We start from the raw sequence: 55,838 nt of genomic DNA, 5'->3' as shown, positions 1-55,838 counted from the left end.
CATGCCCTCGAAGTCCGTGAGCGTGAACCGCCGCACCTGGAAGCCGCGGTGGTGCTCGACCTCCAGCAGCCCCTGCGCCGACAGGTCGACGAGCGCCTCACGCACGGGAGTCGCCGAGACCTCGTACAGCTCGGCGATCTCCTTCACCGTGAACCGGCCGCCCGCGGGCAGGCGGCCGGTCAGCATCTCGTCACGCAGCGCGTCCGCGATCTGCTGCCGCAGGCTGCTGCGCTGGACGGGGACGGCGGGGCCGCTGGGCATCAGGCGCAGTGGGCGTCGGCCACGGAGAGGGCCTCGTCGAGTATCGCCAGTCCTTCCTTGGCCTCCGCCTCGGTGACCGTGCACGGCGGTACGACGTGCAGCCGGTTCATGTTGACGAAGGGCCACAGGCCCCGCTGCTTGCACGCGGCGGCGAGGTCGGCCATGGACCTGTTGTCGGCGCCGGAGGCGTTGTAGGGCACCAGCGGCTCACGGGTCTCGCGGTCCTTGACCAGGTCGAGCGCCCAGAAAGCGCCGAGGCCGCGGACCTCGCCGACGCAGGGGTGGCGCTCGGCGAGCTCGCGCAGGCCGGGGCCGAGGACGGTCTCCCCGATCTCGGCCGCGTTCTCGACGATCCCCTCGTCGCGCATGGCGTTGATGGTCGCGACGGCGGAGGCGCAGGCCAGCGGGTGTCCGGAGTAGGTGAGGCCGCCGGGATAGGGGCGGGTGGCGAAGGTCTCCGCGATCCGCTCCGAGATGATCACGCCGCCGAGCGGGACGTAGCCGGAGTTGACGCCCTTGGCGAACGTCATCAGGTCCGGCACCACGCCCCAGTTGTCGGCTGCGAACCAGCGGCCGGTGCGGCCGAAGCCGGCCATGACCTCGTCGAGGATGAAGACGATGCCGTACTTGTCGCAGATCGCGCGCACGCCCTCGAGGTATCCCGGCGGGGGCACGAGGACGCCGGCGGTGCCGACCACGGTCTCCAGGATGATCGCCGCGACCGACTGCGGGCCCTCGTAGGCGATGGTCTGCTCGAGGTGCGCCAGCGCGCGCTCGCACTCCTCGGCCTCGGTCGTGGCGTGGAAGTTGGAGCGGTACAGGTGCGGGCCCCAGAAGTGGACGACGCCCGCGGAGCCGTTGTCGCTGGGCCAGCGGCGGGGGTCGCCGGTGAGGTTGATCGCGGCGGAGGTGGCGCCGTGGTACGAGCGGTAGGCGGCGAACACCTTGTGGCGGCCGGTGTGCAGCCGGGCCATGCGCACGGCGTTCTCGACGGCCTCGGCGCCGCCGTTGGTGAAGAAGACCTTGTTCAGGTCGCCGGGGGCCAGCTCGGCTATGAGCCGGGCGGCCACGGAGCGCACGTCCACCGCGAAGCCGGGCGCGATGGTGCAGAGCTTGGCGGCCTGCTCCTGGATCGCGGCGACGACCTTGGGGTGCTGGTGCCCGATGTTGGTGTTGACCAGCTGCGAGGAGAAGTCGAGGTAGCGCTTGTCGTCGTAGTCCCAGAAGTACGAGCCCCCGGCCCCGGCGATCGCCAGCGGGTCGATGAGGGACTGCGCGGACCACGAGTGGAAGACGTGCGCGCGGTCGGCGGCCTTCACGGCCAGGCCCATGGCTGCCTGGCCCTTGGGGTCAGTGGTGCTGGTCATGCCTTACCTCTTGGTGATCTCGGCCCACCTCCCCCGGGGACGGTGGGAGAGGCCATCAGCCTAGGGACCGGCCTTCGGGGGTCGGAACCGGCACAGTGTCTCGCGATGCACCGGCCAACGGACATCTTGTCAGCCTCTCCGGCACTATTGACAGCATGCTGTCGACTTGACAGGATGCTGTCCATGGGCACTCCAGAGACGATCGAACAGCAGCAGGAGACCGTCTACGTGGCGGTCTACGACACGCTCGCCGACTGGGAGGTGGGACACGCGATCGCCCACATCAACAACCCCGTCTGGCAGCGCGAGCCCGGCCGCTACCGCGTGGTCACGGTCGGCGCGGGCCCGGAGCCGGTGACCACGGTGGGCGGGGTGCGCATCGTGCCGGACGCGGTGCTCGAGCAGGTACGGCCCGAGGAGGCCGCGATGCTGATCCTTCCGGGCGCGTACACCTGGGAGAGCGGCGACAGGAACGGGGCCTTCGCCCGCTTGGCCCGCGAGTTCGTCGAGGCGGGCGTGCCCGTGGCGGCGATCTGCGGGGCCACGGCGGGCATGGCCCGCGCGGGCCTGCTCGACGACCACGACCACACCAGCGCGGTGGCCGAGTACCTCGCGCCCACCGGCTACCAGGGCAGCGAGCGCTACCGGGACGAGCCGGCCGTCACCGACGGGAACGTGATCACGGCGGGACCGACGAATCCCGTGGAGTTCGCCCGCGAGGTGCTGGCGAAGCTGGAGGTCTACGAGCCGCACGTCCTCGACGCCTGGTACCGGCTCTACGGGGAGTCGGACCCGAGCGCCTTCCCGGTCCTCATGGCCGCCGACCGCTCGGGGCAGGGAGCGTGACCGACCCCGGACAGGTCCCCGGGACGCCGCCCCTCGCGGCCGAGAGCGTGCCGGCCGAGGGCGGGCCCACCGAGAGCGAGTTGCTGAGCGGGACCGCCCTGACCGCGTTCCGGCTCAATGGGCAGTTCCTCGACGTCGCCGAGAAGATGGCCAGGCCCGCCGGGCTCACCGCGGCCTGGTGGCAGGTCCTGGGCGCCGTCCTCCACGAGCCGCTGCCGGTGGCGGGCATCGCCAGGGCCATGGGCATCACCCGGCAGAGCGTCCAGCGCATCGCCGACCTGCTGGTGGACAAGGCACTGGCCGAGTACGTCCCCAACCCCGCCCACCGCCGGGCCAAGCTGCTGCGCCCCACCGAGGAGGGCCTGGCCGCCGTGCAGCGGATCGGCCCGGCCCACGCGGAGCTGGCGAAACGGCTGGCGGACGAGCTGGGCAGGGAGGAGTTCCAGCGCGCGATGGAGGCCCTCACCCGGCTCTCCGACGCGCTGGACGCGCTCAGCGAGAGCTGAGCGCGTCCAGCGCACGTGCCAGAGGTCTTGCCCCAGGGGCCTCAGAGGAACGAGTTGATCTCGATCGTCTCGGTACGCCCCGGTCCGACACCGATCGCCGAGATCGGCGCTCCGGACATCTCCTCCAGCGCCTTCACATACGCCTGGGCGTTCTTCGGCAGCGAGGCGAATGTCTTCGCCTTGGAGATGTCCTCGGACCAGCCCGGCAGCATCTCGTAGACCGGCTTCGCGTGGTGGAAGTCGGTCTGGCTGCAGGGCAGCTCCTCGACCCGCTGCCCGTCGATCTCGTAGGCCACGCAGACCGGGATCTGCTCCCAGCCGGTGAGCACGTCGAGCTTGGTGAGGAAGAAGTCCGTCAGGCCGTTGACCCGGGTCGCGTACCGGGCGATCACCGCGTCGAACCAGCCGCAGCGGCGGTCACGGCCGGTCGTCACACCCCGCTCGCCGCCGATGCGGCGCAGCGCCTCGCCGTCCTCGTCGAACAGCTCGGTCGGGAACGGACCCGAGCCGACGCGCGTGGTGTACGCCTTGAGGATGCCGATGACCCGGCTGATCTTCGTGGGACCGATACCGGAGCCGGTACAGGCGCCGCCCGCCGTGGGGTTGGACGACGTGACGAACGGATACGTACCGTGGTCGACGTCGAGCAGGGTGCCCTGACCGCCCTCGAGCAGGACGACCTTGCCCTCCTCGAGCGCCTTGTTCAGCACCAGCGTGGTGTCGGCGACGTAGTCCTTGATCCGCGCCGCGTAGCCCAGGTACTCCTCGACGACCTCGTCCACACTGATCGCGCGGCGGTTGTAGAGCTTGACGAGCACCTGGTTCTTGTCGTGGAGTGCTGCCTCGACCTTCTGCCGCAGGATCGACTCGTCGAAGAGGTCCTGCACCCGGATGCCGACGCGGTTGATCTTGTCGGCGTAGGTCGGTCCGATGCCGCGGCCGGTGGTCCCGATGCGGCGCTTGCCGAGGAACCTCTCGGTGACCTTGTCGAGAGTCTGGTGGTACGGCGTGATCAGGTGGGCGTTCCCCGAGATCAGGAGCTTGGACGTGTCGACGCCGCGTTCGTTGAGTCCCTGGAGCTCGGAGAGCAGGACCGCGGGGTCGACGACGACGCCATTGCCGATGACAGGGGTGCATCCGGGGCTGAGGATGCCGGACGGGAGAAGGTGGAGGGCGTACTTCTGGTCACCGACGACTACGGTGTGTCCAGCATTGTTACCGCCCTGGTAACGGACGACGTAGTCGACGGAGCCACCGAGGAGGTCGGTGGCCTTTCCCTTGCCTTCGTCACCCCACTGAGCACCGAGCAGCACGAGCGCGGGCACAGGCGTACACCCCTTCCGGGCGGGGCATGTCCAACGGCAGAGAGCCGTCGAACCCGGGCCCCGGATAGACGAAGCCCCTGGCGCAATAGCGCAAGGGGCTCTTGCACCGAGAGATTACCTGAGGAAGGACCGACGTGTCGGCTCAGCCACCGTCCGGTGATCCACTGCTGCTGGTCATCGACCCTGCCGCCCGCGCCGCGGACGGTGAATCGGTCCGTGTCGCGAAGGACGTCCTGTCGGCCTGCGCGCCGGTGAAGATCGCCCTTCCCGAGAGCACGCAGGAGCTGGACCGGGCCCTGGCCCACCGCGGCCGGCGCAGGCCGGTGGTGATCGGCGACGACCGGGCGCTGCACCGCGTGGTGCAGGCACTGCACGAGCGGCGGGAGCTCTCCACGGCCGCCGTCTCGCTCGTCCCCGTGGGCCCCCTCGACTCCGTCCCGATGGCCAGGGCCCTGGGCCTGCCGATGCAAGCCGCTCCGGCCGCCCGTGCGGCGATGTCGGGCGCGGAGCGCAGCCTTGACCTGCTGGTGGACGACCGGGGCGGAGTGGTGCTGGGCGCGGTGGAGATCGGCTCATGCCACCTGGGGGGCGGGGGCAGGACCAACGGCACCCGAGTGAACGGTTCTCCGGGAGCGTCCACGGACGGTTCCTCGGCGGGGGGCGGGTGGTGGGAGTACGTCGGACGCGGGGCGATCTCCCTGGCGCGCAGCCTGAGAGTTCCCCTGACGACGAGTCAGCTCCCAAGGCTGAGAGTGGAGGCGGACGGTGTCGTACTGGCCGACCTCGACCGCCCCGTCCAGCGCGTAGCGGTGTCCAACGCCTGCGACAGCTCACCGGGCGGCACCGACGGCCACCCGGACGACGGCCTCGTGGAGGTCGTCGTCCGCCGCGCCTCCGGCTACGGCCCGGTGCGGGTGTGCGCGAGGGCGGTGACGGTCTCGGGCCGCGACTTCAGCTACGCGGCCGACGCGGAACTCACCGGTCCGGTGAGGAAGCGGACATGGACGGTTCAGCCGGGCGCCTGGCGTCTGACGGTGCCCGGCTGAGTGTCCGTCAGGCGCGGAGAGCGCCGGAGGCGGCAGCGGTGACAAAGGCGGCGAACGCCTCCGGCGAGAAGGCGAGCGCGGGCCCATCGGGGTCCTTGGAGTCGCGGACGGCGACCACGCCTTGAACGGCGGCGACCTCTACGCAGTCGCCGCCGTCGGGACCGCTGTGGCTGGACTTGCGCCACTGGGCCCCGGAGAGGGCGGCGACCTCGATGCACTCGCCGCCGTTGGGGCCGCTGTAGCTCGACTTACGCCACTGAGCTGCGGTCAGATTATGAACTGTCCCCATAGCGCTCCTCCATCACACGGGCGATCAACTGCGTCGAGTCCTCGACCGACAGCGCGGCGGCCTGTAGGCGAGCGTAACGGAGTGAACGGTCCTTGACGTCCTGCGGATTGGCCGTCATATGGCCGCGCTCGTAGTCCTCGGTGTAGGCGATGTCCGGGTGATCGTCGAAGCGTAGGACAGTGAACGAACCCAACAATCCAGCGTGGGCGCCGGCCGTGAACGGAAGTACCTGGACGTTGACCCACTTGCTGTCCCGGAAGCCCAACAGGTGCTTCAACTGCCGCCGCATAACCTCCGACGCGCCGATTTCCTGATGGAGCACCGCCTCGCTGAGAACCACCCACAGCAGGGGCGGATTCTCCCGCTCCAGGATGCGCTGGCGCTCCATTCGAGCCGCCACCCGCTCATCAAGCCGGTCCTCGTCGTCGGCGCCCAGCACGGCGCGGGCATAAGCCTCACCTTGGAGCAGGCCATGCACCAACTGCGCCTGGAACGTGTAGATGTGGGACGCCGTCGCCTCCATGTCGGCGTACGGCTGAAACCAGGTGGGGAGTTGGCTGCGGAGCACCAGTCTCAACAGCCTGACGAATGCGCCGTCAGTGACAAGCGCCGCGTCGACCCGTTCGCTGAACTGCTTGGTCGGGCACTTGCGCGCGGTCTCGATCTGGCCGATCAGCGAGCCCGTGCAGTAGATGATCGAGCCGAGTTCCTTCTGATTGAGCCCCGCCGCTTCCCTTAACCGGCGGAGCTCAAAGCCGTAGTAGTTGAGTGGGGAGGCCCCGGGGTCGAGTTCTCGGGTGTTGGCCACGCACTACCCCCTTGCCACGCGGCATCACCAACACCGCGCAGCGTTGCGCTTACACGTAGCCACTCAGCGTAGTCGCCCGATTTCGCTCTTGCGGAAAGAAGCGAAAATTCCCCCGATTCCGTCCGAGCTCTCCCGAAGCGGTGCGATCAGGGGTGCACCCCGGTCGCGGCGACGAGTTCTCGCACACCCACCACATGCCGGTGCCTTGACGCCAGGTCGGCAACGATCTGGCGGATGGCCGGGCGATCCCGCACTTCGCCGGGCGAGACGCGCAACGCACAGAGCAGTTCGTGCGCGGTCTGCTCGGGCTTGCCCCACTGCCACCACGCGCGGCCGAGATCGGTATGCATGCGCCCGCGGCGCTCCGCAGTCGGGAACTGCGCCGCTCGCAGCCCACGACCCGCCTGCAGAGCTGCGCCGGCATCGCCGAGGGCCCAATGGACGCCGACTTCGTAGAGAGTGACACCTGCGGGGGTGATGGAGAACGGCCTGCTCCGTGGCACCCGGCCCGGAAGGCGGCGTGCGGCGTGTGAGGCCTCCGACATCATGGCCAGGGCCTGGTCGCGGTCTCCAGCCCGCGCCGCAGTGTACGAGCCAGTACACAGCATCTGTGCGTAGGCTTCAGCTTGGGCAGGTGTGGTCAGGCCCGAGGCCTCGACCTTGGCAGCAGCGTCAAGGAGAAGACGCTGGGCAGCGGCAGAGTGGCCCTGGTGACGCAGAACGATGGTCAGTTGCCGAGCAGCAGCAGCGGCTACCAGCGGGGAGCCGGAGAGGTCCGCGTAGACGATGGCGCGGTCGGCAGTCAGCCTCGCGCGGTCATACCGTCCGATCTTAGTGAGCACTTCGGAGGTCAGGGCGTAGCAGTCCGACAGGCGGGCATGTGCCGTCTCGGTGCGGGATTGGGCAGCGGCGTGAGCGTCGGCGAGCAGTCCAGGAAAGGTCTTGAGCAGGTCGGCGTGCTTTCCGGTGTCGAAGAGCGCGCGAGCCCGCAGTAAGCGAGTGTCGAGTGGGATGGTCGAGCCCGTCGATGCAGGCATGTGAGCCAAGGCCTCGTCCACACCGGTGAGGAGTTGGACGGGTGCCGCCAGCCCGGCGGCTGCCATTAGTGTGCGGCGGCGCATTGGGTCCTCCTCGGCGTAATGCGGACCATCCGCCGCAACTCTAGTGGCCGACCCAGGACTCAACCCGAGTGCCGCTCCCAGGATATTTGCCGGTAAGCCCACCTCCTGAGCGGCCCGACGGAGCAGATGGAGGTCGGCTCTGTGCCCGCGTTGCTCCATCCGGGAGATCGTGGAGGCCGAACATCCCAGCCGTCTTCCCAGGTCGGTCTGCCGCCACCCTCGGCCCATACGACCAAGCCGGATGAGTGCTCCGGCATCACCATGCGCGACAAGCGTTCGAGCCTTGGTGGAGTCCCACAGCGGGTCGATGGTGCGCATCGCGCCTCCCACTGGCCAGGGGAGTTCAGACCTACTCACGGTAGGCAGAGAGTGAAGTCACGTCGATCGTGCGTGCAGCTTCTGCAAGTCGCTTGCACGTCACAACAACCGATCTCCACGGGTGTCCTCCGAGTGGTCTCCTCGAAGCGCGGCCCACCGCAGGGCGGCAGTCAAAGCACGAAGGAGGACCTCGTGGCAACATCTCTGAAGACCCGCACCCGTGATCCGCGGGACCATGTGTCTCCGACCGTATGGGAGCGTGAGATCGCGCTCCTGGTAAGGGACAACCCCTTCGACACGGTGATGGCGACCACTGTTCGATCAGGCGGTCGCGTACCTGTTCACTGCGATGGAGAAGTGGGGACAGAACCTGGAGATGTGCTGTGGCCGCCTGGTGGACATGGCGGTGCACGCGTTCATCTTGGACACCCGGAACTACCGCCTGTTATGCGAAAGGCACTTCGGCGGGAAGTTCCTCGAGCACATTCCCGAGATCGAGTTCAAATATGACGGCTCCGTGGAGCGTACGGCTCGCATCATCGCCGACAACGGCTTCGCGGTCGACTGGCCCCTGTGGGAGCGGGACTACGCCAAGTGCGGCCCGTGCAGGCCGGGCGAAAACTGCCACTGACAGGCGGTACGTTGGGCCCGAGAGCACCTTGCCCTCGGGCCTGGCGCCTCTCGGGCGGATGAAATCGTCGCGTTCACCGATCTCGGGGTGAACGGCGCGGCTACGGTGGCCAGTCCGATGGACCACGCTGCGCCGTACTCTCCCGAGGAGCCGTATGTCCCGTTCGTCACGGACCCTGCCCGGTTACTGGGACTCCTACAAGCCGGACAAGGACAGTGACAGCCCGGCTCCGGCCGTCGATTCCTTCGAGTGGACGCAGTACCCGGGGCACGGGGAGGGCGAGGGCATCCTCCAGCAGCCGCGCTCCGCCCTGGATCTGGGGTGCGGGGAGGGCAAGGAGGCGGTTTACCTCGCGCGCAAGGGCGTTGAGGTAATCGCGCTCGACTTCTCCCCAGTGCAGGTCGCCCGGGCTCGCCGCTGGTGGGGTGACACGCCCGGACTGTCGTTCGTGGAGGCGGACGCGTGCCAGTACCTCGCCACCACGCGGTCAACCTACGACGCGATCTACTCGATCTGGGGCGCCGCCTGGTTCACCGACCCCGAGCGGCTGTTCCCGCTCGTCGCCCAACGACTCAACCCGGGCGGTGTGTTCGCCTTCTCCCAGGCCGAGCCGCTGGAGGGCTTCCACGGCTTCGAGGGCCTGTACGGCAATGGTTTCACGGGCAGGAAGCTCACCGTGCGGCGCTGGTCCTACTCCCCCGAGGCATGGGCGGACCTGCTGAAGCGGCATGGCTTCCACGACATCGAAGCCCGCGTCCTCGAAGCCCCGGATCCCGACGACGTCGGCACCCTCATGGTGTGCGCCCGGTGACCTCCACCACCAGTTCGCGCAGGCCGCGGATGACGAAGCCCGGGTTCCATTCCGGGTCCTGGACCAGTCGCAGGCCGGGGGCCCGGTCCAGCAGTGCCCCGAAGGACGCGGCGAGCTCGACGCGGGCCAGGGGGGCGCCCAGGCAGTAGTGGATGCCCGCGCCGAAACTGACGTGGGGGTTGTCCTCGCGGGTGATGTCGAAGCGGTCGGGGTCGGGGAAGCGATTCTTGTCGCGGTTGGCGGAGCCGAAGAGAAGGGCCACCTCCGAGCCGCGCGGGATCTTCGTTCCGCCGATCTCGATGTCGTCCAGGACCCAGCGCTCGAACAGCTGCAACGGGGTGTCGTAGCGCAGCACTTCCTCGATCGCGGTCGGCAGCAGCGACCGGTCCTCGCGCAGACGCGCCAACTGCTCGGGGTGGCGCAGCAGTGTCCACCAGCCGTTGCCCGTGGTGTTGACGGTGGCCTCGTGGCCCGCGTTGAGCAGCAGCACGCAGGTCGAGATCATCTCCTGCTCGGTGAGGCGGTCCTCCTCGTCGTGGGCGGCGATCAGCGCGCTGATCAGATCGTCTCCGGGGGCCTTGCGCCGCTCGGCGATGAGGACGCGCAGATAGTCCGAGAACTCCACGGACGCGCGGACGGCCTTTGCCGCCGCCTCCTCGGAGGGGTTGAGCTCGTACATTCCGCAGATGTCAGCCGACCATGGGCGCAGCAGTTGCCGGTCGGACTCGGGGATACCGAGCATCTCGGCGATGACGGTGACCGGCAGGGGCTCCGCGACGCGGGAGATCAGGTCCCCGCCGCCGTCGGCCACGAACCCGTCCACGAGTTCGGCGGCGAGGCGCCGCACCGTCGGGGCGAGCTGTTCCACCGTCCTCGGCGTGAACGCCTTGGAGACCAGTCGCCGGATCCGGGTGTGGTCGGGTGCCTCGAGGTCGAGCATCCCCTGCCCGTTGAGCGTGTGGAACGGCTCGTGCTCGGGCGGGGGCGGGGTGCGGCCGAACTCCTCGTGGGTGAAGCGGTGCAGATACGTCCGCCCGAGCCGCCGGTCGCGCAGGAGCGCCGAGACGTCCTCGTGGTGCGGCACAAGCCACTGCCGGCTCGGCTCGAACGGGATCGCCCTGCCGCTCTCGCGCAGCCGGGCGTAGGCACCATAGGGGTCGGCGACGAACGCGGGCGACCACGGGTCGAACTCCATACGGGGGAGGCTACTGACACCACGGATGTCGCGACCATCCCTAGAATCCCCGGGCCGCTGTTCTCCGGGGCCCTCTCGCCCCGCTACCGTCCGGCCATGGACGGGACGCGGATCGAGGGCATGTGCAGCGACCGGTTCTCGGGGTTAAGGGAACTGTTCGCCAAGAACCTGGAGAGCGGCGCGGACATCGGCGCCTCGGTGGCGGTCTACCTCGACGGCGAGCCGGTCGTCGACCTGTGGGGCGGTCACCTGGACGTCCAGCGCACCCGACCATGGGAGCGGGACACCATCACCAACGTCTGGTCCACCACCAAGACGATGACCGCGCTCGCGGCGCTGGTGCTCGCCGACCGTGGTGACCTGGACCTGGACGCACCGGTGTACCGCTACTGGCCGGAGTTCGCCGCCGCGGGCAAGGAGTCCGTCAAGGTCCGCCATCTGCTGTCGCACACCGCCGGGCTCCCGAACTGGGAAAAACGCATATCCGTTGCCGACCTGTACGACTGGGACAAGGTCACTTCCCTGCTCGCTCGCCAGGCCCCCGCCTGGGAGCCCGGCACCCGGTCCGGGTATCACGCCCTCACCTTCGGCTACCTGGTCGGCGAGGTCGTACGGCGTGTCACGGGGCGAACCCTCGGCACGTTCTTCGCCGAGGAGCTGGCCCGGCCGCTCGGCGCCGACTTCCACATCGGCCTCCCACCGGAGGACGACCACCGGGTCGCCCCGGTCATCAGCCCCGGCGGCCGATTCGGCGGCTGGCTCGCGCGGCGGCTGGGCAAAACGGTGATGGGGGCGGAGCAGTCCTGGACCCCCGAGTGGCGGCGTGCCGAGATCCCCGCCGCCAACGGGCACGGCAACGCCCGTTCCGTGGCCGCCGTCCAGTCGGTGCTGGCCTGCGCAGGAGAGGCGCGCGGCGTGCGGCTGCTCTCCGAGGCGGGCTGCAACCGGGTCTTCGAGGAGCAGTCCAACGGCAAGGACCTCGTGCTCGGGATGCCGATCCGGTTCGGCATCGGCTACGCCCTCAATCCCCTGGATCTGCCCTACCCGGTCAACCCGCGGGTCTGCTTCTGGGGCGGCTGGGGCGGTTCGTTCGTGAATGTCGACGTGGACGCCCGGATGACGGTGGCCTACGTGATGAACCGAATGTCCGGCGGCACGATGGGAGACGAGCGCGCTCTCGGTCTGATCGTGGCCGCCTACACGGCCCTGGGGGACTGACCGGGCGCCACGCGGGACGCCGCGCCCGGTTGTCGAGCACACGCCCACGGGTACGGGTGCGTACCCGTATCCTGACGCGGTAATTGCCGCCCTTCCCGGCGTCACCATCCTCGCGCTGGGCCTGCCCGCCGCTTCAGCGGTGGCACGGGACACCGCATGGCCGATCGCCCACACCCGGCATGCGGCCGATGCGACGCCGGAGCGCCCTGACGTGGCGGTCGTCGCGACCGCCCACCCGAGCCGCTGGAAGGGCAGCCGGTCCGTGTTCTGACCTGGGCCCCTGACCTCGCACCGGGGCCGGGTCGGCGCCTTGGGCGTGGCCCACCCGGCCGCCGCGGATCGGCTCGTTCCAGGCTGGTTGCCGCTTCAGGGGCGGGCTCTTAGCGTGGACGCCCGAACCGGCACTCGGCCGATCTGGAGGACACGGGATGCGAGAGGCGGCCGCTGACGCGGCACGGCTGGCGGAGGCCAGGATCGCGTACCACGAGCGACTGTGCGCACGGATGCCTCTGCTGTCCCCCCGGGTCGCCGCAGCCTTCCTCGCCGTTCCCCGGCATCCCTTCATGCCGTGGAGGGAGGCCCTCGAGTCCGGTGAACCGCCCCTGGCCGAGGCCGAGATGCTCGACGCCCTCGATGTGCGTCCCGGACTGCGGATCCTCGAGGTCGGCACCGGCTCCGGCTACGGCACCGCGCTGCTGTGCAGGCTGGCGGGGCCGGGCGGCGTCACCGGCACCGACGCCGAAACCGTGGAGCCCGCCCGCGAGCGCCTGGGATGCGTGGGCTACCGCCCGGTGCTCGACGTGGCCGAGCCCGCCGAGGGCTGTCCCCGGCGGGCGCCCTTCGACCGGATCGTCTCCAACCTCGCCGTCCCCCGCGTGCCCGCCGCCTGGCTCGCCCAGAGCGCCCCGGGGGCATTGCTCGTCGTACCTGTCGCCGGGGCGCTCGCGCGGCTCGAGGTGGCCGGGGACGGCACCGCGGCCGGGCGCCTGCTCCATGAGCCCTTACCGCTCCGGCCGCACGTGGCGACCCCTTCGCCGTGCGACTGGCCGGGTATCGAGCGAAGGACGGAACTGCCCGCCCAGGTGCTGGACGACCGGGCGTTCGCCTTCTTCGCCCGGCTCCACCTTCCCGACACCGCGGCCCATGAGGCCGACGGGCACACCGGGCACACCCTCACCGCCACCGACGGCTCCCAGGCCAGCGTCGTCGGCCACACCGTGACCGTGACCGGCCAGCGCGACCTGTGGTCGGCGGTCGAGCGCGCCCACACCCTGTGGATGGCCCTGCGCCGCCCGCGCCGCGAGTGGTTCGAGATCCGGGTGACCGCGCAGCGGCAGTGGATCTCCTACCGCGCCCCGGACGGCGCCGAATGGCAGTGGACGCTCTAGTCCCTCTGCGAAGGTCCTCACGGCTCCCGCGGCTCCTGCGGCTCCCGCAGCTCCCGCAGCAGGATGTCGCAGGCGTCCGACCCCGGTTCCACGACGGCGAAGTGCCCGGTGCCCTCCAGGGCGATCAGCCGGGGCTCGTCCCCCGCCGACCGCGCCGCCGCCACGAAGCGCTCGGACAGCTCGATCGGCACATCCGGATCGTCCCGGCCATGGATCAGTGTCGTCGGCACACCCGTCGGCAACAGCGCCACGGGGTCGGCGAGGGCGATGTCCGACAGATCACCGCCGAACAGATCGAGCACAGCGCCGCCGCCGAGGCCGAGTTCGTCCGCACGGGCCAGATCGGCGACGGGGGCCAGGGCGACCACCTTGGTGATGCCGCTGTCCGGGCGGGACGCCGCCCACAGCGCCAGATGCCCGCCCGCCGAATGCCCCACGACCCGGAACTGCGCCGCCTGCGTCCGCCTGACGGCCTCCAGCGCCCGTTCCACGTCCTCCAGCGTCGTCGAGTGGCCACCGGCACCGCCCACCCTGCGGTACTCCACCGACGCCACCCGGTGCCCCCGCCGCGCCAGATGCGCGGCGAGCGGGGAGATGTGCCGCCGGTCGTACGCCTCGCGCCAGAATCCGCCATGGACGAGGACGACGAACGGCAGCCCGCTCCCCTCGCCGTCCAGACCTCGCGGCCACCACAGGTCAATGACCTGGTCCGGATGCGAGCCGTATCGCAGCGTCCCGTCCGGGGCGCAATCGGCGAGCCCCAGCACCCGGTCCGCCTCCGCCTGCGCCCCCGCTCCCGCTCCCGCTCCCGCTCCCGCCGTGGTCACCCGATCACCTCCGCCAGCACCCGCGCGGCCCTGAGCGCGTCCGAGAAACGCGTGTACAGCGGTGTGAAGCCGAAGCGCAGCACGTCCGGCTCCCGGAAATCACCCACGACACCGCGGGCGATCAGTTCCTCCATCACCCCGGCCGCACCGGCACAGCGCAGCGACACCTGGCTGCCGCGCCGCCCGTGGTCCAGCGGGGTGGCCGACTCCACCACGCCCTCGGGGACCAGCGCGCCCACGCATTCGAGGAAGAAGTCGGTCAGCGCCAGGCTCTTGGCCCGCACCCGCTCGATCGTGACGGCCGGGTCGTCCCACACCTCGAGCGCCGCCTCCAGCGCGAGCAGCGAAAGGATCTCCGGGGTGCCGACCCTGGCCTTCGTGATGCCCTCGCCCGGCCGGTAGGCGGGCTCCATGGCGAACGGTTCGGCGTGGGAATTCCAGCCCGGAAGCGGGGAGTCGAACCGCTCCTGAAGATCGGAGCGGATGTAGAGATAGGCGGGCGCGCCCGGCCCGCCGTTGAGGTACTTGTATGTGCAGCCGACCGCGAAGTCCACGCGGTGGCGGTCCAGCTCCACGGGCAGCGCGCCCGCGCTGTGGCACAGGTCCCAGACCGCATGGGCGCCCCAGTGGTGCGCGGCCCGGGTCGTCACCGCCAGGTCGTTGAGCCGTCCGGTGCGGTAGTCGACATGGTTGACCAGCACGGCGGCCGTGCGGTGGTCGATCTCGGCCGGCATGTCGGCGGCCGCAACCGGGTGGAGCGCGCAGCCGGTCATCCGGGCCGCCGACTCGGCCAGATAGCCGTCGGTGGGGAACGTCGCCGCGTCCACCAGCACCTCGATCCGCCGAGGATCCTCGGCCTGGGCCATGCGGACGGCCCCGACGAGGGCCTTGAAGACATTGACGCTCGTCGAGTCACCCACGACGACCTGCCCGGGGGACGCGCCGACCAGGGCGCCGACGCGGTCCCCGATCCTCTCGGGCGCGCTCCACCAGCCGCTCTCCTCCCACGAGCGGATGCGCAGCCGCCCCCATTCGCGTTCGATCACATCCGCGATCCGGGTGGGGACGTGGTGCGGCAGCGCTCCGAGGGAGTTCCCGTCGAGGTAGACGACGTCGTCGTCCAGCGCGAAGCGGGCGCGGACCGCGGCGAGCTCGTCCTCGCCGTCCAGCTTCTCGGCCCGCATCACCAGCTCCGCCGAGTCGGGAGAGCCGGACGCGGTGCCGCCCGGGGCCGTCACGTCAGACATGGCTGCGCGCCGTCCACAGCTCGGGGAAGACATTGTTCTGGGCTCGGCGCTCCAGCCAGGCGACTCCCGCCGACCCGCCCGTGCCCTGTTTGGACCCCATCGCCCTTCGGGTCGCCATGAGGTGGTCGTTGCGCCAGCGCCACACCATCTCCGCCACGTCCGTCAGCGCCTCCCCGAGCCTGACCAGTTCGGTGTCCTGCGGGCCGGAGTAGATCTCCTGCCAGATCCGTTCGATCCGTTCGTCCGGCGCGTAGCGCTTGCCGAGGTCCCGGTCCAGCACCTCGTCGGGGACGTCGTAGCCGCGGCGGCGCAGGAGCTGGAGCACCTCGTCGTACAGGCTCGGCTCGTACAGCGCCTTCTCCAGCTCCTCGTACTGCGCGGGAACCCCGCGGTGCGGAATGATCATGGAAGGGTTCTTGTCGCCGAGCAGGAACTCCAGGCGCCGGTACATCGCGGACTGGAAGCCCGAGCCCTCGCCCAGGGCGGAGCGGTAGGCGTTGAACTGGCCGGGGGTGAGGTTCGCGATCGGCTTCCAGGAGGCGTTGAGCGCCTCCAGCTCCGGCACGCTGCGCCGCAGGGCGGCCATCGCGGTGGGCAGGTCGTCCTGGCGCACGGCCCGGGCGGCGGTGCTCCACTCGTGGACGAGGACGGTGAACCACAGCTCCATGACCTGGGTGGTCACCAGGAAGACCATCTCGCCCGGCTCGTCGGACAAGGGGTGCTGCAGGCTGGTGAGGACCGACGCCCGTACGTAGTCCTCGTAGGGGGTCGTCCCCTCGAACTCCAGATTCGGGGTCTCCGGCTCCGGGTTCGATGGCTGCTCGGTGTTCGACATCGCCATCTCCTCGACTCGACCGCCCGGGATCACCGGGCTCGGCTTGAGGATCATCGGCAGGACACGGGGCCGGCCGCAAGGGCCGACCGGCCCCGGAACCTCCGTCTCGTGGGTCGGGTGCGCTCAGGTCCGCACGGGTCCGCCGAGGCCGCTGAGGCCGCTGAGGCCACTCGGGCCCCGCTCGGGTCCCGAGTGAGGCCGCTCGGGTCCCGTTCAGGTCCACCGAGGCCGCTGGGGCCGCTCGGGTCCCGCTCGGGTCCGCTGAGGCCGCTGGGGCCGCTCGGGTCCCGCTCGGGTCCGCTGAGGCCGCTGAGGCCGCTCGGGTCCCGCTCGGGTCCCGCTCGGGTCCCGCTCCGGTCCGCTGAAGCCGCTCGGGTCCCGCTCCGGTCCGCTGAGGCCGCTCGGGTCCCGCTCGGGCCCCGCTCCGGTCCGCTGAAGCCGCTGAGGCCGCTCGGGTCCCCTTCAGGTCCGCTGAAGCCGCTGAGGCCGCTCGGGTCCCCTTCAGGTCCGCTGAAGCCGCTGAGGCCGCTCGGGTCCTGCTGGGGTCCGCTGAGGCCGCTCGGGGCCGTCAGGTGAGCGTGTCCGCCGCGGTCTGCGAGCTGTCGCGCAGGAAGGTCGAGCAGCGCTCGGCCTCGTCCTTCTCACCGATGGAGTCGGCGGCCCTGGCGAGGGCGTGCAGGGCCCGAAGGAAGCCGCGGTTCGGCTCGTGCTCGAACGGGATCGGGCCGTGGCCCTTCCAGCCGTTGCGGCGCAGAGCGTCGAGGCCGCGGTGGTAGCCGGTCCTGGCGTACGCGTAGGACTCGACGACACGGCCGTTCTCGTAGGCGTCGTCGGCGAGCTGCGCCCAGGCCAGGGAGGAGGTGGGGTACTTCGCGGCCACATCGGCGGGGGCGGTGCCGGAGGCCAGGAGTTCGCGCGGCTCGGGGTCGTCGGGCAGATGGGTGGGGGGCGGACCGCCGAGCAGGTTCTCGTGAAGAGTCATGGCTACAGTCTGCCGCGCCGCGGGGGCTGCGCACGCACGAAGGCCCGGCGCCTTCGCTGGGAAGGCACCGGGCCCGGGCTTGCCGGCTTGCTGAAGAGCTTGCTGAAGAGCTTGCTGAGAAGCTTGTTGAGGGGCTTGCTGAGAAGCGAGCGCTACTTGAGCTTCGTACCGGTCGAGCGGAGGTCCTCGCACGCCCGGGTGACACGGGCGGCCATCCCGGCCTCGGCGGACTTGCCCCACGAACGCGGGTCGTAGTGCTTCTTGCTGCCGACCTCGCCGTCGATCTTGAGCACACCGTCGTAGTTCTTGAACATGTGGTCCGCGACGGGGCGGGTGAAGGCGTACTGCGTGTCGGTGTCGAGGTTCATCTTCACGACGCCGTTCTCCAGCGCGGTGGCGATCTCCTCCTTGGTGGAGCCCGAACCGCCGTGGAAGACGAAGTAGAACGGGTCCTGCTTGCCGTACTTGGCGCCCACCGCGTCCTGGAGGTCACGCAGGAGCTCCGGGCGCAGGACGACGTTGCCCGGCTTGTACACACCGTGCACATTGCCGAACGAGGCGGCCAGCAGGTAGCGGCCCTTCTCACCCAGGCCGACGGCCTCGGCGGTGCGCAGTGCGTCCTCGACGGTGGTGTACAGCTCGTCGTTGATCTCGTGGCTGACGCCGTCCTCCTCGCCACCCGTGGGGGTGATCTCCATCTCGAGGATGATCTTGGCCTTGGCGGTCTCGGCGAGGAGCTCCTTGGCGATCTCGAGGTTGTCCGCGAGGGTCTCCGCCGAGCCGTCCCACATGTGGGACTGGAAGAGCGGGTTCAGGCCCTTGGCCACGCGCTCCTGCGAGATCTTGACCAGCGGGCGGACGTAGCCGTCCAGCTTGTCCTTGGGGCAGTGGTCGGTGTGCAGCGCCACGTTGACCGAGTACTTGTCGGCCACGACGTGCGCGAACTCCGCCAGCGCGACGGCACCGGTCACCATGTCCTTGCTGTACTGGCCGCCCAGGAACTCCGCGCCACCAGTGGAGACCTGCACGATGCCGTCGCTCTCCGCCTCCGCGAAGCCGCGCAGGGCGGCGTGCAGCGTCTGTGAAGAGGTCACGTTGATCGCCGGGTAGGCGAACCTGCCGGCCTTCGCCCGGTCCAGCATCTCGGCGTAGACCTCGGGAGTTGCGATGGGCATGCTGTCCGCTCCTTGTGGTGTGCGGGGTATGCGGGATGCGGCTGTGGCGCCGCGGCACCGGCCGAACCTCACTGTCCGCGGACCGAGCGCACTGTCCACATCTTCCCAGATTCACCGCCGGTGTTTAACCGGGGGCCGAGCTGCGGAAAGGAGGCCGTCCTCGTGTTTCACGTGAAACACGGGGACGGCCGCCGGATGCCGTGACAGGCGCGGAAGTTGAGGTCGGAGAGGGGGTTGGGGGCGGTGCCCGAGGCGGGCCCGAGGCGTGTCGGGGGCCGTGTCCCGGCAGGCCCGGCGGCCGTGTCCGGGCCGCGCCAGAGGGCCGTCGGGGCGTCGGGGCGGCCGTCGGGACGCTGGGGCCGTCGGGGCGGCCGTCGGGACGCTGGGGCGGCGCTGGGGCGACGGGGCGCCTCAGCCGAGGTCGAGGTCCTCGAGGGAGTAGGCCTGGTAGTAGGGCAGCCCGGCCTTCTCGATCGCCGGAGCGGCGCCGCGCTCGACGATCACGGCAACGCCGACGACCTCGGCGCCCGCGGCGCGCAGCGCCTCGACGGCGGTGAGCACGGAGCCGCCGGTCGTGGAGGTGTCCTCGACCGCCAGGACCCGGCGGCCGGTGACGTCGGGGCCCTCGATCCGGCGCTGGAGGCCATGGGCCTTGTCCGCCTTCCGGACCACGAACGCGTCCAGCGGGCGGCCCCGGCGGGCGGCGGCGTGCAGCATCGCCGTGGCGACCGGGTCGGCGCCGAGGGTCAGGCCGCCGACAGCCTCGTAGTCCAAGTCCGCGGTGAGGTCCAGCATGACGTCGCCGACGAGCGGGGCGGCCTCGCCGTCCAGGGTGATCCGGCGCAGGTCCACGTAATAGTCGGCCTCGATGCCGGAGGAAAGGGTGACCTTGCCGTGCACGACGGCCTTGTCCTTGATCTGCGCCAGCAGGGCGTCACGGTCATTGCTCATGGAACCTGGAGCCTACGCCAGCTCCACGTGGTCGAGGCTTCCAGCGGGTCGATGAGGGTGACCAGGCGCGGAGCGGTGTTCAGGCCGTTCGGAGGACCGGTCTGGGGCTCCACGCACAGGGCATCGGCCTGCTGGTCGTAGATGACCACCCACTCGACGGGGCTGGTGATCCGTAGCTCCATCTCACCCGGCCAAGTGAGGGTGGCGTCCACCCCGTCGGGCATGCCGAAACAGTCGTCCCAGGGGCCGGGGCGCGGGTCGACGCGGCGGCCGGTCGGTAGCCGGTCCTCGCCGCGTTCCTCCTGCCAGGCGGGGTCAAAGGCCAGCACCGCCTCCTCGCCGTCCTCGCTCAGCCGCCGCAGAAACCACGGGTGCCAGCCCGCCTGCGCGGGGAACGACTCGGAGGTCGTCTCCACGGCGAGGGTGACAGTGAGCGAGTCCGGGGCCAGCTCGAAGACCTGGGTGACCAGTCCCTCGTACGGCCAGGGGTCGCCGAGGTCGTAGGTGTAGGTGACCGAGGTGTCGGTGTCCGCGGCGTTCGCCCGCTGCCAGGCGGTGTGGGCGCCGGTGCCGTGGATGGCGTGCGGGGGTGAGTTCACGGGGAGCTGCTGGACGATGCCGCCGTTGCGGAACCGGCCTTGGGCGGTGCGCCCGGCCCACGGCACCATGGGGAAGCTGCCGTAGCCGTGCGGGCGCTCGGAGCTGGTGCGCAGCAGCTCGGTGCCGTCCACGCGCAGCGAGCCGATCCGGCAGCCGTCCTCCGGCAGCACGGTCAGCTCGGCCCCGCCGACGGCGAGGGTCACGGGCTCGGTCAGCACGGGCGGCCCTTCCTCGATCGAGTCCTCGATCGGGTCCTCGATCGGGTCCTCGATCGGATCCTCACTTGCGGCGCCGAAGGACTCGGCTGACGACGACGGCGGAGGCAACGAGGGCGGCCGCGGCGGGAGCCGCCCAGCGCAGGGCGGCCCCCGCGCCGACGGTCTCGGGGGCGGGCACCGGCGCGTAGCGGCCGCGTGGCGGGGCGTGATCCACCTCTTCGGCGGACCGCCCGATCATGGTCCGCCGCCCACTGGCGGCGGGCCGGTCGGCGTCGGCGTCGATGTCGTCGGCATCTGCGCCTGCGGCGTCGGCATCTGCGCCTGCGGCGTCGGCATCGGCGATGTCGGCGTCGGTGGCCTTGGCACCGGCGGTGCCGTTGGCCTTCTTGTCAGCAGCCTTGGCATCCGAGGCGGCCGCGTCAGCGGGCTTGGCGTCGGCGGGCTCGGCATCCGAAGCCTCAGCGTCACCGCCCTTCGCATCCGAGGCGTTAGCCCCGGCGGGCTTGGCGTCCGAACCCTTCGCATCTCCGGCCTTGGCGCCCGTGGCTTTCGGCTCCGAAGTCTTGGCGTCACCGAGCTTCGCATCCGCAGCCTTCGCATCACGGGCGTTCGCATCACCGGTCTTCGCGTCGCCCGGCTTCGTGTCCGAGGCGTTAGCCCCGGCGGGCTTGGCATCCGAAGCCTTCGCATCACCGGTCTTCGCGTCCGAAGCCTCCGCGTCTCCGGCCTTGGCGCCCGTGGCTTTCGGCTCCGAAGTCTTGGCGTCACCGAGCTTCGCATCCGCAGCCTTCGCATCACGGGCGTTCGCATCACCGGTCTTCGCGTCGCCCGGCTTCGCATCCGAGGCGTTAGCCCCGGCGGGCTTGGCATCCGAACCCTTCGCATCACCGGTCTTCGCATCCGAAGCCTCAGCGTCACCGGTCTTCGCGTCGCCGGTCACTCGCGCGATGCCGCCCCGTCCCAATTCCTCCGCCAGTTCCTCCGCGAAGCGGTCCAGGAGGCGGCGGGCCGACGACTCGGTCGCCGTCGGCGTGGCCTCCGCCAAGCGGCCGTCCGCCTGGACCGAGCCCGTCACCAGCAGATTCGTTCCACCATCCGGCGCCGACTCCAGCGTCACGACCAGCGTCGCCTTCGCCCCGCCGTCGCCCCTGGTCTCGCTGCCCTCGGCCTCCACCCGCAGGTCGTCGCCCTGGTCCGTCACCCGCAGCGCACCGCGATAGGTGATGGTGGTGTTGCCGATGCGCAGCTTGAGGCGGCCTGATACCTCGTCACCGCTGTCACCGCCGCCCTCGCCCGCCTCGACCTGGAGCCCGGGAACGCAGCGGCGCAGCCGGGCGGGATCGACGAGCGCTCTGCGCACCTCGACAACCGGAAACGGGACGTTCACCTGATGCTCCATGGTCTCGGAGCCTACCCACCGGGCCGTTGTCTATGGCAGCGATGCGCTCAAGTACCGGGGGTGCATCAAGGTGGACGGCGGTTCGCGGTGCCGCTGCCGGTCCGCCCGCAGAGCCCCGGCCCTGCGCAGGGAGGCCGCCGTCAGCGAGCGCAGCTTGGGCGCCCGCGCGTCCAAACGCAGCCGCGGCTCCCGCCTCGACGCCAGGACGAACCCCCAGTTCCCCCTCACCCGGTACTCCACCGCCCGCAACCCCGCCGCCCGCACGGAGGCGTCCACCGCCCAGAACGCCTCCGGCCGGCTCTCCGGGTCCCCCGCGTGCACGGCCAGCCGTCCGTCCGGGGCCAGCGCCATCGCCGCCAGGCCGTAGAACTCCCTCGAGTACAGCTTCGCGCTCCTGGAGATGCCCGGGTCGGGCAGATCGCACAGCACCACGTCGTACCGCCCCACCCCCGCTCGCGTCCGCAGCCACTGGAAGGCGTCGCCGACCACCACGCGCACCCGCGGATCCCGCTGCGAGCCATGGTTGAGCGCCACCAGATGCGGGTCGGTGCGGGCCAGCCGTACGAGGCCGGGGTCGTAGTCCACGAGCGTCACCGCCCGGACCGAGCGGTAGCGCAGCACCTCCCTCAGCGCGAGCCCGTCACCGCCCCCGAGCACGAGCACCCGCCTGTGTCGTCCGGCCATCGCCGGGTGCGCCAGCGCCTCGTGGTAGCGGTACTCGTTCGCACCGCTCACCCGCAGGCGCCCGTCGAGGAAGATCCGCAGCGACTTGGGGCCGTTGCCGGTGAGGACCACCTCCTGCACCGCCGTGCGCTCGGTGTGGCGCACCGCCGAGCCGTAGATGGCGCGCTGCGCCGCCACCTCGAACGGCCCGGTGAGCACGGCCGCCAGCAGGAGGAGGGCGAGCACGCACGCGTTCGCCGTGCAGAGCGCCATCCGGCAGCGGGCGCTCAGATCGCCGCGGAAGAGCCACAGCACGACCGCGCCCCCGGCGACCGCGTTGACCGCCCCGGTCAGGAGGGCGGCGTCGAGCTGGCCGAGCAGCGGAAGGAGGAGGAAGGGGAAGGCCAGTCCGCCGACGAGCGCGCCCACGTAGTCCGCGGCGAAGAGGTCGGCGACCGCCCCGCCGGGGTCCTGCCGTCGGATCCGCTGAATGAGCATCATCAACAGGGGGATCTCCGCGCCGATCAGGACGCCGATGCCGAGCGAGAAGCCGACCAGCACCGAGCGGGACTCCCCCAGCCAGGCGAAGCTCGCGTACAGCGCCAGCGCCGACAGCCCGCCGACGAGCGCGAGCAGGACCTCGACGGCGCCGAAGCCCGCGGCGGCCCGCCCGCACCAACGTTTCGCCAGCAGCGACCCGACGCCCATGGCGAAGACCATGACGGACAGCACCACGGACGCCTGGGTGACCGAGTCGCCGACGAGATAGCTGGCGAGGGCGACGAGTTCGAGCTCGTAGACGAGCCCGCACGCGGCGCACACGAAGACGGCGGCGAGCACCAGTCCACGCCCGAGCCCCATGGGGACGGGCAGGGCGGGGGCATCGCCCTGCCGCACTTGGCGCTGCCGCCCCTCGCGCACGCTCATGCGTGCACGCTACGTCACACTTCGACTACGCATGAATCACCCACATGAGCGCAGTTGACGGGTTTCGGCGGCCAACTGCACCCGCGACCTTGTGACCACCAGTCGCCCTTCCTGCGGATAGGCGTGCCACGTACGCCAGTTGACGGCCCCTTCGCCGACCTGGACGAGCATCGCCGTAAACGCGTTCGGGTCGCCGGGGAAGGTGCCTGCGAGACCGTTCGGGTGTTCCGCCACCAGGTCGAGGAGTTCCTGTGCCCGGCTGCCGAACGCCGACGACGGCAGCGACTCGACGCGGGCGGCGAACTCGTACTCCCAGCCGCCGAGGCGTTCGGCCACGCCGACGGGCAGCGGAGTCGTGCGCCCGGGCAGGCAGGCCACGGTCTCCGAGCAGACCCCTTCGTCCGTTTCAAGGATCACCTGGTGGGAGGCGCCGAGCAGCCTCATCTGGACCTCGCCGCCCTCCATGCCGAGATCGGCGACGGCGAGCGCGGGAAGTGGCGCCTTGCCGAGGCACCAGGCCAGGTCCCCGGCCCGGGTGTCCGTGTACGAGGTTTGCAATGTCGTGAGCATGGGTCGGCTCCGCAAGCACGAAGTGAGGTGCAGCACAAAGTGGATGGTGGGCCGGCCCGCCCCTCAGGGGTTGGGGGGACCTGCGAGAGCGTTCAGTAATCGCGTGCCCGCGAGGGGCCCAGTGGACACGGAATCATGAGGCAAGCCAACGGCATAGGGTTTTTACCCAAGTTCGCCTGGTTTCCATACCTACTGACTACAACCCCCGCACACATGCGCCCGGTGGAGGCATTCCACCGGGCGCGTGTTCCATTTTGTGTGCCGTTCGGTCATATGCCGAAGGGCAGTTGGGACCACATGTGCGAGTGGCACCGCGTGTGCGAGTGACACATGTGCGAGTGCGTCAGCCACCGCCACCGCAGGAGGAACCGCCTCCGCACGAGGAACCGCCTCCGCAGGAGGACCCACCGCCACAGGAGGAGTGCCCCCCACCGCACGAGTGGTGGCCACCGCCGTGGTGGCTTCCGGAGCTGCCGCCCCCGTCCGCCCACCAGCTGCTGCCCGAACCGCCGGCCGAGCCGTACCCGGAGCGCCGACGCCGCTTCGCGGCCCCGTTCCCGTTGCTCGAACGGACGGCGACGAACAGCATCACCAAGAAGACCAGGGCCACGGCCCCGATGAGAAAGCCCATCCCCCCACCTGCTTTCTATCCGTGCATTCCCCCGAAGCGGGACCGTGCTACCGATGCGTGCGACGGTGATGCCCCGCGCCCAACCGCGCCAAAGCACAGTTGAGCAACTCCAGAGGTTGGGCGCAGGATGGCGCTCGAACCAACACGTTCGACCCAACACGTTCGACCCAAGACGATCGACCCAAGGCGTTCAACCCGACATATTCGCCCTGACACGTTCGCCCAGCCCGACCCGGCAGGACACCCGACGATGAACCGAGGGAGACACGGTATGGACCGGCCGCTGCTCAACCGCCGACTTGCCGGATTCGGCACCACGATCTTCGCGGAGATGTCCGCGCTGGCGGTGAGGACCGGTTCGATCAACCTCGGCCAGGGCTTCCCCGACACCGACGGCCCCGAGGCGGTGCGCGAGGCCGCCGTCCGCGCCCTGCGCGAGGGCCGCGGCAACCAGTACCCGCCCGGCCCCGGCGTCCCCGAGCTGCGCACAGCCGTCGCCGAGCACCACAAGCGCTGGTACGGGCTCGGCGTCGATCCCGACACCGAGGTCCTGGTGACGGCCGGCGCCACGGAGGCCATCGCCGCCGCCCTGCTCGCGCTGGTCGAGGCGGGCGACGAGGTGATCGCCCTCGAGCCCTACTACGACTCGTACGCGGCCTGCATCGCCATGGCGGGCGGCACCAGGGTCCCGGTCACGCTGCGGCCCGACGGCGATGTCTTCGGCCTGGACCTGGACGAGCTGAGGGCAGCCGTCACCGACCGCACCCGCCTCATCCTGCTCAACACCCCCCACAACCCCACCGGCACCGTGCTGACCCCGGCTGAACTGACCGCGATCGCGGAGCTGGCCGTGGAGCGCGACCTCCTCGTCGTGACCGACGAGGTGTACGAGCACCTGGTGTTCGAGGGCGGCCACCTCCCCATCGCCTCCCTGCCGGGCATGGGCGAGCGCACCCTGACGATCGGGTCGGCGGGCAAGACCTTCTCCTTCACCGGCTGGAAGGTCGGCTGGGTGACCGGCACCCCGGACATGGTCACCGCGGTCCGCTCGGCCAAGCAGTTCCTGACCTACGTGAGCAGCGGCCCCTTCCAGTACGCGGTGGCCGAGGCCCTGGCCCTGCCGGACGAGTACTACACGTCCCTGCGCGACGACCTCCGCGCCAAACGCGACCTCCTGGCCTCCGGACTGACGGCGGCGGGTTTCGAGGTCTTCCGCCCGCAGGGCACGTACTTCATCACCACGGACATCCGCCCCCTGGGCCACAAGGACGGCCTCGAATTCTGCCGCTCCCTCCCGGAGCGCTGCGGCGTGGTGGCCGTCCCGAACGTCGTCTTCTACGACCACGCGGAAGCCGGCTCCCCGTTCGTCCGCTTCGCCTTCTGCAAGAAGACGGACGTCCTCGACGAAGCGGTCTCCCGTCTGAAGCGGCTCTAGACCGCTCCGCCTCATCCCGACGTCGTCGGGCTGGGCCGTTCGGGGTCGGCCGAGTGGGTGGAAGGTTTGACGGGGGCTCCGGGGGATGGGGATTGCGGGCAATAGGTACACAGTCGTCCTGCGGACTCCTCGAGGAGCGGAACTGTGTACACGGCCGACCCGACGACCGATCGGCCCGCCTCGGCCGACGGTGCGGCAGTCGCGTTGCCCCTCCGCTCCGCGTTGCGCAGGGCCGCTCCCGCCATCGCCGCCTATGCCGCCGTCCGGCTGCTGTGCACGGCGTGCGTGGCCCTGTGGTCGTGGCACATCGGGCTGCGTCCCCGGGCCCGCCTCGGCCGAAGCTGGGACGGGCAGTGGTACTCGCGCATCGCCGACTACGGCTATGGAACGGTCATCCCCTCCCCGTTCCGGCACGGTGTGATCTACGACGACCAGGCGTTCTTCCCTCTCTACCCGGGGCTGATCCGGTCCGTCGGCACCCTCCTGCCCGTCGGCACGCTCAACGCGGCCCTGCTGGTGTCGTGGAGTGCGGCGGCGGTTGCCGCCTGGGGCATCTACATGGTCGGCGAGCGGCTGCACGGGCCGCGCGTGGGGACGCTGCTCGCCGTGCTGTGGGGGATCCTGCCGCACGCCGTCGTCGAGTCCATGGCGTACACCGAGTCGCTCCTGACCGCGTTCGCCGCCTGGTCGCTGTACGCGGCACTGACCGGGCGCTGGCTGTGGGCCGGGGCGCTGGCCATCGCGGCCGGCCTGACCAGGCCGAACGGGGTCGCGGTCGCCGCGGCCGTGGGGTCGGCGGCACTGGTGGCGCTGCACCGGAGCCGGGGCGCCTGCGGGTGGCGGCCGTGGGCCGGGGCCGCGCTGGCGCCCTGCGGCTGGCTGGGGTATGTGCTCTTGGTGGGGTGGCGCAACGGGCGCCTCGACGGCTACTTCCGGGTGCAGAGCAGATGGGGCTCGGAGTTCGACTTCGGGGTGAACACCGCCCACTTCGTACGGTTCCTGGTCACCAGCCGGTCCTGGCTGGTGAGCTATATGTCGCTGGCGCTCGTCCTGGTGGCGGTGCTCCTGCTCGTGCACTCCCTCGCCGACCGGCAGCCCGTGGCGCTCGTCGTCTACAGCGCGGTCCTGCTGGTGATCACCGTGGGCGGCACCAACTACTTCCAGTGCAAACCGCGTTTCCTGCTGCCCGCGTTCGCGCTCCTGGTCCCGGTGGCGGTCTCCCTGGCCCGTGCCAGACCGCGCACGCTCGCCGTCGTTCTGGGCGGCCTCACCCTGCTGTCGGCCTTCTACGGCACATACCTGCTGACCGTCTCGCGCTGGGCCCTGTAGGAACCCAGGTCACAGACCCAGGTCACAGACCCAGGGCCAAGAACATCGGGAACGCCGAGAACATCAGGAACACATGGAGCAAAAACCCAGAGCGGCAACGGCGCACGGCCCGGGTCAGGACTCCCCCGGGGCCGTGCGTCAAAGGCGTTCGCGGGTCAGGCGTCGCCGCCCGGCACCTCGCCGTCGCCCTCGGGGCCGCCGTCGGCGCCGTCCTCGGGCTTCTTCTCGTCCTCCAGGCCCAGACGCTCGGTCAGCCAGGTGTCGAAGCCGATGGCCGCCTGCACCCAGCTGGCGGTGCTGGAGACGAAGTGCTCCAGGTTCACACCGCCGGTCAGGATCATCTGCGACTCACCGATCAGGCGCACCACACCGTCATCGTGCGTGTGCGTGTACACCTTCGGCCACAGGGTGTCCCGGTTCCACTCGTCGATGACCTCGAGGATGCTCACCTTGGTGTCCAGGGTGTAGGCACGGTCGTAGAAGGTGCGTACCGCGAACAGTTCGTTGTTGTCACCCCGGAACATGAAGTAGACGCGGAAGCCCTCCCACGGGGCTGCCAGGTCGCCGTCGTCATCGACGACGTACTTGAGTTCCATCTGGTCGAGCAGCTGCTTGACCAGGTCCTGATCGGGCTGGACAACCGGCGAGCCGCCGGAGCCCTGCTGCGGGTTCGGCTGGCCGCCGAAGTTCGGAATCGAGGACGGGTCAATGCTCACCGCGGAGTTCCCTTCGTATTGATCCCGGCCATCCTCCCCCATGACGACCCCCAGGATGCAAGCCATCCCGGACGTGGCTTCGTTATTGCCTCATTCCCATTGTGGACTCCTCGCCGACGATCGGCTCCGGCATGCTCCGGCGGGTGCCGCCTCCCCGTCCCTCATCAGGCCGTCTCCGCCTTCGTGAGGTCCGGGGCGGCCCCGCCGGTACGGATGGCCAGTCCCTCGGAGGAGCGCTCGACCACCACGCTGTCACCGTCGCGCACCCGGCCGGACAGGATCTCCTTGGCCAGTTCGTCGCCGATCGCGCTCTGCACCAGGCGGCGCAGCGGGCGGGCGCCGTACGCCGGGTCGTTGCCCTCGTCGGCAAGCCACTCCAGGGCGCCGGGGGTGATGTCGAGGGTCAGGCGCCGCTCCCTCAGCCGCTCGGCGAGGCGGGCGATCTGAAGCTGTGCGATGTGCGCCAGCTGGTCCTTGCCGAGGGCCGAGAAGACCACGATGTCATCGAGCCGGTTGAGGAACTCCGGCTTGAACGACGTGCGGACGGCCTCCAGCACCTCCTCGCGCTTCTCCTCGTCGCTCAGCGTCAGATCCACCAGGTACTGGGAGCCGAGGTTCGAGGTGAGGATGAGGATCGTGTTGCGGAAGTCGACCGTGCGTCCCTGGCCGTCCGTCAACCGTCCGTCGTCCAGCACCTGGAGAAGGATGTCGAACACCTCGGGGTGGGCCTTCTCCACCTCGTCCAGCAGCACCACGCTGTACGGCCTGCGCCGCACGGACTCGGTGAGCTGGCCGCCCTCCTCGTACCCGACGTAGCCGGGGGGAGCGCCGACGAGCCGAGCCACGCTGTGCTTCTCGCCGTACTCGCTCATGTCGATGCGGACCATCGCCCGCTCGTCGTCGAAGAGGAAGTCGGCGAGGGCCTTGGCCAGTTCGGTCTTGCCGACGCCGGTCGGGCCGAGGAAGAGGAACGAGCCGGTGGGCCGGTCGGGGTCGGCGACACCGGCGCGGGAGCGGCGCACGGCGTCGGAGACCGCGCGCACCGCCTCCGTCTGCCCGATCAGGCGCTTGCCGATCTCCTCCTCCATGCGCAGCAGCTTGGCGCTCTCGCCCTCCAGCAGCCGCCCCGCGGGAATGCCGGTCCAGGAGGCGACCACGTCGGCGATGTCGTCGGGGCCGACCTCCTCCTTCACCATCGTCGAGCGCTTCTCCTCGACCTTGGAGGCCTCTTCGAGCTCGCGCTCGGCGGCCGGGATCTCGGCGTAGCGCAGACGGGAGGCCTCCTCCAGATTCCCGGAGTCCTCCGCCAGCTCCAGCTGAACCCTCAGCTCGTCCAGGCGCTCCTTGACCGCGCCGACCCGGTTGAGCCCGGCCTTCTCCTGCTCCCAGCGGGCGGTCAGGCCGCGCAGCTCCTCCTCCTTGTCGGCGAGGTCCTTGCGCAGCCGCTCCAGCCGCTCCAGGGAGGCGGCGTCCGACTCATTGGTGAGCGCCATCTCCTCCATCCGCAGCCGGTCGACGGAGCGCTGCAGCTCGTCGATCTCGACCGGGGAGGAGTCGATCTCCATCCGCAGCCGGGAGGCGGCCTCGTCGATCAGGTCGATGGCCTTGTCGGGCAGGAAACGGGAGGTGATGTAGCGGTTGGACAGGGTGGACGCGGCGACCAGCGCGGCGTCCGCGATCTGCACCTTGTGGTGCGCCTCGTAGCGCCCCTTGAGCCCGCGCAGGATGGCGACGGTGTCCTCGACGCTGGGCTCGGCCACGAGCACCTGCTGGAAGCGCCGCTCGAGGGCGGGGTCCTTCTCGATGTGCTCGCGGTACTCGTCGAGGGTGGTCGCGCCGACCATCCGCAGCTCACCGCGGGCGAGCATGGGTTTGAGCATATTGCCCGCGTCCATGGCGGAGTCGCCGCCGGCGCCCGCGCCGACCACGGTGTGGAGCTCGTCGATGAAGGTGATGATGCGGCCGTCGCTGGCCTTGATCTCGTTGAGGACCGCCTTCAGCCGCTCCTCGAACTCGCCCCGGTACTTCGCTCCCGCGACCATCGCGCCGAGATCGAGGGCGACCAGGCGCTTGTTGCGCAGCGACTCGGGGACGTCGCCCTTGACGATCCGCTGGGCGAGCCCTTCGACGACGGCGGTCTTGCCGACGCCGGGCTCGCCGATGAGGACGGGGTTGTTCTTGGTGCGGCGCGAGAGCACCTGCACGACGCGGCGGATCTCGTGGTCGCGGCCGATGACCGGGTCGAGCTTGCCCTTGCGGGCCGCGGCGGTGAAGTCGGTGCCGTACTTCTCGAGCGCCTTGTAGGTCGTCTCGGGGTCGGCGCTGCTGATCCTGCTGCCACCCCTGCGCTCCTCGAACGCGGCCCCGAGCTTCTTGGCCGTGGCACCGTGCTCCTCGAGCAGATCGGCGGTCCGGCCGCCCTTGGCGGCGAGCGCGATCAGCAGGTGCTCGGTGGACAGGTACTGGTCGCCCAGGTCCTTGGCCCGCTTCCCGGCCTCGGCGATCACCGCGAGCAGCTCGCGGGAGGCCTGCGGGGGGCCGACGGTCGAGCCCTGGGCGCTCGGCAGCCCGGCCAGGACACGCTCGGCGCCGGAGCGCACGTCGGCGGGGTCGGCGCCCGCGTCGGCGAGCAGGTCGAGCACGTTCTCGTTGTCACCCTGTTCGAGCAGGGCGAGCAGGACGTGCACGGGGGCGAGGTCCGGGTGCCCCGCGGAGACCGCGCGCGACGTCGCGATGTTCAGAGCCTCCCGGCTCTTGTTGGTCAGCTCTGCGTCCACGGGTTACTGAACCTCCTGTTCCACCAAGCCATGCCACGTCTTTTCCCGGTCTTTTCCGGGTCCTTTCCCGGTCTTTTCCCGGTCCTCTCCGGGCCACTGCCTTCACCGGGCACTCAGCCACCGCCGAGCAACTCGACGCACTCTGTCAGCAAACTTGAGTCTATAACACTCAACCCTGTTTCGTCAGCGAGAGCAGGTCATGGGCGGGCCGACGGGCCGCTGCCCCGCCCGCCAGACCGCGCGCAGCGGACGGCTCAGGCTCAGGCCCAGCCAGCCCAGCCACGCCACGCCACGCGAACGGCGACGAGCCGGCGGCTCGCCAGTTGGGCGCGGAGCCCACCGACGCCCTGCTGACGGAGTACCCCGCCCACTACCGGACCGCCGCCCACCGCTCGGACTGACACCGCCGCCCAGCCCTCGGGCGGACGGTCGTCAGTCCGAGGGGGGATCCTGGAGACATGTACGAGGAACGCCCGTCGCGTCTCGCGCGGGCGGTGGTGTGGTCGCGGACGCCGACGCCCTCCGTCCAGCAGGCCCGTGTGCTGCCCGACGGGTGCATGGACCTCATCTGGAGCGACGGCCTGCTCGTGGCGGGCCCCGACACCCACGCCCACGTCGTCGTGGAGGGCCCGGGAACCGCCTACACCGGGGTCCGGTTCGGACCCGGCACCGGGCCGCTCGTCCTCGGCGTTCCCGCCCATGAGCTGCGCGACCAGCGGGTTCCGCTCTCGGCGCTCCGGCCGGACCGCGAGGTCAGGGAACTGACCGAGCAGGTCGCGGCGGCCTCGGACCGCGGCCGTGCCCTGGAAGCCGTGGCCGCCCGGGCCTCGGCCGCGCACCGCACACCTGTGCCTCTGCCGCCCCTCGTCGTCGACGCGCTGGAGCGCGGCGAGCCCGTCGCCGGGGTCGCCCGTGCCGTCGGCCTGAGCGAACGGCAGCTCCATCGGCGGTGCCTGGACGCGTTCGGCTACGGCCCGAAGACCCTTCTGAGGGTCCTGCGGATGCAGCGCGCGCTGGAGTCCGCCCGCGCCGGAACGCCCTTGGCGACCGTGGCCGCGCAGACCGGCTACGCGGACCAGGCGCACCTGGCCCGTGACGTCAAGGACCTCGCGGGACTGCCGATCACTGCCCTGCTGATCCGCTGAGCTGCGCGAAGAGGTCCACGGCATTGCCGTCCGGGTCCTGGACGACCGCGTAGCGCATCCCCCAGAACGCGTCCCAGGGCTCCTTGTGCCCCTGGTACCCGGCCCGCACCAGCTCGGCGTAGACCGTGTCCACATCCGCGGGACTGTCGCAGGCGAACGCCAGGGCGACCCGGTGGTCTCCCTTCGGTGCCGTCCACTCGGGATCGAAGGAGCGGATGGTGTCCACGGTGTCCCAGACCAGCTTCAGCCCGCCCGGCAGCGGGGCCTCGACATGCGGCTGGGTGTCGGCGTCCTCGGGGATGTCCAGCCCGAGGCGGCGGTAGAACGCGAGAGCGGCGGCCATGTCCTCCACGACCAGCCCGACGACGGAGAAACGAGGAGTCATACCGGCACCGTAGGCGGGGGGCGTCCGGCCGTCTTGAAGGAATCGGACACCGCCTGTGTACGGTGCCCGCATGGCCATTGATCTGCGGGCTCCCGGCGACGCCTTCCTCTCCTTCTGGCGCGAGCGGCACCTGTGCACCCTCACCACGCTGCGCCCGGACGGCACCCCGCACGTCGTCCCCGTGGGCGCCACGTTCGACCCGGCGACCGGCATCGCCCGGGTCATCACCAGCCGCACCTCCGCCAAGGCCCGCAATGTCGCCGCGGCGGGCAAGGCCGTGGTCGCCGTGTGCCAGGTGGACCGGGCCCGCTGGTCCACGCTGGAGGGCACGGCCGTCGTCCGCACGGATCCCGAGTCGGTCGCCGACGCGGAGCGCCGCTACGCCGAGCGCTACCGCGAGCCGCGCCCCAACCCGGAGCGCGTGGTCATCGAGATCACCGTGGAACGGGCCCTGGGCCGCCCCTGAGGAACTGACGGCCGGTCGGCCGTCGGACCGGCCAAGCCGACCGCCCGATACGGCTCGACCGCCCGATACGGCTCGACGGTTCGATACGGCTCGACCGCCCGACGGCCCGTCAGTCAGCCGAGCAGCCCGCCGAGGGCCCCGCCGACACCGTCGAGCACACCGCCGACGGTGTCGGTGACCGGGTCGTGGTGCTGCGAATCGCCCTGCTGGGGATGCGAGGGGGCGGCGGTCGGCTGGGCCGGACCGGTCGAACCGGGCGTCGGCTGGTCCGACGGCTTGGAGGGGCCGTTGCCGTGCCCGTTGCCGTGCGTCTTCCCGGCCGGTGCGGTGGGGGTGAAGGTGCCCGCCGGGCTGGAGGACGCCTCGTGCGGCACCTGGGCGGGGCGGCTGTCCGAACGAGATGCCCGGTCCTCGGGGCTGCCGACGCCACGCACGGCCTTCGGCGGGGCGGAGGAGGTGGGGCCCATCCCCGCGCGGCCGGACTCGTCGGCCTGGTCGGACGACGCGGAGGTGTCGTTCGCCGGGAGGTACCGGGAGTGGGACTGCGCCTGCGCGTGGACCTCACCGCTGCCCGCCGCGTGGTAGGCGAGAGCGAAGGCACCCACGGCTCCGGCCGCCCCCACCGTGGCCGCGGCCCTGAACGCGGTGGAACGCGCCCGGCTCACCCGGTCGGGTCTGCCATGCCTGCCCATGCGACGTGCCTCCGAATAGTCCCAGCCCGAGTGCCCCGGTGTCTGTGGCGCCTCAGTAAAGCGGGAACTCCCGCCTCCGCAGGATGCCGAGACCTGGTCGTTACATCTTCCCGACAAGATCTCCTCACTCGGCCGCCAGGCCGAAGGGGACCCCGGGGATACCGCGAAGGACACCGAGAAGGACGCTGCGAAGGACACCGCGAACGCCCGCGCAGAGCACCGAGCCCCGGAGCGCATCGCGCTCCGGGGCTCAACCGCTGGACCCGCACGGGGAGTGGACCCGTCAGTCGGAAGACCGTTTCTTCGGGCGCCACACCACCAGCGCGCTCGACTGCTGCACCTCCTGGTACGGGACCAGGTCGCGCCGGTACGAGGCGTGGACGGCCGCCTCGCGCTGGGCCAGGGTCGCGGCCGCGTCCTCGAGGGCCGCCTGCATCTCCACAAGGCGCGACTGGAGCGCGTCGACCGTGTTCTCCAGTTCGATGATGCGCTTGATCCCGGCGAGGTTGATGCCCTCGTCCTGCGACAGCCGCTGCACCTCGCGCAACTGCTCGATGTCACGGGCGGAGTAGCGCCGTCCCCGGCCCGGGGTGCGGTCGGGGGAGACCAGACCCAGGCGGTCGTACTGGCGCAGCGTCTGCGGATGGAGGCCGGAGAGCTGGGCCGCGACCGAGATCACATAGACCGGGCTCTCCTCGGTCAGCTGGTAGGGGTTGGCGCTTCGCGGGCGTGCGCCACGTCCCGGCAGTCCGGGGTTACCGGGTCCTGGAGTACCGGGCAGTCCCCCGCCGGGCAGCCGTCCTTCCATGCTCATGCTCCCTTCGCGGCCTTGAACAGCTCGGCCCGCGGATCCTCGTCCGCCGTCGCCTCGCGATACGACTCCAGCGCGTCCAGTGCCTTGCCGTCGACTTCCTTGGGCACGGCGACCTCGATGGTCACCAGCAGGTCTCCGCGGGTGCCGTCCTTGCGGACGGCTCCCTTGCCCCGGGCGCGCATCGTACGGCCGTTCGGTGTGCCCGGGGGCAGCTTAAGCGTGACCGGGGGGCCGCCGAGGGTCGGGACCCGGACCTCGCCGCCGAGCGCCGCTTCGGGGAATGTCACCGGTACGGTCACCGTGAGGTTGTCGCCCTTGCGGCCGAAGACGGCGTGGGTCGAGACATGCACGACCACGTAGAGGTCGCCCGCGGGTCCCCCGGTCTCACCGGGGGCGCCCTTGCCGCGCAGGCGGATCCGCTGGCCGTCGTTGACGCCGGCGGGGATGCGCACCTGCATGGTGCGCGAGCTCGTCGCCCGGCCGCTGCCGCGGCAGACGTCGCAGGGGTCCTGCGCGATCAGGCCGCGGCCCTTGCAGTCGCGGCAGGGGTCGGACAGCGCGAAGCTGCCCCCCTGGGAACGGGAGACCTGGCCGGTGCCCACGCAGGTCGGGCAGACCCTCGGGGTGCCGTTCTTGTCGCCCGTCCCGGCGCACGCCTTGCAGGGGGCCTTGCTGCTCATCCGCAGGGGCACAGTCGCGCCCTCCACGGCCTCCATGAAGCTGAGCGTGACATCGGACTCGATGTCGGCGCCCCGGCGGGGCGCCTGCGTACGGGGGCCCGCCGTACCGCCGCGGTTGAACAGACCGCCGAAGACATCCCCGAGTCCGCCGCCGAAGCCGCCCCCGGCACCGCCCTGCGGGCCGCCGGGCGCCCCGCCGAACAGGTCGCCGAGGTCGAAGGAGAACCCGCCGGGCCCGGCGGCACCGCCCGCGCGGTAGCCGCCGTTCCCGAACAGGGTGCGAGCCTCGTCGTACTCCTTGCGCCGCTTGGGGTCGCTGAGTACGTCGTTGGCCTCGGAGACCTCCTTGAAGCGCTCCTCGGCCGCGACGTCCCCCTTGTTGGCGTCCGGGTGGAACTCGCGGGCGAGCTTGCGGTACGCCTTCTTGATCTCGGCCTCGGTGGCATCCTTCGGGACGCCGAGGATCTTGTAGTAGTCCTTCTCGACGAAGTCTCTCGTGCTCATCGGCGTCCCTCCTTCCGCCAGTTCAGGCCGTCAGCCCTGCTCCGGGCCACCGTTCTCCTCTTCGGAACCCTCCGCCTCGTCCGAGGAGGAGTGCTGCACACCGGGCTGCGGCTCGGCGACCGCGACCCGCGCCGGACGGATCGTCCGGTCACCGATGCGGTACCCAGGCTGCAGGATCTGCACGCACGTCGTCTCCGTGACGTCGGGCGAGTAGCTGTGCATCAGCGCCTCGTGCACCAGCGGGTCGAAGGCCTCGCCCTCCTTGCCGAACTGCTGCAGTCCCATCTTCGCCGCCACCGTCTCCAGTGACTCGGCGACGGACTTGAAGCCCCCGACGAGCTCTCCGTGCTCCCGGGCCCGGCCGATGTCGTCGATGACCGGGAGGAGTTCGGTGAGCGCGTTGGCGATGGCGGCTTCCTTCACCGCGATCCGGTCCCGCTCCACCCGCTTGCGGTAGTTCGCGTACTCGGCCTGAAGGCGCTGCAGATCGCCCGTGCGCTCCGCCAGTTGGCGGCGGGCGTCCGCGAGCTGCGCTTCCGCGGCTTCGCGAGCCTGCGCCCCGCCGGCCCCCGGTTCCGCCTGATCGGCGGAACCGGGAACCCGCGCTGCCTCGTCGGCGGTCGCGTCGGAGGGGACGTCAGGCTCCTGGCCGAAGCCCTGGCCCTGAGTCTCCTCCGTCACGCGGCACCACCTTCACGCTTCTCGTCGTCCACGATCTCGGCGTCGACGACGTCCTCCTCGGGCTTGGCCTCCGTGCCGGTGGCACCGCCACCCGGGGCCTCGGCGCCGGCCGCGGCCTCCTGGGCGTTGGCGTACATCGCCTGGCCCAGCTTCTGGCTGGTGGCCGCCACCTTCTCGGTCGCCTCGCGGATCGCCGCGGCGTCCTCGCCCTTCAGCTTCTCCTTGAGGTCCTCGACAGCGGCCTCGACCTCGGTCTTGATCTCACCGGGCACCTTGTCCGCGTTGTCCTTGAGGAACTTCTCGGTGGTGTACACGAGCTGCTCGGCCTGGTTGCGGGTCTCCGCGGCCTCGCGGCGCTTGTGGTCCTCCTCCGCGTACTGCTCGGCCTCGCGCATCATGCGCTCGATGTCGTCCTTCGGCAGCGCCGAGCCGCCGGTGACGGTCATCCGCTGCTCCTTGCCGGTGCCGAGGTCCTTGGCGCCGACGTGCATGATGCCGTTGGCGTCGATGTCGAAGGTGACCTCGATCTGCGGGACGCCGCGGGGGGCCGGGGGAAGGCCGGTCAGCTCGAACATGCCGAGCTTCTTGTTGTACGCCGCGATCTCGCGCTCGCCCTGGTAGACCTGGATCTGCACCGACGGCTGGTTGTCCTCGGCCGTCGTGAAGATCTCGGAGCGCTTGGTCGGGATCGTGGTGTTGCGCTCGATGAGCTTGGTCATGATGCCGCCCTTGGTCTCGATGCCGAGGGACAGCGGGGTGACGTCGAGGAGCAGGACGTCCTTGACCTCACCCTTGAGGACACCGGCCTGAAGGGCGGCGCCGATGGCGACGACCTCGTCCGGGTTGACGCCCTTGTTGGCGTCCTTGCCGCCGGTCAGCTCCTTGACGAGCTCGGCGACGGCCGGCATACGGGTCGAGCCGCCGACCAGGACCACGTGGTCGATCTCGGACAGCGAGATGCCCGCGTCCTTGATCACGTTGTGGAACGGGGTCTTGCAGCGCTCGAGCAGGTCCGCGGTCAGCTGCTGGAACTGGGCGCGGCTGAGCTTCTCGTCCAGGTGCAGCGGGCCCTCGGCGGACGCCGTGATGTAGGGCAGGTTGATCGTGGTCTCGGTGGACGAGGACAGCTCGATCTTGGCCTTCTCCGCGGCCTCGCGGAGGCGCTGGAGGGCCATCTTGTCCTTGGACAGGTCCACGCCGTGGCCGTTGTGGAACTGCTTGACCAGGTAGTCCACGACGCGCTGGTCCCAGTCGTCACCACCGAGGTGGTTGTCGCCGTTGGTGGCCTTGACCTCCACGACGCCGTCACCGATCTCCAGCAGGGACACGTCGAACGTGCCGCCGCCGAGGTCGAAGACGAGGATGGTCTGGTCGTCCTTGTCCAGGCCGTAGGCGAGCGCCGCCGCGGTCGGCTCGTTCACGATCCGCAGGACGTTCAGACCGGCGATCTCACCGGCCTCCTTGGTGGCCTGGCGCTCGGAGTCGTTGAAGTACGCCGGAACGGTGATCACCGCGTCGGTGACCTTCTCGCCCAGATACGACTCGGCATCCCGCTTGAGCTTCTGCAGGATGAACGCGGAGATCTGCTGCGGCGTGAAGTCCTTGCCGTCGATCCCGACCTTCCAGTCGGTGCCCATGTGACGCTTGACCGAGCGGATGGTCCGGTCGACGTTGGTGACCGCCTGGCGCTTGGCGACCTCGCCGACGAGGACCTCGCCGTTCTTGGCGAAGGCGACGACGGACGGCGTGGTCCTGGCACCCTCGGCGTTGGTGATGACGGCGGGCTCACCGCCTTCGAGAACACTGACGACGGAGTTCGTCGTACCCAGGTCGATGCCGACCGCACGAGCCATTGCTGATCCTCCAGATGCCTTGAGTGGAACAGACTCAAGGGTGCATGACCGCCGGTTCGCTGTCAACAGACCTGAGTCCAGCCGACTCAAGTCTTCTCTCAGCGAACGTGTCAGCTCTTTGTCATGTGCGCTCCAGCCGCTCCGTCACCCGCCCTCCGTCACCCGCCCTCCGTCACCCGCCCTCCAGCAGCCGCTCGACGCCGTCCGCGAAGCGCGCGCTCATCCACTCCACCGAGTACTGGGAGGCGTCCTGGCGGCACCACCGCCGCATCCGCTCCAGCCGCTCGGGGCTGGAGAGCAGGTCCACGACGGCGTCCGCGAACTCCCGCCCGGCGCCGCGCACCACCAGCGCGCTGCGCCCGTGTCTGAGGTAACCGAACTCGGGACCGTGCGAGCCCGGCACCGTGACCACCGGAGTCCCCAGTGCCAGTGCGTCCACGGCCGCCAGCCCCACCGCCCCCGGCATCAGCAGGACATCGGAGGCCGCCCCCACCAGCGCCTTCGCCTCGCACGAGAGCGGGCCCAGATAGGTGACCGCGCCGCCCGCCGCCGACTCCACGAGCGGCCGCCCGCTGCCGTCGCCCGCCACCAGCAGCCGGAAGCCCGGCAGGCGGCGCGCCGTGAGGTCGGCGGCGGCCAGCAGGAACGGGATGCGCTTGCGGGCCTCCAGCCCGCCGACGTACCAGGCGGTGCGGCCGGGCCGCAGGCCGTGGCAGGCGCGGAAGGCCGCCACCTGCTCGGCCGTGACCCGCCGACGCGCGGCCAGGAGCGCGGCGGTGTCGGTCGAGTTGCGCACGACGGTGACGCGATGGGCGGGGAAGCCGGAGGCGGCGACGTTCCGAGCGCCCTCGTCGGTGTAGGCAAAGAACCAGTCGGCGCGGCGGGTGAGCAAGCCCCGTACGGTCCGCGCGCCGGAGCCGCCGAGCCCGCCGCGGTCCCCCCACCCCCACAGCGCGACCGGGGGACCGCGGAAGGGGCGGGTGAGCGCCAGCCGGGGATAGGGGTCGAGATGCCCCGGGCCGTGGTGGAAGACCAGCGCGTCGCAGGCCCGGCCCAGCTCTCCGAGTCGGCGCCACTGCACCTCACGGGCCCCCAGCCTCAGCGAGCGCTGCGGCAGCGCGACCGCGCCCGGCAGCTCACGGCCGTGATGCGGCAGGGCGACCGCGTCCGGCAGTCCAGGGCCGGGAGAGGCGGGAGAGCCGGGAGAAGCGGGAGAGGCGGGAGGCGTCCCGTGCGCGACCGTGAGCGCGATCCCCCGGGTGTCGAGCTCGGTCGCCAGCCGCTCGAAGAACGGCACCCGGTAGTGCGGCAGGTGCGGCTCGACGACGGTGACGCGGCGACGGGCCATACCACCTCCTTCGGACACGCTCCGGACACGTGCTGCCCGTGCACACCCGAAAAGATCTGTCCAAAGTAGTCTGATATTTACCGATTCACTGACCAGTGACGCTCGAACGGATCTCGCGCACGGATCTCCGGTCGGAGCTCGGACGGACCTCACGGTCGGACCTCATGGGCCGACCTCATGGGCCGACCTCGTGGGCGGCCTCGTGGGCGGCCCTCGCGGACGGGCACCCCCGCGCCCCGCACAAGGCCCACACCCCGCCCCTGACCTGCGAGACTGCGGGTGGCGACGCAGATCACCGCCCGATCGGCTTCTGAGTGCGCCGTTTCCTGGGTAATCTCAGCAGCACACCCAGGAAGTTACCCATAGGTAGCCATTGGAACCGTCACCGGAAACCGCAGGCCGAGGAGCCGTCCATGCAACTCGCAGCCATCGTCGTCTCGCTGGTACTCACCGCGGTCGGCGTTGCGCTCATCTCTCGTACGGTCGGGTACATCTACCGCTTCATCCGGCTGGGGCAGCCGGACAGCACCCGCACCAACGAGCCGGCGCAGCGCACCGTGACGCTGGCGAAGGAGTTCCTGGGCCACACACGGATGAACCGATGGGGCATCGTCGGCGTGGCCCACTGGTTCGTCGCGGTCGGCTTCCTCACGCTCGGCCTGACGATCGTCAACGCCTACGGGCAGCTGTTCAAGGCCGACTGGGTGCTGCCCGTGGTCGGCCACTGGCTGCCGTACGAGGTGTACACCGAGTTCATCGCGCTGGCCACCACGCTGGGCATCGTCACGCTGATCGCTATCCGCCTGCTGAACCTGCCCTCGCGCGCCGGCCGCAAGTCGCGCTTCACGGGCTCGAAGATGTGGCAGGCGTACTTCGTCGAGTACGTCATCCTCACCATCGGCGTGTGCATCCTGGCGCTGCGGGCCCTCGAGGGCGTCTTCGACGGTGTCCACACCTACGAGGCCGCCTACTTCGCCTCGTACCCGCTGATCAAGCTGTTCGACGGGCTGAGCGAGACCGGCCTGCAGGACATGGTCTACCTCTTCGCGATGATCAAGCTCGGCGTCACGATGGTCTGGGCGATCACGCTCGGCCTCAACGCCAACATGGGCGTCGCGTGGCACCGCTTCCTGGCCTTCTTCAACATCTGGTTCAAGCGCGAGGCCGACGGCGCCGTCTCCCTCGGCGCGCTCCAGCCGATGACCAGCGCAGGCAAGCCGATCGACTTCGAGGACCCGGGCGAGGACGACCAGTTCGGCGTCTCCCAGGTCGAGCACTTCTCGTGGAAGGGCCTGCTTGACTTCTCCACCTGCACCGAGTGCGGCCGCTGCCAGTCGCAGTGCCCTGCCTGGAACACCGGCAAGCCGCTGTCCCCCAAGCTGCTGATCATGAGCCTGCGCGACCACGCCTACGCCAAGGCGCCGTATCTGCTGGCGGGCGGCGGCAAGGACGCGGAAGGCGAGGAGAAGGCCGGCGAGGAGCAGCTCAAGGACGTTCCCGCCGCGGCGCTCGCCGAGGCCGAGCGCCCGCTGATCGGCACCGCCGAGGACGCTCCCCATGGTCTGGGCGGCGTCATCGACCCGGACGTCCTGTGGTCGTGCACCACCTGCGGCGCCTGCGTCGAGCAGTGCCCGGTGGACATCGAGCACATCGACCACATCGTCGACATGCGCCGCTACCAGGTGATGATCGAGTCGTCGTTCCCCTCCGAGGCGGGCACGATGCTCAAGAACCTGGAGAACAAGGGCAACCCGTGGGGCATGAACGCCAAGGCACGCCTGGAGTGGACCAAGGAGGTCGACTTCGAGGTCCCGATCGTCGGCAAGACCGTCGAGGACGCCACCGAGATCGACTACCTGTACTGGGTCGGCTGCGCGGGCGCCCTGGAGGACCGGGCGAAGAAGACCACCAAGGCGTTCGCCGAGCTCCTGCACACGGCGGGCGTGAAGTTCGCGATCCTCGGCGGCGAGGAGGCGTGCACCGGTGACTCGGCCCGCCGCCTCGGCAACGAGTTCCTCTTCCAGATGCTCGGCCAGCAGAACGTCGAGATGCTCAACATGGTCTTCGGCGAGGACGCCGAGGAGGGGATCACGGTCCCCAAGGAGAAGAAGAAGATCGTCGCGACCTGCCCCCACTGCTTCAACACGATCGCCAATGAGTACCCGCAGCTCGGCGGGCACTTCGAGGTCATCCACCACACGCAGCTGCTCCAGCACCTGATCGACGAGGGCAAGCTGGTGCCTGTCACGCCCGTCGAGGGCCTGATCACCTACCACGACCCGTGCTACCTCGGCCGCCACAACAAGGTCTACACACCGCCGCGCGAGATCATCGCCAAGGTGCCGGGCCTGCGCAACGAGGAGATGCACCGCCACTCCGAGCGCGGCTTCTGCTGCGGCGCCGGCGGCGCGCGGATGTGGATGGAGGAGCGCATCGGCAAGCGCATCAACAACGAGCGTGTGGACGAGGCGCTCTCGCTCAACCCCGACATCGTCTCCACCGCCTGCCCGTTCTGCCTCGTCATGCTGTCGGACTCGGTCAACGGCAAGAAGGCCGCCGCCGACGGTGAAGGGGCCGTCCAGGTGAAGGAGAACCTCCAGGTGGTCGACGTGGCGCAGCTCCTGCTGCAGTCCGTGAAGACCCCCGTCGCGGTGACCGAGGAGGACGAGCCCGCCGAGGCGGCCAGCTCCTCCTGAACGGGGCCTGCTCGCGCCGTACAACCCCATGGCCCGTTCCCCTGTCTGAACCGAAGACAGCAGGGGAACGGGCCCTCTGCTGTGACCCCCGCGAACGCCCGGCCCTTCACTTCAAGGAGCCTGTCGTGGGCAAGCACCGCACGGCCGCCGTGGCGGCCTCACTCCTTCTGCTCGGCGGCGCCGCGATCACGGCCGCCGGATCACCCGCCGCCGCGGGTCCGCTGCCTCCGCCCGCCACGCACGACGACTTCAACGGCGACGGCTACCCGGACCTCGTCGTCTCCGCCCCGGACGCCACGATCGGCGGGCACACCAAGGCCGGCTACATCGCCGTCCTGTACGGCGGGGCCAGTGGCATCAGCACGTCGAAACGCACGGTGATCAGCCAGAACACCGCCGGGGTACCGGGCAGCGCCGAGACCGGCGACCGGTTCGGCCGGGCCACCGCGTCCGGCGACTTCGACGGCGACGGCTTCCCCGACCTCGCCGTGGGCATGCCCGGCGAGGACATCGGCACGGTCACCGACGCGGGCGCCATCACGGTCCTGTGGGGCTCGGCCCGGGGTCTGACCGGCGACAGCCTGTGGCTCGAGGACGACATCCCCGCGGCCGGAAACGCTTACGGCCGCGCCGTGGCCACGGGCGACTTCGACGAGGCGGGCAGGGCGGAGCTGGCGACGCTGACCGGCCAGGACTTCGTGTACTACCGGTTCGAGGCGTCCGGCCCCTCGGCGGCGCCCAGGGCCGTTCGCGCGCACAGCCGGCGGGTCGGCGCGCACAGCCCCGGCGGCGGCAAGGCGGCCGATGCCACGGTGAACGCCGTCGGCCTGACCGCCGGGGACTACAACCGCGACCACCACGACGACCTGATCGTGCTCGGCACCGCGAGCGACGGCACCGACACCGTGGGATGGGCGCAGTCCTGGTTCGGCACCGCCACCGGAGAACTCACCCTCGGCCGTGACTTCGCGGGCGGCACGGTCGGCGCCAGCGGCGACATCGACGGCGACGGGTACGACGACCTGGTCACCGCCTACCCCGCGCAGAAGGGCAGCAGCGGCCAGATCAAGGTGTGGCGCGGCAGCGCCGACGGCCCGGTCGGGCAGACCGGCCCGGACGACCCCAGGGTGTGGACGCAGGAATCGCCCGGCGTACCCGGCACCGCGGAGGCCGGCGACCGGTGGGGCTCCGATCTGTCGATCGGTGACGTCAACGGCGACCAGTTCCCCGATGTCGCGATCGGCGCCGACGGCGAGGACATCGGCTCCGTCGCCGACGCGGGAGCGGTGTGGCTGCTGCGCGGCTCGGCCCAGGGACTGACGGCCACCGGCGCCCAGTCGTTCGACCAGAACAGCGCCGACGTCCCCGGCACCGCCGAGAAGTCCGACCGCTTCGGCGGCCAGGTCCGGCTCATCGACGCCAACCGCGACGGGAAGGCGGGCCTGATCGCCGCCGCCCCCGGCGAGAACACCGACGACGGCGTCGCCTGGCTGTTCAACGGCACCGCGAGCGGCCTGACCGCCAAGGGCTCGTGGACCTTCGGCGGCGGCTCGCTGAACGCCCCGTCGGCGGACGCCCGCTTCGGCGCCACCCTCGCCGAGTAGGGCGGGCCCCGGCGGAGCAGCGCAACCCTTCGTCCTCCCCGGCCGTCTCGTCCTCCCCGGCCGTCATGGAGGTGCACCGCCGCCATGGGGTGCACCTCGGTCGCGAAGGCACGTCGGAGCCTGGGAGGATGCCGTTCCATGCGCACTCGTAGAAGTCACCTGCTCACCATCGGCGCGGTCGCCGCCGCCGCTCTGACGGCCCTCGTCACCGTGCCCTGGACGCACGCCGACGCCGTCTCGGCCCCGGTGAGCGACGACTTCAACGGCGACGGCCTCCAGGACCTCGTCGTCGCGACCCCCGACGCCACCGTCGGCGGGCACACGGGAGCCGGTGCCGTCGTGGTCGCCTACGGCACCGTCAAGGGCGCCGAGCCCGGCCGCCGCACCGTCCTCACGCAGGACACCCCCGGTGTCCCGGACAGCGCGGAGACCGGCGACCACTTCGGCGAGAGCGTCACCAGCGCGGACCTCGACAACGACGGGTACGCCGACCTCGTCATCGGCTCCTACGGAGAGAACCTGTCCACGGGCTCGGACCAGGGATCGGTCACGGTCGTCCGGGGCGGCTCCGAGGGCCTGAGCGGCGGCTCGTCGCTGGTGGAGCCGGGGGCGGTGTCCGGGGCCATGTTCGGCCGGGGTCTGGCCACCGGCGACTTCGACAACGACTCCAGGGCCGACATCGCGGTCCTGACCAACTCCCGCCTGTGGGTCTACTCCAAGGGCTTCACCCGCAACGGCCCCGTCGGCAAGCCCGTCTCCGTGCCGGGACCGGGCCCGCACGGCCTCCCGCCGTTCGAGGCCGCGACCATCAACGACGCGGCCTCCGGCGACCTCGACGACAACGGCCACGACGACCTCGTGGTCTTCGGCATGTCCAGGACCACCCGCCTGCCGTTCACCGGTGTGCTCCTCGGCGGCGCCCACGGGCTCACCTGGAGCAAGGACCTCAAGAGCGGGGACACCGGCGACATCGGGGACGTCGACCACGACGGCTACGACGATCTCGTGACGGGGCTCGCCTCGCCCCAGGCCGGGACCGATCCCAGCGCGGGCTCCGGCTACGTGAGGCTCTGGTACGGCAGCCGGCGCGGTCCCGGCGGCGAGCGCGAGTCGGTGACGTTCACTCAGAGCACCGCCGGAGTACCGGGGACGAATGAGAAGGGCGACCGGTTCGGCCGCTCGGTGAGCGTCGGCGATGCGACGGGGTGGGACGCCTACGGCGACTCGTACGCCGACGTGGTGGTCGGCGCCCCCGGCGAGGACGTGGGCAAGCTGACCGACGCCGGCTCCGTGGTGCTGCTGAAGGGCGGGCCCACAGGGCTGACGGGCAGCGGGGCGCAGGTCATCGACCAGGACACGGCGGGCGTGCCGGGGACGGCGGAGAACGGTGACCGCTTCGGCTGGGCGGTGCGGCTGTACGACACGACGCGGGAGGGCCAGGCGGAACTGGCGGCCACCGCGCCGTACGAGAACGCGCTCGACGGGGCGTTCTGGGTGCTGCACGGGTCGGCGACGGGGCTGACGACGACGGGGGCGAGGGCGTTCGACCCGGACACCTTCGGCCTGGAGAGCAAGGGCAAGCGGTTCGGGTCGGCGCTGAACCACTGAGCCGCGGTTGACGGGGAGCCCTTTGGCGGCGCGGCCGAGTGAGCCCGTTCCCGGGGGCGGTTCCCCGGGCCCGTTCACGGGGCCGTTCGCGGGGTCGTTCCCCGGGCCCGTTCGCGGGGGTCGTTCACGGGGGTCGTTCACGGGGCTGAGCGGGGGCGTTGGCGGATCTCCGCCACGGAGCCAACCCGGCCCGCCTGGCAGCCGTCGCCATCAACAGGACTTCCATAAGCCGATATACGCCGATCCACCGATCGCAGCATCAGGAGACCTCCATGCGCACACGCGCTTCGCGCGTCGCGGCCTGCGCCACCACCGCCGTTCTCGTCACCTCCGCCCTCGTCGCCGTGGCCGGCCCGGCCGGCGCCGCCACGCCGTCCAAGCTCCAGGGCGACTTCAACGGTGACGGCTACCGCGATGTCGCCGCCACCGCTCCCGCCGCCCATGTCGGCGGCAAGCGCATGGCGGGCGCGGTCGCGGTCGCCTACGGCTCCAAGAACGGCCTCACCTCGAAGAAGAAGATCATCACCCAGAACAGCCCGGGTGTGCCCGGTACCGCCGAGACGGGCGACGCGTTCGGCACCACCGTCCACACCGGTGACTTCAACGCGGACGGCTACGCGGACCTCGCCGTCGGCACGCCCGGCGAGGACGTGGGCAAGGACAAGGACGGCGGCACGGTCACCATCATCTGGGGCTCCGCCTCCGGACTGAGCGGCGGCACCACCGTGGCCGACCCCGCGCCCGGCAAGCACGACGCGTTCGGCCAGTCCGTCGCCGCGGGCGACTACAACGGCGACGGCAAGACCGACCTCGCCATCGGCGCCACGGCCGCGACCGTATGGATCTACAAGGGCGGATTCACCAAGAGCGGCGGCAACGGCGGCACGTTCTCCATCACCGCGCCGATCTGGGGCGACAACGCGGGCGCGTTCGTCCTCACCTCGGGCAACGTCAACGGCGACGCCGCCGCCGACCTCGTCGTCAACGGCATCAGCAACGACGACGACAACAACTCCAACCGCCTCTACCTGGGCTCCCCCTCCGGCCTCAAGGGCGCCGACCCCCTCCCCCGCGGCCTGATCACGGCCATCGCCGACTTCGACGGCGACCACTACGGGGACCTCGTCGTCGGCAACCAGTGGGACAACTCCGACAACGGCACCCCCGACTCCGTCCAGGGCGGCAAGGTCACCATCCGCTACGGCGGTGCGAACGGGCTCGACCCGAACCGCCCCGCCCAGGTCATCGACCAGAACACCCCTGGTGTGCCGGACAAGTCCGAGACCGACGACATGTTCGGCTGGCGGCTGTCCGCCGCCGACACCGACAAGGACGGTCGCGCGGACCTGGCGATCGGAGTGCCCCACGAGGACCCGACGGACGAGCTCTGGTACGGCGGTGCGGTCACCGTCCTCAAGGGCTCCCCGACCGGGCTGACCGCGAAGGGCTCGAAGGCCTTCAACGTCGACACCCCGGGCATACCCGGCAAGGCCGCCTCCTACGACCAGTTCGGCTTCTCCGTCCTCCTCTCCGACATCGACAACGACGGCTACGCGGACCTGACGGTCGGTGCGCCCATGTCGCAGAAGGAGAAGGGCGCGCTGTGGAACCTCAAGGGTTCCAAGGACGGCATCACCACGAAGGGCTCCGTGCGGCTCACCGCCGACACGCTCGGCGTGCCCGACGGCCGCCACGAGGCGGGTCTCGGCACCGCCCTGACCGGCTGACGGCACTCTTTTGAGGCGTCACTTCTGTGACGTCACTTCTGAGACGTCACTTCTGAGGCGTCACTTCTGAGGCGTCACTTCTGAGGCGTCACTTCTGAGGCGTCACTTCTGAGGCGTCACTTCTGAGGCGTCACTTCTGAGGCGTCACTTCTGAGGCGTCACTTCTGAGGCGTCACTTCTGAGGCGTCACTTCTGAGGCGTCACTTCTGAGGCGTCACTTCTGAGGCGTCACTTCTGAGGCGTCACTTCTGAGGCGTCACTTCTGAGGCGTCACTTCTGAGGCGTCACTTCTGAGGCGTCACTTCTGAGGCGTCACTTCTGAGGCGTCACTTCTGAGGCGTCACTTCTGAGGCGTCACTTCTGAGGCGTCACTTCTGAGGCGTCACTTCTGAGGCGTCACTTCTGAGGCGTCACTTCTGAGGCGTCACTTCTGAGGCGTCACTTCCGAAATGTCACTTCTGAGAAGTCACCGCTCGCACGCGGCCTCCCCGGCCCCGTCCTCGCTGCCCGCGCGGGCCGGGGCGGTCGCGCCCGCGAGTAGCACCATCACCGCCGCGAGCCCGGCGGGAATCACCAACGCCCAGCCCAGCCCGGCCACTTCGGCCACCAACCCGATGAGCGGGGGCCCGGCGAGGAAGCCGAGATAGCCGATCCCCGTCACCCGAGAGATGGCCGTCGCGGAGGGCACATCGGGCAGGTTCCCGGCAGCGCTGAAGGTGATCGGGGCGACCGGGGCGATGCCCAGTCCGAAGAGGGTGAACCCAGCTATGGCCACCGGCTGGTTCCTGGCCAGCAGCCCCAGTCCGAGGCCCAGCCCCGCCACCAGCGCGCCCACCCTCAGCACCGTCACCGGCCCGAACCGCGCCACCAGGCGGTCCCCGCTCAGCCGCCCCACCGCCATCGCGATCGCGCATCCGGCGTATCCGAGCCCGGCCTGGCCCGCCGAGACCGACAGGTCCTCCCTCAGATAGACCGCGCTCCAGTCGGCCACAGCGCCCTCACCGACGAACGAGCACAGACCCACCACCCCGAGCAGCATGACGGCCGCGTACCCGCGAAAGAGCCGCCCGCCCCCACCGCTCGGCTGGTCCTGGGACAGCTCGCCGTCGTCCCGCAGGAGCCTGCGCGAGCCGAACCACACCACCGTCCCGAGCACGGCCGAGGCGACCGCGAAGTGCGCCACCGGCCGTACAGCGAAGTGCGCGGCGCCCGACCCCGCCAACGCGCCGACGAGCGCCCCAACGCTGTAGGAACCGTGCAGGCTCGACATGATCGGACGCTTGTAGCCGCGCTCGACCACGACGCCCTGCGCGTTCATGGCCACGTCCATCAGCCCCAGCGAGGCGCCCATCACCAGCAGCGCCGCCATCAGCGAGCCCAGGTTCCAGGCGACGCCGATCGGCACCAGCGAGGCACACGTCGCCAGCGAGGCGCCCCGCGTCACCGCCCGGCTGCCCCAGCGGGCCGTCGTCCACGAGGCCGCCCGCACCGCCAGGACCACCCCGACGGGCGCCCCCAGCAGGGCCAGCCCGAGCGAGCCGTCGCCGAGGCCGAGCTCCCGTTTGATCAAGGGGATGCGCGGCACCCAGTTGGCGTAGACGGCGCCATGGACGAAGAAGACGAGAGTGATGTCCCACCTGGCGCTGCGCAGCTGCTCGGGCCCCATCCGGCGATGGTAGGGCCACCCCCTCGGGGTTCCCCTAGGGCTTGTCACAGCTTCGCAGCAATGCCCCGGAATAGTCCCTGTGGTGGAGGCCGGAGCGTGATGAAGCGGGTACGTTCGATGACGTGGCTGGATTCAGGATGGGACGAGGAAGGGACAATCGTCCCGCGCAAGCGCAACCCGGCTCCGGGCCGGTCCTTCCGCCGTACCCGGGCAACGATCCGCATGCCCGCCCCTGGGGGCCGCCGGGCCCCTCGGGTCAGCCCGGTGCGCCGGGTCCCTCCAGTGGCTCGCCGGACGAGCCGGAGTACTTCGGCTCCCAGTACGGCAACGGGCCGTCGGGCCACGGCCCCGGAGGCGCGCCGGGCCAGGGGTACGGCCCGGGAGGATACGGTCCGGGAGGCCACGGCTCAGGTGGATACGGTCCCGGAAGCCACGGTCCGGGCGGTCACGGTCCGGGCGGATACAACGACGGCGCCGGCCACACCCGCGCCTTCACCATCGGTGAGGGCCCGGACGGCCAGTCCGACCCCTACTACAGCGGGTACGGCGACCAGGACGGCTACAACCCCGGCGGTTACGACGACGGGTACGTGGCCACCTACCGGGCCGGCCAGACCAACGGCCCGCCGTCGGGCCCTCGGCTGCATTGGAAGCAACTGCTGAGCGGCCTCATGCTGCGCCCGCAGTCCACGTTCTGGCAGATGCGCGACTACCAGGTGTGGGGCCCCGCCCTCGTCGTCACGTTCATCTACGGAATCCTGGCCGTCTTCGGCTTCGAGCAGGCGCGCCACGACATCCTGAAGGCCTCGACGTCCACGAGTGTGCCTTGGGTGCTGATGAGCGCCGTGGCCGTGATCATCAGCATGGTGATGCTGGGCGCCGTCACGAATGCCCTCGCCCGCCAGCTCGGCGGCGACGGCGCATGGGCGCCGACCATCGGGCTGTCGATGCTGATCACCTCGATGACCGACGCGCCCCGCCTGCTGTTCGCGATCTTCCTCCCGTCCGGCAACACCCTCGTGCAGGTCCTCGGCTGGGCCACCTGGCTGATGGGCGGAGCCCTGCTGACGTCCATGGTCGGCAAGTCGCACGACCTGCCGTGGCCGCGGGCGCTGGGCGCGTGCTCCATCCAGCTGATCGCGCTGCTGGTCCTGCTCAAACTCCCGACGATCGGCAGCTGACCGTCCGGAGACAGCCGCCGGTGCATAGCCGCTGGCAGACGGCCGCCGGAAGATGGCCTCGGCAGTCGGCCGCCGGTGGTCGGGCGCCGGCGCCCGGACCGGCCGCCACACGCGGAAAACACCCAACGAAAGAACGAAAGAACGACTAATGCCCCTCCCCCTCCCCACCACCAAGGTCACCTTCCCCAGCGGCTCCGTGGAGGGACGCTCCACCGTCCTCGCGGTGCACCCGCTTCCCGACGGCCGCTACGGCGTGGTGACGGAGGAGACCCCGTTCCACCCGCTGGACCACACCTGGCCCGACCAGCCGGCCGACACCGGCACCCTGGCCGATCTCAAGGTCGTCGATGTCCTCACCGCCGCCACGAATGCCACGGAGGGCGGCGAGCTGTTCATCGGCGAGGACATCCCCGTCCGCCGCGGTGACGAGGAGTGGACCTGGCTGGCCCTGCACATCGTCGACGAGGACCCGTCGGCGCTCGTCGGCACCGAGGCCGCCCTGCACGTCGACGCCGACCGCCGGGCCGCGTTGTCCACCGCGCACACCGGCTGCCACCTGCTGGCCCTGGCGCTCAACGAGGCCCTCGCCGGGCGGTGGCGCAAGGACGCCCGCACCGATGCCCTGGGAAGCCCGGACTTCGACTCCCTCGCCATGGCCTCCTCCCGTATCGCGGAGGGCGCCAGCACGGACGTCTACCGCCTCGGCAAGTCGCTGCGCAAGAAGGGCTTCACCACCGAGGGCCTGGCCGACGACCTTCCCGCGATCACCGAGGCCGTCAACGCCCGTCTGTCCGGCTGGCTCGCGGCCGAGGCGCCGGTGTCCATCGAGGTCCCCGGTCCGGAGCTGACCGCCCACCGCAAGTGGACCTGCGCCCTACCCGAGACCACCGCGTCCCTCTCCTGCGGCGGCACCCACCCGCACAGCCTCGCCGAACTCTCGTCGCTCACGACGGTGCTGTCGCTGAACGAGGACGGAACGGAGCTGACGGCGGTGACCACCGCCGAACGCGCATGACCCAGCGCCCGCCGACGGGCCGGCACGTTGGCACGTTGGCGCGCGCCGGAGGGCCGGCGCACTCGGCGGTGGCTGGTCGGAGCAAGGAGTTCCTTCAGTTCAGCGACTTCTCGATCGCCTCGAAGATGTCCGAGTCGGCTTCCTTCTGCCAGTCAGGCAGGTCCGGCCAGTCAGCCACGTAGCCAGGTTTTGGGTCCTCGAAGTGCTTGAACATCTGTGCCGTCCAGCACGTTGCGACGAATCGGCCCTTCTGCTCACGCGTCAATCGCGAGGCGTGACCGTCGCTCACGATGAGGAACTGGTGCACCTGCTCGTACACGGCGCCCGCGGCTTGCCGCTCCCAATCCGGGGTGTCCTCCCAAGGGGTCACGTAGCCCGGCTTCGGCTCGCCCGGAAAGTGCTCGCGTACGCCCGCGATCCATGCCTCGCGGAACAGTCGCGCGCCCTCCGTCTGCGACATGCCAACCCCTCTCGTCACGTCGTGCTCAAAGCGGCGATCTCGGCCCCGAGCTCAGCCACACGGGCGTCACGCGCCACGGGGCCAAGTTCGCGGCGCAGCCCCTGGAGTCTACGAGCGACGTAGCCGGAAGAGGACTCGTGAGCAAGCTGCACAGCCTCACGACCGAACCTGAGAACTTGCTCGGGATCACGCCGCTTCGCTCCAATTGCGGCAAGGTCGGCAAGCGTGACGCCGCGACGCCGGAACGACTGTCCTTGGGCGAGGGCGCCCTGATCCAACGCACTGGTGAGCGCAGTCTCGGCAAGGTCGAGGCGGCCGAGTTGGACGTACCGCGCGCCGCGTTCCTCGGCCAGTCGGGAACCGTCGAAGCGGAGCCATCCGCCGTTGTGCGCGAAGCCATCGAGGTGCAACACCTCTTCGGCGCGATCAAGGGAACGCTCGCACGCGCTCAGGTCACCGAGACCGGCGTACGCCTCGGCCAGCACCGAGGCGACCCAATAGCGGGTCGACAGCGTGCTGTCCCCTCGCTTCGCGACTCCCTCAGCGGCCGAGAGCGTGCGTACAGCCTCGGCGAACTGGCGCTCACACAGGTCGACGTACGCATGCCGGACCAAGGCACAGGCCCACAGGTCGAACGATCCCGCGTCCCTACTCGCGGACGCGGCGAGAGTGTAAGACGCAGCCGCGTCCGTGTAGCGGTTCCCATCAAATGCCAGTTCACCGGCAAGCTGGAAGAGATCGCCCGCGGCGCGGCACAATGCGCGGGCTTCTGAGTCGGATCGGCCGCTCAGCGTCTTGTTCAACGACATGAGCTGTTCCCACACGATCGGATAAACAGACCTCTTGGAACGGGCAAGTTGGTACACCTGCCATAAGTGACCGTTCATACGCAGGAAGTCGGCGGAGCGCCCCCGCTCTGTTCCCTCGACGATAGCCCCGGCTTCATCGGCAGGCAGGGCGGCAAGAGCCCCGGTTACGGCAATAACACGCAGAAACCCGCGTCGGATCATGTCGTCGATGTCCCCTGAGCCATGGTGGTTGCTGGACGGCAACCCTGCTGACTCCTGGGGTGAAGTTGGTGACCGAGCCACCAGGGCGTCGAGTTCAACAAGGTCGACTTGCAGTGCCTCGGCCAACTTCGGCCGTAATGGCGGCTGTGGCTCGGACCGTCCACTCTCCCAACGCCCAACCGTTGTACGGTCCACGCCGAGCGCATGAGCGAGCCCTTCCTGACTGTAGCCCAGGACTTTCCGCCGTTCGGCAAGGCCCATGACGGTCCCCTTCCACGCCCCAACCTGCCCGCACCCAGGCGGTGCGCCCGTGCATCGAACGTGCGTCAAGACTGCCGCATGGATGCCGTGGAGTGTTCCAACTCATCGCGGTTCCCTTGATGTTGCCGCCAAGGAAACCGGCCGTCATCGACGAGGGGCACGGGCAATGGAGACGGACAACATCAGCGCGACCCATTGGGAACGACCACCGATCGGCAGCACTGCGAGACACACCGGCCGCCTGTCTCTACTCCCCGCGGGCCGGCCCTGTGCAAACCGCGACACGCTGCTGATGCAGACCACGTACGAACGCGTCCCCGCCATGGTCCGCACGGCGCGCACCGACGTCGTGCACGCCCTGCGCCGCGCAGGTCTCACCGAGCGCACCGAGGACGCACGGCTGCTGACCAGTGAGCTTGTGACCAACGCCGTTGAACATTCCCGCGGCGCAAGCGTCACGGTCACCGTACGGACCTTGCCCGGCGAGGTGTTCATCGCCGTTGGTGACGACGACTCCACGACGATCCCCCTGCGCCGCCGTCCATCCGCGAGAGACGAAAGCGGGCGTGGCCTGCTGCTGCTCAGTCTCCTTGCCGACGACTGGGGCGTCGGGGTGCCAGCACGCACAACCAAATCCGTCTGGTGCCTGTTGCGCGTGGGCCCATCGGCGCCCCACTGCCCGACCGAGGAGTCGACGTGACGCATGAACGTGCCCTTGGAGCCGAACGGTCTCGGCGAAGCTGCATGGCTCCACCTCCCGAGCCAGCAGCTGCCCGAGCTCGGCGAGGTCCTACGCAGCCAGTAGGGCGCATGCGTGCCCAATCCTCCGCCCTTCGGCGCCCCTCCCCCGAGGCCCGGACGGGCGGAGTTATTGTCCGGCGCGCGCGCCACCGGAAACAGCCCGATCAGGCGTCCAGGACCTGCCCCTCACGACGCACGACAGTCGGTTCAACGCTCCAGGGGAAGTTGATCCACTTGTCGGTGTGCTTCCACACGTATTCGCACTTCACGAGCGACTGCGGCTTCTCGTATATCACTGCGCACCGCACCTCGGCGACATTGCCCGCGCAGAAGTCGTGCACGAGCTTGAGCGTCTTGCCGGTGTCGGCCACGTCGTCCGCCACGAGGATCTTCTTCTCCGAAAAGTCGACCACGTTGGGCACGGGCGGCAGCATGACCGGCATGTCGAGGGTCTTGCCGACGCCCTCATAGAAAACGACGTTCATGACGTGCAGGTTCTTGACCCCGAGGGCGTACCCGAGGCCGCCGGCGACGAAGAGTCCGCCCCGGGCGATGGAGAGGATTATGTCGGGCTCGTAGCCGTCGTCGGCGATGGTCTGCGCGAGCTCGCGCACGGCCTCACCGAAGAGCGGGTAGCTGAGCTTCTCGCGTTCGTCGCCCATCCGTGCGACCCCTCAGACCTGGGTCCGGTGAAAGTTCATGAACGAACGCGAAGGCGTCGGCCCCCGCTGCCCCTGGTACCGCGAGCCGTAGCGCTTGGAACCGTAGGGGAATTCGGCGGCCGAGCTCAGCCGGAACATGCACAGCTGGCCGATTTTCATCCCGGGCCACAGCTTGATCGGAAGCGTGGCGACGTTCGAGAGTTCCAAGGTCACATGCCCGGAGAAGCCGGGGTCGATGAACCCTGCCGTGGAGTGCGTCAGCAGCCCCAGACGCCCCAGCGAGCTCTTGCCCTCCAGCCGCGAGGCTACGTCCTCGGGCAGCGACACGACCTCGTAGGTGGACGCGAGCACGAACTCCCCGGGGTGCAGGATGAACGGCTCGTCGCCCTCCGGCTCCACCAGCCTGGTCAGATCAGGCTGCTCGACCGCGGGATCGATGTGAGGGTACTTGTGGTTCTCGAACACCCTGAAATAGCGGTCGAGCCTGACGTCGATACTCGACGGCTGCACCATCTGCGGGTCGTACGGATCGATCCTCACCCGACCTGCGTCGATCTCGGTGCGGATGTCCTTGTCTGAGAGAAGCACGGGACCGAGCGTACGCGGCCACACGCGCCGGGCCCAATCGGGCCGGGGCGCGTGCGACCTGCCTCGTGCTGCCTCTCGGCCCCGTCAGACGATCGCGTCGGCGTCGAGCCTGCGGGCACGCTCGATCTGCTCCCCGGTGAGCCCCGCGAGATCCGCGCGCACGGCGCTGCGCAACCGCGCGCACCGAGGGCACCGCAGCAACCGCCCGGGACCGAGCCGGTCGGGCCCGAGATTCTGCATCGGGAAGGCACTGGTGCTGAACAGATGCCCTTCGGCACAACGGACGACGGTGCGCTCCATCGGTCACTCCCCTGAACGTTCCCCACACTCAAACAGCGAACGCCACATTAGGGGATCTACCGGACAAACCGCACACGCCACGACCGCACACCCACGGTACGCCCAACCCTCCAACACCCGTACCCCCACACAGCAAAACAAGCCCCCGAGGCACGTGGGCACCGGGAGCTTGCGATGAGGTAGAGTATGCGACGTTGGTTGCCCCTTAGGCGAACTACGCGGGTGTAGTTTAATGGTAGAACATGAGCTTCCCAAGCTCAGAGCGCGGGTTCGATTCCCGTCACCCGCTCCACACAAAGCCCCAGGTCAGAAGCCTGGGGCTTACTTGTTGCCTAGACCTCTTCGGGGTCGTCGTGCCAGATCCGTGCCAGAACGCGCGGAAAACCAGCCTCCGAAGTCACTCTTTGACCGCCAGTACCCCTGAGAGACCGTTAGTGCCCATATAGTGAGACGCATTTTAAGTGATCTACGCCACAGAAAAGCGCCGATCTTGACCTATTCCGGGGTGAAATGCGTGGGTGAACAGGTTCGGTTGAGGCATTTTGATGCTTCGCTGACCGGGTTCGACGAAGGCCGTGATGGCCGTGCCAGATCCGTGCCAGAAAGGCTCACAGGGTCCGAATGACGCCGTTACGGGCTCCCCGACCGGCGCCCTGATGCCAAGCCTCGGCGGCGGGAACGAACGTCATCGGCGCCCAGGAAAAACGGCCCGCATCCCTGAGTGTCCAACCACATGTCGGCCCGGGCCGAGAGATCCCGGCCCGGGCCGACACGCAGGCCCCAGCGATCAGGCCTCGCGCCTGTTTTCCACCTCCGGGGCCGCCGGGGGTTCGGGTTCCGTGCCCTGGGCGGTCTTGCTGCGGCGGCCACGGACCTCGGCGTCGATGTCCTCGGCGATCCGGTGTTGGTGCTCCAGCGTGGTGTGCTGGTAGATCAGCTGAGCCTTCTGCGAGGACTGGCCGGCCCGGACCATGAGGTCCTTCATCTTCGCCCCAGTGTCGGCCGCCAGAGTGTTTCCGGTATGCCGTAGGTCGTAGAAACGGAAGGCGGATCAGTCTGCACCGGCGGGAGGCCAGCAGTTCACCGACCTCCCTTGCGGTCTGGAGGTAATATTCGGTGCTTCCTTCGTCGGGCGCGGAGAACACGCACACCGAAATCGGGGGTATACAGCAGCGGACCGCCTCATCGTCAGCTTTGAAACGCACACAGCACCGCGGTCGCGTCATCGTGGTGCTTGCCCCGGAACCGGCCGCGTTCGGTCGCGAGTTCCGCCTCGCGGACGGTCCTGATGAGGGCGGCCGGCCCAGACTGATCGAGTTCGTGCATGAGCTTCTCGTAG

Annotated in this window: 51 protein-coding genes, 1 tRNA gene and 2 pseudogenes (2 of these 54 running past the window's edge); 19 read left to right on the top strand and 35 right to left on the bottom strand. The window is 70.2% G+C overall.

The window, feature by feature from the left end; all coding sequences use genetic code 11:
• Positions 1-261, bottom strand: the 5' end (the start) of a protein-coding gene (locus IEY86_RS08940) for a GntR family transcriptional regulator (protein WP_189131003.1). Its footprint begins 456 nt before the window's first position; 261 of the gene's 717 nt are visible here — the first part of the coding sequence; its start codon is at positions 259-261; the stop codon falls past the left edge of the window.
• Positions 261-1,628 carry an aspartate aminotransferase family protein gene (locus tag IEY86_RS08935; protein ID WP_189131002.1) on the bottom strand — a complete coding sequence of 456 codons (1,368 nt, stop codon included), beginning with the start codon at positions 1,626-1,628 and terminating at the stop codon, positions 261-263. The genes IEY86_RS08940 and IEY86_RS08935 overlap by 1 nt, the downstream gene beginning before the upstream one ends.
• 183 nt (positions 1,629-1,811) lie before the next feature.
• Between IEY86_RS08935 and IEY86_RS08930 the strand changes: the two genes are divergently transcribed.
• Positions 1,812-2,474: a type 1 glutamine amidotransferase family protein gene (locus IEY86_RS08930; RefSeq protein ID WP_189131001.1), complete on the top strand. Its 663-nt coding sequence runs from the start codon at positions 1,812-1,814 to the stop codon at positions 2,472-2,474.
• A 47-nt stretch (positions 2,475-2,521) separates the two neighbouring features.
• Positions 2,522-2,980 carry a MarR family winged helix-turn-helix transcriptional regulator gene (locus IEY86_RS08925; protein WP_229698274.1) on the top strand — a complete coding sequence of 153 codons (459 nt, stop codon included), beginning with the start codon at positions 2,522-2,524 and terminating at the stop codon, positions 2,978-2,980.
• 41 nt (positions 2,981-3,021) lie between these two features.
• On the opposite strand, the gene IEY86_RS08920 is transcribed toward IEY86_RS08925, so the two are convergent.
• A complete protein-coding gene (locus IEY86_RS08920) occupies positions 3,022-4,305 on the bottom strand; it encodes an adenylosuccinate synthase (RefSeq protein WP_189131000.1) in 1,284 nt (427 codons plus the stop codon).
• A 134-nt stretch (positions 4,306-4,439) separates the two neighbouring features.
• Between IEY86_RS08920 and IEY86_RS08915 the strand changes: the two genes are divergently transcribed.
• On the top strand, positions 4,440-5,351 hold the full coding sequence (locus IEY86_RS08915; protein ID WP_229698252.1) for a diacylglycerol kinase family protein: 912 nt from the start codon (positions 4,440-4,442) through the stop codon (positions 5,349-5,351).
• Between the two features lie 7 nt (positions 5,352-5,358).
• Here the strand turns inward: IEY86_RS08915 and IEY86_RS08910 are convergent, their stop codons facing one another.
• The 4 genes and pseudogenes from IEY86_RS08910 to IEY86_RS37805 all read right to left on the bottom strand — a co-directional run.
• Positions 5,359-5,640 (bottom strand): DUF397 domain-containing protein, encoded by a 282-nt coding sequence (locus IEY86_RS08910; protein ID WP_189130999.1) that lies wholly within the window; start codon positions 5,638-5,640, stop codon positions 5,359-5,361.
• Complete coding sequence (locus IEY86_RS08905) at positions 5,624-6,448, bottom strand: helix-turn-helix domain-containing protein (RefSeq protein WP_189130998.1); 825 nt, start codon at positions 6,446-6,448, stop codon at positions 5,624-5,626. Before IEY86_RS08905 ends, IEY86_RS08910 begins: the two co-directional genes overlap by 17 nt.
• 146 nt (positions 6,449-6,594) lie before the next feature.
• A complete protein-coding gene (locus IEY86_RS08900) occupies positions 6,595-7,569 on the bottom strand; it encodes a transcriptional regulator (protein ID WP_308425118.1) in 975 nt (324 codons plus the stop codon).
• A 102-nt stretch (positions 7,570-7,671) separates the two neighbouring features.
• Positions 7,672-7,887: pseudogene (locus IEY86_RS37805) on the bottom strand (helix-turn-helix domain-containing protein); the annotation flags it as partial.
• A 349-nt stretch (positions 7,888-8,236) separates the two neighbouring features.
• On the opposite strand from IEY86_RS37805, the gene IEY86_RS37800 reads away from it, so the two are divergent.
• Both IEY86_RS37800 and IEY86_RS08890 read left to right on the top strand, forming a co-directional pair.
• Positions 8,237-8,518: a glycine-rich domain-containing protein gene (locus tag IEY86_RS37800; RefSeq protein WP_308425116.1), complete on the top strand. Its 282-nt coding sequence runs from the start codon at positions 8,237-8,239 to the stop codon at positions 8,516-8,518.
• Positions 8,519-8,672: 154 nt separating this feature from the next.
• On the top strand, positions 8,673-9,329 hold the full coding sequence (locus IEY86_RS08890) for a class I SAM-dependent methyltransferase (protein ID WP_189130996.1): 657 nt from the start codon (positions 8,673-8,675) through the stop codon (positions 9,327-9,329).
• On the opposite strand, the gene IEY86_RS08885 is transcribed toward IEY86_RS08890, so the two are convergent.
• Positions 9,310-10,524 carry a cytochrome P450 gene (locus IEY86_RS08885; RefSeq protein ID WP_189130995.1) on the bottom strand — a complete coding sequence of 405 codons (1,215 nt, stop codon included), beginning with the start codon at positions 10,522-10,524 and terminating at the stop codon, positions 9,310-9,312. The two genes, IEY86_RS08890 and IEY86_RS08885, sit on opposite strands and share 20 nt — an antisense overlap.
• A 96-nt stretch (positions 10,525-10,620) precedes the next feature.
• On the opposite strand from IEY86_RS08885, the gene IEY86_RS08880 reads away from it, so the two are divergent.
• Positions 10,621-11,742, top strand: coding sequence for a serine hydrolase domain-containing protein (locus IEY86_RS08880; protein ID WP_189130994.1), 1,122 nt, complete (start codon positions 10,621-10,623; stop codon positions 11,740-11,742).
• Between the two features lie 428 nt (positions 11,743-12,170).
• Entirely contained in the window at positions 12,171-13,130 is a 960-nt protein-coding gene (locus IEY86_RS08875) for a protein-L-isoaspartate O-methyltransferase family protein (protein WP_189130993.1), read from the top strand.
• 17 nt (positions 13,131-13,147) lie between these two features.
• Here IEY86_RS08875 and IEY86_RS08870 read toward each other — a convergent pair whose 3' ends face one another.
• From IEY86_RS08870 to IEY86_RS08825, 10 genes are all read right to left on the bottom strand, one after another.
• Positions 13,148-13,957 (bottom strand): alpha/beta hydrolase family protein, encoded by an 810-nt coding sequence (locus IEY86_RS08870; protein ID WP_189130992.1) that lies wholly within the window; start codon positions 13,955-13,957, stop codon positions 13,148-13,150.
• Complete coding sequence (gene kynU, locus IEY86_RS08865; protein WP_189130991.1) at positions 13,954-15,204, bottom strand: kynureninase; 1,251 nt, start codon at positions 15,202-15,204, stop codon at positions 13,954-13,956. The genes IEY86_RS08870 and kynU overlap by 4 nt, the downstream gene beginning before the upstream one ends.
• Positions 15,197-16,039, bottom strand: a complete 843-nt coding sequence (locus IEY86_RS08860) for a tryptophan 2,3-dioxygenase family protein (RefSeq protein ID WP_189130990.1) — start codon at positions 16,037-16,039, stop codon at positions 15,197-15,199. The genes kynU and IEY86_RS08860 overlap by 8 nt, the downstream gene beginning before the upstream one ends.
• Before the next feature lie 568 nt (positions 16,040-16,607).
• The gene (locus IEY86_RS08855; protein ID WP_189130989.1) at positions 16,608-17,021 is read right to left on the bottom strand and encodes a DUF3151 domain-containing protein; all 414 of its coding nucleotides are present in this window, start codon (positions 17,019-17,021) and stop codon (positions 16,608-16,610) included.
• Positions 17,022-17,173: 152 nt separating this feature from the next.
• Positions 17,174-18,196, bottom strand: a complete 1,023-nt coding sequence (fbaA, locus tag IEY86_RS08850) for a class II fructose-bisphosphate aldolase (protein WP_189130988.1) — start codon at positions 18,194-18,196, stop codon at positions 17,174-17,176.
• Between the two features lie 411 nt (positions 18,197-18,607).
• Positions 18,608-19,147, bottom strand: coding sequence for an orotate phosphoribosyltransferase (gene pyrE / locus IEY86_RS08845; protein WP_189130987.1), 540 nt, complete (start codon positions 19,145-19,147; stop codon positions 18,608-18,610).
• Positions 19,144-19,962: an aldose epimerase family protein gene (locus tag IEY86_RS08840; RefSeq protein ID WP_373286982.1), complete on the bottom strand. Its 819-nt coding sequence runs from the start codon at positions 19,960-19,962 to the stop codon at positions 19,144-19,146. Before IEY86_RS08840 ends, pyrE begins: the two co-directional genes overlap by 4 nt.
• Before the next feature lie 64 nt (positions 19,963-20,026).
• Positions 20,027-21,352, bottom strand: a complete 1,326-nt coding sequence (locus IEY86_RS08835) for an SRPBCC domain-containing protein (protein ID WP_189130985.1) — start codon at positions 21,350-21,352, stop codon at positions 20,027-20,029.
• 42 nt (positions 21,353-21,394) lie between these two features.
• Positions 21,395-22,954, bottom strand: coding sequence for a polyamine aminopropyltransferase (locus tag IEY86_RS08830; RefSeq protein WP_189130984.1), 1,560 nt, complete (start codon positions 22,952-22,954; stop codon positions 21,395-21,397).
• A gap of 36 nt (positions 22,955-22,990) precedes the next feature.
• Positions 22,991-23,524, bottom strand: a complete 534-nt coding sequence (locus tag IEY86_RS08825; RefSeq protein WP_189130983.1) for a DUF2617 family protein — start codon at positions 23,522-23,524, stop codon at positions 22,991-22,993.
• A 902-nt stretch (positions 23,525-24,426) separates the two neighbouring features.
• Here IEY86_RS08825 and IEY86_RS08820 point away from each other — a divergent pair.
• Positions 24,427-25,590: a pyridoxal phosphate-dependent aminotransferase gene (locus IEY86_RS08820; protein ID WP_189130982.1), complete on the top strand. Its 1,164-nt coding sequence runs from the start codon at positions 24,427-24,429 to the stop codon at positions 25,588-25,590.
• Between the two features lie 144 nt (positions 25,591-25,734).
• Entirely contained in the window at positions 25,735-26,919 is a 1,185-nt protein-coding gene (locus IEY86_RS08815) for a putative hexosyltransferase (RefSeq protein WP_189130981.1), read from the top strand.
• A 155-nt stretch (positions 26,920-27,074) separates the two neighbouring features.
• Here IEY86_RS08815 and IEY86_RS08810 read toward each other — a convergent pair whose 3' ends face one another.
• Together IEY86_RS08810 and clpB are read right to left on the bottom strand one after the other, a co-directional pair.
• Positions 27,075-27,635 (bottom strand): type III secretion system chaperone family protein, encoded by a 561-nt coding sequence (locus IEY86_RS08810; protein WP_189130980.1) that lies wholly within the window; start codon positions 27,633-27,635, stop codon positions 27,075-27,077.
• Between the two features lie 164 nt (positions 27,636-27,799).
• Positions 27,800-30,412, bottom strand: a complete 2,613-nt coding sequence (gene clpB, locus IEY86_RS08805; protein ID WP_189130979.1) for an ATP-dependent chaperone ClpB — start codon at positions 30,410-30,412, stop codon at positions 27,800-27,802.
• A gap of 458 nt (positions 30,413-30,870) precedes the next feature.
• On the opposite strand from clpB, the gene IEY86_RS08800 reads away from it, so the two are divergent.
• Entirely contained in the window at positions 30,871-31,557 is a 687-nt protein-coding gene (locus tag IEY86_RS08800) for a helix-turn-helix transcriptional regulator (protein ID WP_189130978.1), read from the top strand.
• On the opposite strand, the gene IEY86_RS08795 is transcribed toward IEY86_RS08800, so the two are convergent.
• Positions 31,535-31,942, bottom strand: a complete 408-nt coding sequence (locus IEY86_RS08795) for a VOC family protein (RefSeq protein WP_189130977.1) — start codon at positions 31,940-31,942, stop codon at positions 31,535-31,537. The genes IEY86_RS08800 and IEY86_RS08795 overlap by 23 nt on opposite strands.
• Before the next feature lie 70 nt (positions 31,943-32,012).
• Between IEY86_RS08795 and IEY86_RS08790 the strand changes: the two genes are divergently transcribed.
• Positions 32,013-32,408: a pyridoxamine 5'-phosphate oxidase family protein gene (locus IEY86_RS08790; protein ID WP_189130976.1), complete on the top strand. Its 396-nt coding sequence runs from the start codon at positions 32,013-32,015 to the stop codon at positions 32,406-32,408.
• Between the two features lie 113 nt (positions 32,409-32,521).
• Here the strand turns inward: IEY86_RS08790 and IEY86_RS08785 are convergent, their stop codons facing one another.
• The 6 genes from IEY86_RS08785 to IEY86_RS08760 all read right to left on the bottom strand — a co-directional run bounded on the left by IEY86_RS08785 (position 32,522) and on the right by IEY86_RS08760 (position 38,980).
• Positions 32,522-33,073 carry a hypothetical protein gene (locus tag IEY86_RS08785; protein ID WP_189130975.1) on the bottom strand — a complete coding sequence of 184 codons (552 nt, stop codon included), beginning with the start codon at positions 33,071-33,073 and terminating at the stop codon, positions 32,522-32,524.
• Between the two features lie 310 nt (positions 33,074-33,383).
• Positions 33,384-33,908, bottom strand: a complete 525-nt coding sequence (locus tag IEY86_RS08780; protein ID WP_189131100.1) for a heat shock protein transcriptional repressor HspR — start codon at positions 33,906-33,908, stop codon at positions 33,384-33,386.
• 2 nt (positions 33,909-33,910) lie between these two features.
• Positions 33,911-35,098, bottom strand: a complete 1,188-nt coding sequence (gene dnaJ / locus IEY86_RS08775; RefSeq protein WP_189130974.1) for a molecular chaperone DnaJ — start codon at positions 35,096-35,098, stop codon at positions 33,911-33,913.
• 30 nt (positions 35,099-35,128) lie between these two features.
• Positions 35,129-35,779: a nucleotide exchange factor GrpE gene (grpE, locus tag IEY86_RS08770; RefSeq protein WP_189130973.1), complete on the bottom strand. Its 651-nt coding sequence runs from the start codon at positions 35,777-35,779 to the stop codon at positions 35,129-35,131.
• A complete protein-coding gene (gene dnaK / locus IEY86_RS08765) occupies positions 35,776-37,632 on the bottom strand; it encodes a molecular chaperone DnaK (protein WP_189130972.1) in 1,857 nt (618 codons plus the stop codon). The genes grpE and dnaK overlap by 4 nt, the downstream gene beginning before the upstream one ends.
• A gap of 172 nt (positions 37,633-37,804) precedes the next feature.
• Positions 37,805-38,980 (bottom strand): glycosyltransferase family 4 protein, encoded by a 1,176-nt coding sequence (locus IEY86_RS08760; protein WP_189130971.1) that lies wholly within the window; start codon positions 38,978-38,980, stop codon positions 37,805-37,807.
• 413 nt (positions 38,981-39,393) lie between these two features.
• Between IEY86_RS08760 and IEY86_RS08755 the strand changes: the two genes are divergently transcribed.
• The 4 genes from IEY86_RS08755 to IEY86_RS08740 all read left to right on the top strand — a co-directional run bounded on the left by IEY86_RS08755 (position 39,394) and on the right by IEY86_RS08740 (position 46,615).
• Entirely contained in the window at positions 39,394-41,676 is a 2,283-nt protein-coding gene (locus tag IEY86_RS08755; protein WP_189130970.1) for a (Fe-S)-binding protein, read from the top strand.
• Between the two features lie 125 nt (positions 41,677-41,801).
• Positions 41,802-43,280, top strand: a complete 1,479-nt coding sequence (locus tag IEY86_RS08750) for an FG-GAP and VCBS repeat-containing protein (RefSeq protein WP_189130969.1) — start codon at positions 41,802-41,804, stop codon at positions 43,278-43,280.
• A 138-nt stretch (positions 43,281-43,418) separates the two neighbouring features.
• Positions 43,419-44,888, top strand: a complete 1,470-nt coding sequence (locus IEY86_RS08745; protein ID WP_189130968.1) for an FG-GAP-like repeat-containing protein — start codon at positions 43,419-43,421, stop codon at positions 44,886-44,888.
• A gap of 272 nt (positions 44,889-45,160) precedes the next feature.
• A complete protein-coding gene (locus IEY86_RS08740; protein ID WP_189130967.1) occupies positions 45,161-46,615 on the top strand; it encodes an FG-GAP-like repeat-containing protein in 1,455 nt (484 codons plus the stop codon).
• A gap of 466 nt (positions 46,616-47,081) precedes the next feature.
• Here IEY86_RS08740 and IEY86_RS08735 read toward each other — a convergent pair whose 3' ends face one another.
• On the bottom strand, positions 47,082-48,281 hold the full coding sequence (locus tag IEY86_RS08735; RefSeq protein WP_189130966.1) for an MFS transporter: 1,200 nt from the start codon (positions 48,279-48,281) through the stop codon (positions 47,082-47,084).
• A gap of 137 nt (positions 48,282-48,418) precedes the next feature.
• On the opposite strand from IEY86_RS08735, the gene IEY86_RS08730 reads away from it, so the two are divergent.
• Positions 48,419-49,462, top strand: a complete 1,044-nt coding sequence (locus IEY86_RS08730; RefSeq protein ID WP_189131099.1) for a Yip1 family protein — start codon at positions 48,419-48,421, stop codon at positions 49,460-49,462.
• Between the two features lie 148 nt (positions 49,463-49,610).
• Positions 49,611-50,477 carry an alanyl-tRNA editing protein gene (locus tag IEY86_RS08725; protein ID WP_189130965.1) on the top strand — a complete coding sequence of 289 codons (867 nt, stop codon included), beginning with the start codon at positions 49,611-49,613 and terminating at the stop codon, positions 50,475-50,477.
• Positions 50,478-50,571: 94 nt separating this feature from the next.
• Here IEY86_RS08725 and IEY86_RS08720 read toward each other — a convergent pair whose 3' ends face one another.
• Both IEY86_RS08720 and IEY86_RS08715 read right to left on the bottom strand, forming a co-directional pair.
• Complete coding sequence (locus IEY86_RS08720; RefSeq protein ID WP_189130964.1) at positions 50,572-50,937, bottom strand: hypothetical protein; 366 nt, start codon at positions 50,935-50,937, stop codon at positions 50,572-50,574.
• A gap of 14 nt (positions 50,938-50,951) precedes the next feature.
• Positions 50,952-52,208 (bottom strand): helix-turn-helix transcriptional regulator, encoded by a 1,257-nt coding sequence (locus IEY86_RS08715; protein ID WP_189130963.1) that lies wholly within the window; start codon positions 52,206-52,208, stop codon positions 50,952-50,954.
• Positions 52,209-52,374: 166 nt separating this feature from the next.
• On the opposite strand from IEY86_RS08715, the gene IEY86_RS08710 reads away from it, so the two are divergent.
• Positions 52,375-52,908 carry an ATP-binding protein gene (locus tag IEY86_RS08710; protein WP_189130962.1) on the top strand — a complete coding sequence of 178 codons (534 nt, stop codon included), beginning with the start codon at positions 52,375-52,377 and terminating at the stop codon, positions 52,906-52,908.
• A gap of 205 nt (positions 52,909-53,113) precedes the next feature.
• On the opposite strand, the gene IEY86_RS08705 is transcribed toward IEY86_RS08710, so the two are convergent.
• The 3 genes from IEY86_RS08705 to IEY86_RS08695 all read right to left on the bottom strand — a co-directional run bounded on the left by IEY86_RS08705 (position 53,114) and on the right by IEY86_RS08695 (position 54,499).
• A complete protein-coding gene (locus IEY86_RS08705; RefSeq protein WP_189130961.1) occupies positions 53,114-53,611 on the bottom strand; it encodes a phosphoribosyltransferase in 498 nt (165 codons plus the stop codon).
• A gap of 12 nt (positions 53,612-53,623) precedes the next feature.
• Positions 53,624-54,199: a dCTP deaminase gene (gene dcd / locus IEY86_RS08700; protein WP_189130960.1), complete on the bottom strand. Its 576-nt coding sequence runs from the start codon at positions 54,197-54,199 to the stop codon at positions 53,624-53,626.
• Positions 54,200-54,283: 84 nt separating this feature from the next.
• Complete coding sequence (locus IEY86_RS08695; RefSeq protein WP_189130959.1) at positions 54,284-54,499, bottom strand: hypothetical protein; 216 nt, start codon at positions 54,497-54,499, stop codon at positions 54,284-54,286.
• Positions 54,500-54,717: 218 nt separating this feature from the next.
• On the opposite strand from IEY86_RS08695, the gene IEY86_RS08690 reads away from it, so the two are divergent.
• Positions 54,718-54,791, top strand: a tRNA-Gly gene (locus IEY86_RS08690).
• A 546-nt stretch (positions 54,792-55,337) separates the two neighbouring features.
• On the opposite strand, the pseudogene IEY86_RS08685 reads toward IEY86_RS08690, so the two are convergent.
• Positions 55,338-55,544, bottom strand: a pseudogene (locus tag IEY86_RS08685) (tyrosine-type recombinase/integrase); the annotation flags it as partial.
• 143 nt (positions 55,545-55,687) lie between these two features.
• Positions 55,688-55,838, bottom strand: partial view of a protein phosphatase 2C domain-containing protein gene (locus tag IEY86_RS08680; protein WP_189130958.1) — the final stretch only. 587 nt of this gene lie beyond the right edge of the window; 151 of the gene's 738 nt are visible here — the last part of the coding sequence; its start codon lies off the right edge, out of view — the gene reads right to left on this strand; it ends in the stop codon at positions 55,688-55,690.

The sequence above is a fragment of the Wenjunlia tyrosinilytica genome (assembly GCF_014646055.1).
Taxonomy (GTDB): Bacteria; Actinomycetota; Actinomycetes; order Streptomycetales; family Streptomycetaceae; genus Wenjunlia; species Wenjunlia tyrosinilytica.
Note: the sequence above shows the minus strand (reverse complement) of the source record. Positions and strands in the feature narration are given on the sequence as shown.

Bases quoted from the DNA above. Each gene is read 5' to 3' on its own strand.
- dnaK (WP_189130972.1), bottom strand. From the start codon at position 37,632: ATGGCTCGTGCGGTCGGCATCGACCTGGGTACGACGAACTCCGTCGTC.
- IEY86_RS08885 (WP_189130995.1), bottom strand. From the start codon at position 10,524: ATGGAGTTCGACCCGTGGTCGCCCGCGTTCGTCGCCGACCCCTATGGT.
- IEY86_RS08820 (WP_189130982.1), top strand. From the start codon at position 24,427: ATGGACCGGCCGCTGCTCAACCGCCGACTTGCCGGATTCGGCACCACG.
- IEY86_RS08825 (WP_189130983.1), bottom strand. From the start codon at position 23,524: ATGCTCACGACATTGCAAACCTCGTACACGGACACCCGGGCCGGGGAC.
- IEY86_RS08730 (WP_189131099.1), top strand. From the start codon at position 48,419: ATGGGACGAGGAAGGGACAATCGTCCCGCGCAAGCGCAACCCGGCTCC.
- IEY86_RS08735 (WP_189130966.1), bottom strand. From the start codon at position 48,281: ATGGGGCCCGAGCAGCTGCGCAGCGCCAGGTGGGACATCACTCTCGTC.
- IEY86_RS08780 (WP_189131100.1), bottom strand. From the start codon at position 33,908: ATGGAAGGACGGCTGCCCGGCGGGGGACTGCCCGGTACTCCAGGACCC.
- IEY86_RS08795 (WP_189130977.1), bottom strand. From the start codon at position 31,942: ATGACTCCTCGTTTCTCCGTCGTCGGGCTGGTCGTGGAGGACATGGCC.
- IEY86_RS08720 (WP_189130964.1), bottom strand. From the start codon at position 50,937: ATGTCGCAGACGGAGGGCGCGCGACTGTTCCGCGAGGCATGGATCGCG.
- IEY86_RS08695 (WP_189130959.1), bottom strand. From the start codon at position 54,499: ATGGAGCGCACCGTCGTCCGTTGTGCCGAAGGGCATCTGTTCAGCACC.
- pyrE (WP_189130987.1), bottom strand. From the start codon at position 19,147: ATGAGCAATGACCGTGACGCCCTGCTGGCGCAGATCAAGGACAAGGCC.
- IEY86_RS08900 (WP_308425118.1), bottom strand. From the start codon at position 7,569: ATGCGCCGCCGCACACTAATGGCAGCCGCCGGGCTGGCGGCACCCGTC.
- IEY86_RS37800 (WP_308425116.1), top strand. From the start codon at position 8,237: ATGGAGAAGTGGGGACAGAACCTGGAGATGTGCTGTGGCCGCCTGGTG.
- IEY86_RS08755 (WP_189130970.1), top strand. From the start codon at position 39,394: ATGCAACTCGCAGCCATCGTCGTCTCGCTGGTACTCACCGCGGTCGGC.
- IEY86_RS08935 (WP_189131002.1), bottom strand. From the start codon at position 1,628: ATGACCAGCACCACTGACCCCAAGGGCCAGGCAGCCATGGGCCTGGCC.
- IEY86_RS08830 (WP_189130984.1), bottom strand. From the start codon at position 22,954: ATGAGCGTGCGCGAGGGGCGGCAGCGCCAAGTGCGGCAGGGCGATGCC.
- IEY86_RS08855 (WP_189130989.1), bottom strand. From the start codon at position 17,021: ATGACTCTTCACGAGAACCTGCTCGGCGGTCCGCCCCCCACCCATCTG.
- IEY86_RS08790 (WP_189130976.1), top strand. From the start codon at position 32,013: ATGGCCATTGATCTGCGGGCTCCCGGCGACGCCTTCCTCTCCTTCTGG.
- fbaA (WP_189130988.1), bottom strand. From the start codon at position 18,196: ATGCCCATCGCAACTCCCGAGGTCTACGCCGAGATGCTGGACCGGGCG.
- IEY86_RS08705 (WP_189130961.1), bottom strand. From the start codon at position 53,611: ATGGGCGACGAACGCGAGAAGCTCAGCTACCCGCTCTTCGGTGAGGCC.
- IEY86_RS08910 (WP_189130999.1), bottom strand. From the start codon at position 5,640: ATGGGGACAGTTCATAATCTGACCGCAGCTCAGTGGCGTAAGTCGAGC.
- IEY86_RS08760 (WP_189130971.1), bottom strand. From the start codon at position 38,980: ATGGCCCGTCGCCGCGTCACCGTCGTCGAGCCGCACCTGCCGCACTAC.
- IEY86_RS08745 (WP_189130968.1), top strand. From the start codon at position 43,419: ATGCGCACTCGTAGAAGTCACCTGCTCACCATCGGCGCGGTCGCCGCC.
- IEY86_RS08725 (WP_189130965.1), top strand. From the start codon at position 49,611: ATGCCCCTCCCCCTCCCCACCACCAAGGTCACCTTCCCCAGCGGCTCC.
- IEY86_RS08710 (WP_189130962.1), top strand. From the start codon at position 52,375: ATGGAGACGGACAACATCAGCGCGACCCATTGGGAACGACCACCGATC.
- IEY86_RS08860 (WP_189130990.1), bottom strand. From the start codon at position 16,039: ATGTCGAACACCGAGCAGCCATCGAACCCGGAGCCGGAGACCCCGAAT.
- IEY86_RS08800 (WP_189130978.1), top strand. From the start codon at position 30,871: ATGTACGAGGAACGCCCGTCGCGTCTCGCGCGGGCGGTGGTGTGGTCG.
- IEY86_RS08930 (WP_189131001.1), top strand. From the start codon at position 1,812: ATGGGCACTCCAGAGACGATCGAACAGCAGCAGGAGACCGTCTACGTG.
- IEY86_RS08875 (WP_189130993.1), top strand. From the start codon at position 12,171: ATGCGAGAGGCGGCCGCTGACGCGGCACGGCTGGCGGAGGCCAGGATC.
- IEY86_RS08715 (WP_189130963.1), bottom strand. From the start codon at position 52,208: ATGGGCCTTGCCGAACGGCGGAAAGTCCTGGGCTACAGTCAGGAAGGG.
- IEY86_RS08880 (WP_189130994.1), top strand. From the start codon at position 10,621: ATGGACGGGACGCGGATCGAGGGCATGTGCAGCGACCGGTTCTCGGGG.
- IEY86_RS08890 (WP_189130996.1), top strand. From the start codon at position 8,673: ATGTCCCGTTCGTCACGGACCCTGCCCGGTTACTGGGACTCCTACAAG.
- kynU (WP_189130991.1), bottom strand. From the start codon at position 15,204: ATGTCTGACGTGACGGCCCCGGGCGGCACCGCGTCCGGCTCTCCCGAC.
- dnaJ (WP_189130974.1), bottom strand. From the start codon at position 35,098: ATGAGCACGAGAGACTTCGTCGAGAAGGACTACTACAAGATCCTCGGC.
- IEY86_RS08740 (WP_189130967.1), top strand. From the start codon at position 45,161: ATGCGCACACGCGCTTCGCGCGTCGCGGCCTGCGCCACCACCGCCGTT.